Source organism: Telluria sp. GW821-FHT07G12, assembly GCF_059418525.1.
This window is the reverse complement of record NZ_JBWKQA010000007.1, coordinates 172208-228138: the sequence shown is the minus strand read 5'-3', so window position 1 is coordinate 228138 and position 55931 is coordinate 172208. Positions and strand designations below refer to the sequence as shown.

Sequence of the window (55931 nt, the reverse complement as noted above, 5' to 3'; positions counted from 1 at the left end):
GGCCAAGTCCATGTTGAATCTCGCTATAGAATATAGAAAGGTTTCGAACTTAAATGAGGAGCTGCCTTTATATGATCGTATTGTCTCGCAATTTTCATCGAGCTCGTCAGACAAAATTCGCGATATAGCAGCAGACGCACTAGTGTATAAAGGGCTGCGGCTTGGAGGGTTGCAGCGTTTCAATGAAGAGATATCTACCTACAATGACCTTGATCGTCGCTTTGCAAACGACTCTAGTGATTTAGTCCGTGGTCGAGTGGCAGAAGGCCTCGCGCAAAAGGCGGTGTCATTTACCACCCTTGGAATGGACGAGGTTGCATTAGAAACGTTTGATGAGGTCGACCGGCGGTTTGGAGCGGACTCCTTACTTCGGACGAAAGTGACTGTCGCTGACGCAATCTTTAGAAAAGCGGAGCTGTTATCTCGACTGGCAAGAGTGGGAGAGGCACGAACCCTCTATCAGGAACTACAACGACGTTATGGCGAAGATCAGAACAAGAAATTGAAAGAAACTGTTAAAAAAGCAGCACATCGTTTGGCTGAATGAGCTCGGTGGTGAGCTGTCAGGAGTCGTATGTCTGAAGGATCGCGGGTACACGGAGTAGCGGCCTTCCTGTACAATCGCGGATTGCCCAGAATTTTCCGCCGCAATCCACATGCCTGAACTCCGCCGCAATCCGCTTTCCGCCTCCCAAGATTCCGCAGTCGCCGTTGCCGAGGCCCCGCCGGTCGTGATTCCGCCGGCCGCGCCCGGCGTCGCCGCGCCCAAGGTCGGCTTCGTCTCGCTCGGCTGCCCGAAGGCCCTGGTCGACTCCGAACAGATCCTGACCCAGCTGCGCGCGGAAGGTTACGAGACCGCCAATTCCTATGACGGCGCCGACCTCGTGATCGTCAACACCTGCGGCTTCATCGACGCCGCCGTGCAGGAATCGCTGGACGCCATCGGCGAAGCCCTGGCCGAGAACGGCAAGGTCATCGTCACCGGCTGCCTGGGCGCCAAGAAGGATGCGGTCGGCGACGACATCATCACCAAGGTGCACCCGAAGGTGCTGGCCGTGACCGGTCCGCACGCCGTCACCGAAGTGATGGAGTCGGTTCACCTGCACCTGCCGAAGCCGCACGACCCCTTCGTCGACCTGGTGCCGGACCACGGCATCAAGCTGACGCCGAAGCACTACGCCTACCTGAAGATTTCAGAAGGCTGCAACCACCGCTGCAGCTTCTGCATCATCCCGTCGATGCGCGGCGACCTGGTCTCGCGCCCGATCCACGAGGTGCTGAAGGAAGCGGAAAACCTGTTCAAGTCCGGCGTCAAGGAACTGCTGGTGATCTCGCAGGACACCAGCGCGTACGGCGTGGACGTGAAATTCCGCACCGGCTTCTGGAACGGTCGCCCGATCAAGACCCATATGACCCAGCTGGCCGAGGCCCTGGGCCAGATGGCCAAGCAGTACGGCGCCTGGGTACGCATGCACTACGTGTATCCGTACCCGCACGTCGACCAGGTGATCCCGCTGATGGGCGAGAACCTGGTGCCTTACCTCGACATCCCGCTGCAGCACGCGCACCCGGACGTCCTCAAGCGCATGAAGCGTCCGGCCAGCGGCGAGAAGAACCTGGACCGCATCCTTGCCTGGCGCAAGATGAACCCGGACCTCGTGATCCGCTCGACCTTCATCGCCGGCTTCCCGGGCGAGACCGAAGAGGAATTCGAATACCTGCTGGACTTCCTGCGCGAGGCGCAGATCGACCGCCTGGGCTGCTTTGCCTACTCGCCGGTCGAGGGCGCGACCGCCAATGAGCTGGCGAATCCGGTGCCGCAAGCGGTCCGCGAAGAGCGCCGCGCACGCGTGATGCTGCTGCAGGAAGAGATCTCGCTGAAGCGCATGCAGGCCAAGGTGGGCAAGAAGATCCGCGTGCTGGTCGACGAAGTCGGCCCGCGCGAAGCAATCGGCCGCTCGGCCGCGGATGCGCCGGAGATCGACGGCGTGGTGCACATCAAGCGCGCGCTGACCCCGGGCAAGGCCAAGCCGGCGGTGGGCGAGTTCATCGAGGTGATCGTCACGAAGGCCGATGCGCACGATCTGTGGGCGACCGTGGCGTAATCTATAATCGTTCGGGTATCACCACGTCGTTCCCGCGCAGGCGGGAACCCATGCTGAGCGTCCTGTTCAGTGCCGTATGGGTTCCCGCATCCGCGGGAACGACGTTTTTGGCGTCGTATTTTTGATTGCGAGTCACAAGCCATGAAGAAGTCCCTCCAGACCACCCTGATCCACACCGACTACGTCGCGCCCAAAGGCTTCGCAGCCTTCCCCAGCGCCATCCACCACGCCTCGACGGTCCTGTTCAAGGACGTCGCCAGCATGCGCAGCGGCGAGTGGAAGAACAAGAACGCCTATACCTACGGCCTGCACGGCACGCCGACCACTTTCACGCTCGAAGCCCGCCTGGCCGAGATCGAAGGCGGCAATCACTGCCTGCTGGCGCCGTCCGGCCTGGCCGCGATCGCCATGGTCGACCTGGCGCTGCTGAAGTCCGGCGACGACGTCCTGCTGCCCGAGAACGTCTACAACCCGAACCGCGAACTGGGACGCTGGCTGAGCGCCGACTTCGGCATCACCGCGCGCTACTACGATCCGCTGATCGGCGCCGGCATCGCCGACCTGATCCAGCCGAACACGAAGCTGATCTGGACCGAGGCGCCGGGCTCGGTGTCGATGGAAGTGCCGGACCTGCGCGCCATCTGCGCCGCGGCGAAAGCGAAGGGCGTGCTGGTCGCGCTGGATAACACCTGGTCGGCCGGCATCGCCCTGCGCGCCTTCGACCTGGGCGTCGACATCGTCATGCAGGCCCTGACCAAGTACCAGTCGGGCGGCTCGGACGTGCTGATGGGCGCCGTCATCACGCGCGAGAAATCCCTGATCGACCGCATCGCGCTGGCCCACATGCGGCTCGGCATGGGCGTCAGCGCCGACGACACCTATCTGGTGCTGCGCGGCCTGCCGACCATGAAGCTGCGCTTCGACGCGCACGATGCGGCCGCGCGCAAGGTGGCGGCCTGGCTCAAGCAGCGTCCGGAAATCGCGAAGGTGCTGCACCCGGCCTTCGAGGATTGCGCCGGTCATGAGAACTTCAAGCGCGACTTCACGGGCGCGGGCGGTCTGTTCTCGGTGCTGTTCGATGCGCGCTATACGGAAGAGCAGACCGACCGCTTCGTCGACGCGCTGGACTTTTTCGGCATCGGCTACAGCTGGGGCGGCGCGAACAGCCTGGTGATGCCCTACCGGATCCAGGGCATGCGCCCCAACTGGCCGGATGCGGGCATCCTGGTGCGCTTCAATATCGGCCTCGAGGACACCGACGACCTGATCACCGACCTCGAACAGGCCTTTTCGAAGCTCTGACGTGGGCTCGGGGAGCCCACCCTACCGGACCGTAGGGTGAGCACCCGGTGCCCACGCATGACATCACACCGGCATCGGCCGGTTGTTATTCAGCTCCAGGAAGCCGCGGATGATCCGGTAAGCCATCCACAGCCAGGCCGCGGCGCCGATCAGCCAGGCCAGCGGCAGCGCCAGTCCAAGTGTGATGACGCCGATGGTCAGCGCGAACATCCAGGCCACGCCCATCCACAGGACGTAGAACCAGAACGAGCGGATCATCCAGGTGTGGTGGGAATAGACCATGGTCCCTGCCGTCTCCGGGCGCCGGATGTAGTTCACGATCAGGACGATGATGTTCAGCAGGCCGAGCGAAAAGAAGAAGGTGGCCGCGTGGGCGATGTAGAGGATGCGGGCGAACTGCTTCGCATCCTCGGTGCCGCGTTCGTAGACAAGTTCCTGGGACATGACATTCTCCTTCCGGATGAGTAGGGGGCGTCGCTTCGACGGTAGTTGAACGCGCGCTCAGGCGGCGCGCGCCTTGGATTGCACCCAGGACACAATGCTGCCGGCATCCATCGCCCCGGCCTGGCGCGCCACCTCCTGGCCGCCCTGGAACAGCGCGATGGTCGGGATGCTGCGGATCCCGAACAGCCCGGCGATGTCCTGCGACGCTTCCGTGTCCAGCTTCAGCAGGCGCACCTGCGGTTCGAGGCGGCCGGCGGCCTGGGCGTAGGCGGGCGCCATCATGCGGCAGGGCCCGCACCAGGCGGCCCAGAAATCGACCAGCACCGGGATGTCGTTGCGGCTGATATGGCGCGAGAAGCGGGCGCTGTCCACATCCAGCGGCTTGCCTTCGAACAGCGCCTTGGTGCATTTGCCGCAGACCGGCTGGTCGGCGAGGCGTTCGTTGGCGACGCGGTTGACGGCGTCGCAGTGGGGACAGACGATGTGCAGCGGGTCGGTCATTGCAATCTCCAGCGGATATCGGTTGTTCATATTGTACGGCCCGCGCGCGGACCGTGCCGGCCGTGCGACGTGTGCCGGGCGTCCCGGCATAGAATCAGCCCATGAGCGACAGCACAAGCATACAAGCCGGCTCCACGGGTGCGCGCCTGATCGGCTGCGCCGGCTGGAGCCTGCACAAGGACGTGGCCGCCGAATTCCCGGAAGAGGGCAGCCACCTGGAGCGTTACGCGGCCGTGTTCCCGGCTGTCGAGATCAACTCTTCCTTCTACCGCCCGCACCAGCCGCAGACCTATGCGCGCTGGGCCGCCGGCGTGCCGCCCGACTTCCGCTTCTCGGTCAAGCTGCCGAAATCGATCAGCCACGAAGCGCGCCTGCGCGACGCCGACGATCTGCTCGACCGCTTCGCCTTCGAGGTCAATCACCTCGGGCCCAAGCTCGGCTGCGTGCTGGTGCAGCTGCCGCCCAAGGGCGTGTTCGACGAAGACGCGGCGCGCGATTTCCTGCCGCGCCTGCGCGAACGCGTGGGCTGCATGCTGGCGCTCGAGGCACGCCATCCGACCTGGTTCTCGGACGCCGCCACCGCCGTGCTGCGCGAGCATGGGGTCACGCGCGTGATGGCCGATCCGCCTGCCGGCCAGCCCGGACCGCACGTGCCGGTCACCGCCGCCAGCTACATCCGCCTGCACGGCACGCCCAAGGTCTACTACTCCAGCTATTCGCCGGAATTTCTGCGCGAGGTCGAGCAGCGCATCGCCGCCCTGACGGCAAACGGCGCCGACTGCTGGTGCATCTTCGATAACACGGCCGCCTTTGCCGCGGTGCCGAACGCGCTCGAGGTGCTGCGTGCTTTACAGCCAGCCGCCATCGTTTGAACCATTATGGTATGCGCCATCTTCCGCTTCTACGGTAATTTGAACGACTTTCTGCCGCGCGAGCGGCGCCAGATCGACATCGCCACGCCCTGCGCGCGCATGGCCACGACCAAGCACATGATCGAGGCGCTGGGCGTGCCGCATACCGAGGTCGAACTGCTGCTGGTGAACGGCGAGGCGGCCGGCCTCGATCTGCTGCTGGAAGAGGGGGACCGCGTTGCCGTCTACCCGCGCTTCACCCGCCTCGACGTCGCCGACCTGGCGCCCGCGCCGACCCTGCCGCCGGGACGCCTGCGCTTCGTCGCCGACGCCCACCTCGGCGGACTCGCGCGCCTCTTGCGAATGGCCGGGTTCGACACTATCTACGACAATAGCCTGCGCGACGACCAGGTCGAGGTGCTGGCGGTGGAAGAGGAACGGGTGGTGCTGACGCGCCACCGCGAACTCCTCAAGCGCCGCAGCATCGACTACGGCTGCTACGTGCACGCGCTGAAGGCCCAGGCGCAGTTGCGCGAAGTGTTCGAGCGCCTGGGGCTGGCCGAGCGGGCGCGCCCGTTCACGCGCTGCCTGCACGACAACGCGCCGCTGCGTGTCGTCGCCAAGGCCGAGGTGCTCGAGCGCCTGCCGCCGCAGGTGGCCGCCAGCCAGGAAGAATTCAGCACCTGCGACGTCTGCGGGCGCGTCTACTGGAAGGGCTCGCACTGGGAGCGCATGAGCGGCATGCTGGACCAGGCCGCGCGCAATGTTTGAAGACCAGCGTGATGTACACTATTCCGATCCTTTGCCCGACAGCGTGAGAGCATGTTGCAACAGGTAAGCTACCCCCTCCGTACCGAATGTCCGCCAGGCGCCTGCGTCTGCGACCGCGAGCGCCTGCTCGGCGAGCCCGATGCCGACCTGCGTCCGCTGCGGCTGACGCGCGTGGAGGAGCAGAAGCTGATCGAGCGCATCGAGGGCATCGCCAGCTACGAAGAGCTCAAGCGCCTGCAGGAAAGGATACGCGCCAACCTGGGCGTGGAGCTCAGGATCACGCCGAGTCCGAACGAGGTCCGCACCCTGCGTGGCATCGTCATCCTGCTGGAAGACCGGCCCGGCCTGTGCAAGAAGGTGCGCCAGTCGATCCCGGCCGCGGTGCGCAAGGCGCTGGAGCGGCATCCCGAGATCACTTATGCGATCCTGGATGCGAATGATTTGTTTGGCATGTAGGTTGCGCCGGCCTGCTCATCGCGATTACGGCTTGAGCCTTTAACAGATCGGCATCGACCACGCCGCCCCCATAGCCGACCGACGCATAGAACGCGCGGACTCGCGCCAGATCACTGCGATGCACGATCTCTACGCTGAGCATGGCGTTCCCGATATCGTGGCGACATGATGGCGTGCGCGGCGCAGGCACCCAGCAGCGCGCCCAGCAAATGGGCCTGCCATGCCACGCTCACGCCGGCGGGCAGGTCGGTGAAGGCGGCCGTATGGGCAAAGGCTTCCCACAAGGTCTTGCTGGCCAGGGCCAGCGCGGCGCACACGAGCACCGGACGGCTGACGGGATGACGGCGCCAGGCCAGTGCGCCGCCCAGCACGGCCGCCAGCACGGCGAGTCCCGAGGCGCCGCGGTACTCGTTGATGGCCGGCGCCAGCGCCAGCAAGCCGAGCGAGATCAGCAAGGCGCCGCCGCCCAGCACCAGCGCAAAGCGCCGCGAGCCGGCCGCCGGCTCGGCCACCATACCCATCGCGACCAGCACCAGCGTGTCAAGCCCGGCATGCGAGAACGAGTAGTGCACCAGGTGGCCGCTCCACAGCCGCCACAATTCCCCGTGCAGGATCGCCGCGCGCTCCCAGGCGAAGCCGGCGGCGATGGGCTCTCCGGCGAAAGCGAGCAGCAGGCAGATGCTGCCGATCGCGCAGGTGACCGGTGCGCGCTTAAGCATGGCGGCGTCCGATGCACCAGGCCACGCCGACGGCCAGCAGCGCGCATAACCAACCGAAGCTGCCGGCGCCGCGCCCGCCACGGTACTGGCTGCGGTCGACCTCGATGCCCGGGTCGGACTTCGCGCGCTCCTTGAAGCTTGCCAGTTGCGCCTGCAGCTGCGGGATCATCTGGTCGACCGCCTGTACATAGCCGTCGGACTGCGCGCCGCGAATTTCCTTGCTGTAGCCGGCCAGCGTGGACGAGCCCTTGACCTGGCTGGTGCCCGGCGCGCGGAACAGCAGCTTGCGGCTGCGGACGTCGAACACGGCCGCGTCGACCATGGTCTGGACGTCGTACTGGTCGCCCTTGATCAGGTAGGCGCCGACCACGGTCCAGTACAGTACCGCGAGGCGGTTGCTGTCGTTGAAACGGATCTGGTCGTAGGACACCAGCGCGATCACGTCGACGTTGAACATGCGCGCCACCTGGTCCAGGTTGGCGAAGCCCCCGCGCGGGCGCAGGTAGGCGCTCGGGATCACCTCGATGCTGCCGATGTAGTCGTACTGGCCGAAGGATGCCTTCACGCGCTCCAGCAACTGGGTCTTCGCGGCTTCCGGCAGGCCGGCGCCATTACCGCCGCCGGGCGCGAAGGCGATCCCGACCCGCACCGGCAGCCGCAGCCGGGTGACGGTGGCCTCCATCTTCGGCGGTTCCTTGACGTCCGGGTAAAGGTAGTCGACGACGCTGCCGGCCTGGCGCGTGCCGCCGCGGTCGAAGGTCGATGCGCAGCCGCCAAGCGCGAGCAGGGCGAGGGCGCAGAGGAGGTGCTTGAAGCGGTTCATGCATGCCTTTCGATAAGGGCCGACGAGCGGCGGATCGGGGCATGATGACAGTGCTTGTCGAAAGATTACATCGAAGGATGTGGGGCGCAGGAATCTACGACCGCCGGTATCGCGGCGTGCTACCTAGACCGCCAGCTCCCGGATCGCGCCCACCAGCGTGTCGAGGTCCGCCGGCGTGGTGTACAGGTGCGGCGTGACGCGGACGCACTCGCCGCCCTCGGCCGAATCGGACAGCTTGCGCACGACGGTGAAGATGCGGTGCCGCGCCATCAGCCGCCGGGCGACCTCTTGGGCCGGCATGCCCTCGATGGCGAAGGCGCCGAGCGCGCAGTAACGGCGCGGGTCGCATGGCGTCAGCACCCGCACGCGCGGCAGCGCGCGTACCCGCTCCATCCAGTAGCGGCTCAGGTAGCGCAGGCGCGCTTCCTTGTTGGCCACGCCGACGCTCGCACAGAAGGCAAGGGCTTCCTCGACCGCGAGGATGGGTGCGGGCGGCACCACGCCGAAGTGCGCCAGTCTGGCGATGTCGCCGGCGCCGGCGCAGGGCGGCGCGCGCCGGCTCGGCCGGCATGCCGAAGTAGCCGTTTTCCAGGTTGATGAAGTCCGGCGACGGCGCGTATTGGGCGCGCACCGTGCTCTACCAGGCTTCATCGTCGCAGAGTATCTCCACCTCAGTGCGCGTGCCCGCCGCCCAGGTAGGCCGCCACCACCTTCGGATCGGTCTTGAGGCTGGCCGCCGGCCCGTGCACGGCGATGCTGCCGTTCTCCAGCACATAGCCGTAATCGGCCACGTTGAGCGCCGCCTGCGCGAACTGCTCGACCAGCAGCATGGTCACGCCTTCGGATTTCAGGCGCGCGATGATGCGGAAGACCTCGTCCACCAGGATCGGCGCCAGGCCCATCGAGGGTTCGTCGAGCAGCACGACTTCCGGATTCAGCATGACCGCGCGCGCCATCGCCAGCATCTGCTGCTCGCCGCCGGACAGGGTGCCGGCCAGCTGGGTGCGGCGCTCCTTCAGGCGCGGGAACAGTTCCAGTGCGCGTTCGAGGTCGTGCTGGATGTCGCCTTTCAGGCGGGCGCGGGTGAAGCGCGGGAAGGCGCCCAGCAGCAGGTTGTCGGTCACGCTCATGGTCGCGAACACGCGCCGGCCCTCGGGCGAGTGGGCCAGGCCCGCGCGCGCGATGCGGTGCGAGTCGAGGCCGGTGATGTCGCGGCCGTCGAGTTGTACGCTGCCGCTCTTCGGCTTGATCATGCCCGAGATGGCGCGCATGGTGGTGGTCTTGCCGGCGCCGTTGCTGCCGATGAGGGTCACCAGCTTGCCCTTCGGGACCTCGAGCGAGATACCGTGCAGGACTTCGACCTTGCCGTAGGCGGCGTGCAGGTTCTGGATGGCTAACATGCTGTCTCCTAGAGTGCGGCGGCTTGCGGCGGCGCCGGGGTGTCGGCGGCGCCGCCCAGGTAGGCCTCGATGACCTTCGGATCGGACTGCACCCTGGCCGGCGTGCCCTCGGCGATCTTCTGGCCGAAGTCGAGCACCGTGACGGTGTCCGAGATCGCCATCACCACATCCATGTGGTGCTCGATCAGCACGATGGTGATGCCGTGGTCGCGGATCTTGCGGATGATGGCCATCAGTTCGCGGATGTCCGGCGCGGTCAGCCCGGCGGCCGGTTCGTCCAGCAGCAGCAGGCGCGGGTCGAGCGCCAGCGCGCGGCCGATTTCCAGCAGGCGCTGCTTGCCGTAGGGGAGGTTGCGCGCTTCCTCGTTGGCCAGTTCGGCCAGGCCGATGAACTCGAGGATGGCGGCGGCACGCGCACGCGCCGCCAGTTCCTCGCGGCGGTAGCGCGGGGTCGACAGCATGGCGTCCAGCCAGGACGAGCGGAAGCTGTGGTGCAGGCCCACCAGCACGTTCTCCAGCGCGGTCATCTCGCCGAACAGCTGCACGTTCTGGAAGGTGCGCGCCACGCCGCCCAGCGCGATCTGCGAGGGCGTGCGTCCGGCGATGGGCTGGCCGGCATACACGACGGCGCCGGCGGTCGGCTTGTAGATGCCGGTCAGGACGTTCATCATCGTGCTCTTGCCGGAACCATTGGGGCCGATCAGGCCGTGCACGGTGCCGCGCGCCACCGTCAGGTCGACCTGGTTCAGGGCCTTCAGGCCGCCGAACTGCATCAGCACCTGCTCCACGCGCAGCAGCTCGCCGCCGTCGGCGCCCGCGTCGAGCCGAGCCCCGGCGAACGGGTCGGCCTGGCCGGCGCCTTCGCTGGCCACCGCGTGCACGCGGCCGCGGCCCATCAGGCTCTTGAAGAAGCCGACGATACCGTCCTGCAGGTAGTAGACGACGAACAGGGTCATCAGGCCGAAGATGGTCAGGCGCCAGTCGACCATGCTGTCCAGTTTGTACGCCACCACGGCCAGGGCCAGCGTGGCCAGCACGGGGATGGCGGTACGGCCCAGCGTGGTGCGGCCTTTGGCGATCATCAGCGCGGCCGCGATCACGGCCACCGCGGCCGCCGTCACGGCGATCTTGCGGAATACTTCGATGTCGGCTAGCAGGCTCGGAAGCATGACGACGATGGTCGCGCCGATCAGGGAGCCCAGGCGGCTCTTGCGCCCGCCCATGATCACGGCCAGCAGGAACAGGATGGTCAGCTCGAAGTTGTAGCTGTTCGGCGAGATGTACTGTTCCGAGTAGGCGTACAGGCTGCCGGCCAGGCCCGCGAAGCCGGCGCTGATCACGAAGGCGTACACCTTGTAGCGGTACACCGAGACGCCCATGCAGTCGGAGGCGATCGGGCTGTCGCGCAGGGCCTCGAAGGCGCGGCCGACGTGGGAGCGCAGCAGGCGGTGCACCAGCAGCAGCGAGAGCAGCATGAAGCCGGCCACCGCGTAGTAGTACTCGACTTCGGTCAGCTCGCGCCCGAACACGCTGGGTTTCTGCAGCTGGATGCCGAGCGGGCCTTCGGTCAGGAAGGTCATCTCGTTGATCAGGATCTGCACGATGGTGCCGAAGGCCAGGGTCACCATCGCCAGGTAGGGGCCGGTCACGCGCAGCGCAGGCAGCGCCAGGATCGCGCCGAACAGGGCGGCGAAGCCGATGCTGGCCGGGATCGCGACGAACCAGGGCGCGCCCAGCTTCATGACCAGGATGCCTGTGGCGTAGGAGCCGATCCCGAACAGGCCCGAGTGGCCGAGCGAGACCTGGCCGGTATAGCCGACCACGATGTCCAGGCCGTACAGCAGGATGGCGTAGATCAGGATGGTCTCGGCCAGGTGCACGTAATACGGATTGGTGAACAGCAGCGGGTAGCCAGCGACCACGGCGATACCGACGCCGATGGCGGCGAGCGCCAGGGGATTCTTCTTCATCGTCATACCTTCTTGATCGCGGCTTTGCCGAACAGGCCGGAGGGTTTCACCGCCAGCACCAGCAGCAGCAGGACGAGGCCGGGCACTTCCTTGTAGCCGGTCGACAGGTAGAAGCCGGTGGCGGTTTCGGCGATGCCGAGGATGATGCCGCCGACGATCGCGCCCATGCCCGAGGTCAGGCCGCCGATGATGGCCACCGCGAAGGCCTTCAGGCCCAGCGAGGCGCCCATCGTCGCACTGGTCAATGTGAGCGGCGCGATCAGGGCGCCGGCGAAGGCCGCCGTGGCCGAGGACAGCGCATACGAGAAGGTGATCACCATGCGCGTGTTGATGCCCATGAGGCCGGCGGCGTCGCGGTCGTTGGAGGTGGCGACCACCGCCTTGCCGTAGATCGATTTGCGGTTGAAGATCTCGACCGCCAGCATGATAGCGACGGCGCCGATGATGACGGCCACCTGCATCGGCTGCACGTTCGCGCCCAGCACCGTGAAGGGCTCGGACGAGATCGGGGAGGGGAAGGGCAGCACGTCCTTGCCCCAGATATTCTCGGCCACGTTCTTGAAGATGATGGCCAGTGCGATGGTGGACATGATCCAGCCGAATTCGGACTTGATGCGGATGGCGGGACGCACGCCTATCCATTCGACGAACATGCCCTGGATGGCGCCGAACACCATCACCAGCGGGACCATCAGCCAGTAGCTGATGTAGGGACCGCCGTGGATGGTCCCGACCAGGGACAGGCCGACCAGCGCGCCCAGCATCAGGGCCTCGCCCTGGCCGAAGTTCAGGGTGCCGGACGTGGCGAAGGTGAGTTGATAGCCGAAGGCGATGACGGCATAGATCATGCCGAGCGCGATCCCGGAGAAGACCAGCTGGAGGAGGATTTCCATTTTTTACCCTGAAAGACCCGATACGTTTGCACGTCGTTCCCGCGAAAGCGGGAACCCATACTGAGTGTATCGAAGCCAGTCAGCATGGATCCCCGCTTTCGCGGGGATGACGGCAATTGGGTTTACTTCACCGGCACCACACGGCCATTCTGCACTTCGCCGAACTTGGTGTTCTCGAAGTTGATGGCCTCGTGGTCGGTCTTGCTGTAGGGCTTGTTGTAGGTGGTGACGACGCCTTCGATCGGCGTCTTCAGGTCTTCCAGCGCGGCGGCGATCTTCGGACCTTCGGTGCTCTTGGCCTGTTCGATCGCGGCCGCCAGCAGGTAGATCGAGTCATAGCCCTGGGCTGCCGACACGGCCGACGGCATGCGGCCGTTCGGCGGGTTGTAGGCCTTGACGTAGGCGTCGATGAAGGCCTTGCGCTTCGGCGTGTCCGGGTTCTGGATGAAGGTCTGCGGCATGCGCGTGCCGTTGCCGTTGGCGCCGGCGTTGTCGATGAAGTTGGCCATCGCCAGGGTCCAGCTGCCGACGATCGGCACCTTCCATCCCAGCTTCTGCATGCCGTTGGCGATCTGCGCCAGTTCCGGACCGATGCCGTAGGTGAGGACGACGTCGGCGCCGGCCTGCTTGGCGCGCAGCAGCTGCGCGGTCATGTCGACGTCGCCGATGTTGTACTTCTCGACCGAGACCGGCTTCACGTTCTTGGTCGCCAGGACCTTCTCGAGGTCTTCGCGGCCCAGCTGGCCGTAGTTGGTCGAATCGGCCAGGATCGCAGGCTTCTTGAAGCCGCGGCGGATCGCCTCGTCGGCGATCATGGTCGACTGGATGGTGTCGTTGGCCGAGTTGCGGAAGACGTAGTTTTCCGGCTGGTTGGCGAACTGCTTGGTGACGATGGAGCCGGTGGCGACGTTGTTCATCACCGGGATCTTGGCCTGCTGGTAGAAGCGCTGCGAGGCCAGGGCCACGCCGGTGTTGATGTAGCCGACGGTAGCGGCGACCTTGTCCTTGTTGATCAGTTCCTGCGCGATCTGCACGCCGCGCTCCGGCTTAGCTTCATCGTCGCGTTCGACGGTCTGCAGCTGTCGTCCGAGCACGCCGCCCTTGGCATTGATTTCCGCGACCGCGAGGCGCACGCCATCGCGCATCGACACGCCCATCGGCGCCGAGCCGCCCGTGAACGGACCCGACACGCCGATCTTGATCGGCTCCGCGGCCATCGCGGACATCGACAAACCCAGTGCTACCCCTGCAACCAATGCTTTCAGTTTGAAATTCATTGCTGTCTCCGTTTTTTTACGTCGTTTTTGCCGTGCGCCGGGGGCGCCGGTACCGGGGCGGATCGGCTGGCGCCAGACCCATCTTCGGGCCATTGTAGGATGGCAATTGAGCAACAGCAAACGATTCATGTTGCGCGTTGCAACATGCGTCATTCATACAAATGCGTAAGAAAAACGTAAGGAAGGAGGTGTATGGCGGGGCGAAAAAAAAGAGGCCGCAGCGCTGTGCGACCTCCCCATTTTAGTGCAGATTTTAGTATTTAGCGATGCCTGCGCGGGCCGCCGTGGTAACCACCGCGATAGCCGTGTCCCCAGTTGCTCCAGCTGAAACCGAGGCCGATCGAGATCGGCGGGTACCAGAACGGATCGTAGACCGGGGCCGGCGCGTACACCGGCGCCGGCACATACACCGGCTGGGCCACGTAGGTGGTGCTGGACGGCGCCGGGCTGTAGGTGACGACGTCCGACGTCGTCACGCGGCCGGCATCGCCCGATGCTTGCGCCTGGGCGGCGGTGCCGTTCGGGACCGGGGTCACCGAGACGACCTGCCAGCCGTTGGCGTCGGGCGCTTGCGCATAGGCGCGGGTACCGTAGTTGGCGGGACCCGGATACTGGGTCGCGCAGCCGCTCAGGGCGGCAACTGCAAGAATGATGGCGAGTTTTTTCATGGCGGTTCTCCTCACCTGTCTACTATATAGATTTCGGGAAGCGCCGCTTCGGAATTTACAGGCTGTTACAGTCGTGCACTTTCTTGAAACTTGGGTCTCAGCTGCGACGGCGGCGGCTAGCCAGCGCCACCGCCACCAGGATCATGCCGAAACCGGCCGCATGGTACAGGTGCGGCGCCTCGCCCAGCAGCGGCCAGGCCGCCAGCGTGGCGAACAGCGGGATCAGGTAGACCGACATGCTGGCGCGCGCCGGGCCGGCCACCGCCACCAGGCGGTCGAAGCAGAAGTAGGCGCCCAGGCTGGGGACGACGGCCAGGAAGCCCAGCGCCACGTACAGACGGCCGTCGCCGAAGTTCGGCAGATCGCCGCTCAAGGCCTCGACGGCCGCGAACGGCGCCAGCACCAGCGCACCGCCGCCGATGAGGGCGGCCAGCTTGACGGTGGCCGGCAGCGGCGGCAGGGGCAGGCGCTTATTGAAGACCGTGTACAGCGACCAGCCGATCGCCGCCAGCACCACCCACAGGTCGCCGCGGCCGAATTGGAGCTGGCCGAGGGCGGCCAGGTCGCCCTTCGACAGCACCACCAGCACGCCGGCGATCGCCACCATCAGTCCCCAGCCCTGGCGGCGGCCCAGCGGCGCCTTCCAGACCAGGCGCTCGACCAGGGTGACCAGCGCCGGGCAGGCGGCCAGGATGATGGCGACGTTGGCGGCGCCGGTGTGGCGCGCGCCGATATATTGCGGGGCGACCGCCATGCCCATGCCCAGCATGGACAGCAGCAGGATGCGCGGCCAGTTGGCGCGCAGGGTGCCGCGCAACGCCCACAGGCGCGGGCCGCTTGACGGCACGAGAATCAGGAAAGCCAGGGCCCAGCGGCCGAAGGCGAGGAAGACCGGGGGAATGTCCGCGGCCTGGGCCCAGCGTGCGACCACCAGGTTGGCGGCGAACAGCGCGGGGGTGACCAGCATGAGCGGCAATTCGGCATTGAAGGCGGCGCCCTGGACACCGAGTCCGCCGCGGGATACTGCTTCCGACACTACAAAACTCCTTAATGAAATGCCGGGAAATCATACTGCAGCGCACAAAAAATGTGCTTCTGTTCCGCCCGCTTCACAGTGCGGATATGGAAGAATCTTTTGCGCTTGGGCTAAAATGCGGAAGAACTATCTTTAACCAAGCTTGTATAGACAAGGAAGCCCTGCCATGAAGGACGGCCAGCTCGACGATATCGACCGCCACATCCTGCGCACCCTGAGCCGCGACGGCCGCATCAGCAACCAGAAACTGGCCGACACCGTGAACCTGTCGCCGACCCCGTGCTGGCACCGGGTCAAGGCGCTGGAGGAGGCCGGTTTCATCACCGGCTATGCGGCCGTGTTCGACCAGCGCCGCATGGGCGTGCCCGACACCGTGATCATCGAAGTGACGGTGGACCGCCACGACGACGAGATCTTCAAGGCTTTTTCGGATGCGCTGGCCGAGCTGCCGGAAGTGATGGAAGCCTATCTGCTGTCGGGCGAATACGATTACCTGATCAAGGTGGCGGTGGCGGGCACCGAGGGCTACGAAAGCTTCCTGCGGCAGAAGCTGTATAAACTCCCTGGCGTGCGCCACACGCGCTCGACCTTCGCGCTGCGCTGTCTGAAGCGTTCGCCTTCTGTGAACCCTTAGTCTCTTAGCCGAACAGGTGGATCGGCACCGCCTGCGCCAGCGCCTGGTAGCCGGCATTGTTCGGGTGCAGGTGGTCGCCGCTGTCGTAGGTGGATCGCAGGCGCGTGGTCCGCGCCGGGTCGCGCAGGGCCAGGTCGAAGTCGGCCAGGGCGTCGTAGTTGCCGCTAGTGCGGATCCAGGCGTTCAGGCCCTTGCGCACGTTTTCACGCGCCGCCGTGTAGTAGGTATGGCCCTCGAAGGGCGTCAGCGTCGCGCCGATGGCCCTGATGCCGCGCGCCCGCGCCCGGCTCACCAGCTGCTGGTGGCCGGAGATCAAGCTGCTCACCGGGATCGGACTCGAGCCCGAGCTGTAGACGATGTCGTTGATCCCGATGAGCACGATCAGCCAGCGCACGCCGGCGGTGGCGAGCACGTCGCGGTCGAAGCGCGCCAGCGCCTTCTGCCCGGCCAGCATCGCCTCCGGATAGTCCTTCAATAGCGAGTTCGCGCTGATGCCGCGGTTGGCCACGCCGATATTCCCGGTCACGCCCAGCTCCAGCTGCAGGCGCCGCGCCAGCATGTCCGGCCAGCGCCGGTTGGCGTTGGCGGTGCTGGCCTGGCCGTCGGTGATCGAATCGCCGAGCGCGACCACGGACGACAGCGCGCTCAGGCCGGAGTAGAGGCCGCTGACGTCGACCTCGCTGAGGAAGGGCCAGGTCGCGATGCTGCGCGAGACCGGCAGGCTTTGCAGGGCGCTGTGGTCGCCTGCGGTCGACACATAGCTGGTCTGCAGCGCGACGTTGTGCAGCGTGGTCACGCGCGTGGAGCCCGGCAGGTAAAGGCTGACGGCCAGGTCGGAGAAGGGCGGCACGTTGAGATTCGCGCCGTCCGAGAACACCGCGGCGCCGGCCGCGATCGTCACCGAGCTGCGGCCGCCGAACAGCAACTGGCGGTCGGTGCCGGCCACGTTGACGGCGCCGCTCGAACGCAGCGCGATGCGGGCCGTGCCTATCGTCAGGGGCGTACTGCCCATCTCGTTCGAGATCCGGATCCGTACCCGGCTGCCGGCCACGCTGGCATGCACGATCAGGCGCAGGGTCTGGCTCGATAAGGTCATCGTCGATGCGCTAGGGGGCGGACCGGCCGGGGCCGCGCCCCAGGTGGCGGTCCAGATATCGGCGGCCTGTAATTCGTGCAGCGGCGCCAGCGCCAGCGCGGCGGCGAGGGCGGGGCCGCTGCGCAGGAAGCCGCGGCGTGGCGGGTTGGACGGAACATCGTCTGCTGCGCCGTCGCGGTCGGCATGCTCGTTCGGTCTCATGGGGATCTCCTCGGAATGGACGAGCGTTAGACCGCGCGGCCCGCGCTTCGTCTCACGCCGCCGTGAAGAGATTCAGAGGTATCGCCAGATCGAAAGTGGAGCAGCTTTCGTTCAGGACAAAATCGCCAGCAATCCGTCCAGGCCCGTGAAATTCAAGGCCACATCGGCCTGCGCACGCACCACCGGCTTGGCGCGGAAGGCCAGCGCTAGGCCGGCAATGCCCATCATCCTGAGGTCGTTGGCGCCGTCGCCCATCACGATCGCCTGGCGGGTATCGATGCCGAGTTCGTCGCAGACGCGCTGCACGGTGCGCTTTTTTTCCTCGGCGTCGACGATGCCGCCCACCACGCGGCCGGTCAGCACACCACCTTCGGCCTCGAGCACGTTGGCGTGCACGTAGTCCAGGCCGAGCCGGGTCTGCAAGCGCTCGGTGAAAAAGGTGAAACCGCCCGACACCAGCAGGGTCTTCAGGCCGGCCGCCTTGACGGCCTCCAGCATCGCTTCGCCGCCCAGCGAGATGCGCAGGCGCTCCTCGTAGACGCGCCCGAGCGCCTCGACCGGCAAGCCTTCCAGCAGGGCCACGCGGCGCTTCAGGCTCTCGGCAAAATCGAGCTCGCCGCGCATGGCGGCCTCGGTAATCGCGGACACTTGCGGCTTCAAGCCCTGCATGTCGGCGATCTCGTCGATGCACTCGATGGTGATCAGGGTCGAGTCCATGTCCATCGCCACCAGTTTGAAGTCGGCCAGGTTGCGCTCGGCATCGATGAAGGTGGCGTCGACGCCGGCTGCTTCGGCGGCTGCTTCGACGCTCGCTTTCAGCTCCGGCGTGAATTCAAAGCCGTCGCAGCGCAGCGCGTGCGCATGGATGGCGGTAGTGGCTTGCGGCTTGGCCAGCTGCGCGATTTGCGCGAGCAGGGCCGCATCGGCCGTGGGGCCCTGGAGGATCAGTTTCTTGGACATGTCTAACTCAGGCTAATAATTGTTTGATGGTTTGCTTGACCTGGTTCACGCGCGCCTGCAGGTCCGGCATCGCGGCCGTGATGCGCAGCTTGTCCTGGCCGGCCAGCTTGATCTGGCGGTTCTTCTGGATCAGCGTGATGATCTTGATCGGATCGATGGGCGGCTTTTCCATGAACTGCAGATTGGCCGCTTCCGCATGCGCATCGATCTTGACGATGCCGACCTGCTTGGCCGAGATGCGCAGGCGGTGCGTTTCGATCAGGGCTTTCACCGCATCCGGCAGCTTGCCGAAGCGGTCGATCAGCTCTTCCTGCATGTCGTCGATGCGGTCCTGGGTTTCGCAGTTGGCCAGGCGCTTGTAAATCGACAGGCGCTCGTGGACGTCGCCGCAGAAATCGGACGGCAGTAGGGCCGGCACGTGCAGGTTGATCTCGGTGGTCGAGGACAGCGGCGCCGCCAGGTCGGGCTCGCGGCCGGCCTTCAGCGCCTTTACGGCCTCGTTCAGCATGTCGGAGTAGAGCTGGAACCCGACCTCCAGCATCTCGCCGGACTGGTTCTCGCCCAGCACCTCGCCGGCGCCACGGATTTCCAGGTCGTGCATGGCAAGGTAGAAGCCGCTGCCCAGTTCTTCCATCGCCTGGATCGCGTCCAGCCGGCGCTGCGCCTGCTTGGTCAGGTTCAGCGCGTCGTTCACCAGCAGATAGGCGTAGGCCTGGTGGTGCGAACGGCCGACGCGGCCGCGCAGCTGGTGCAGCTGGGCCAGGCCGAACTTGTCCGCGCGGTGCATGATGATGGTGTTCGCGGTCGGCACGTCGATGCCGGTCTCGATGATGGTCGTGCACAGCAGGATGTTGAAGCGCTGGGCCACGAAGTCGCGCATCACCTTTTCCAGGTCGCGCTCGTGCATCTGGCCGTGGGCGACGCCGATGCGCGCTTCCGGCACCAGTTCGCGCAGCATCGAATGGCGGTTCTCGATGGTCTCGACCTCGTTGTGCAGGAAATAGACCTGGCCGCCGCGTTTCAGCTCGCGCAGCACGGCTTCGCGGATGATGGAACCGTCTTCGCTACGCACGAAGGTCTTGATCGCCAGGCGCTTCTGCGGCGCGGTGGCGATGACGGAAAAGTCGCGCAAGCCTTCCAGCGCCATGCCCAGCGTACGCGGAATCGGCGTCGCGGTCAGGGTCAGCACGTCGACCTCGGCGCGCAGCGCCTTCAGCGCTTCCTTCTGGCGCACGCCGAAGCGGTGCTCCTCGTCGATGATCACCAGGCCGAGGCGCGTGAACTTCACGTCCGGCGACAGCAGTTTATGGGTGCCGATCACAATATCGACGGTGCCGTCGGCCATGCCCTTGATCGCGTTGTTGATCTCTTTGCCGGTGCGGAAGCGCGACAGCTCGGCGATCTTGACCGGCCAGTCGGCGAAGCGGTCGCTGAAGGTTTGCGCGTGCTGTTCGGCCAGCAGCGTGGTCGGCGCCAGGATCGCGACCTGCTTGCCGCCCATGACGGCGATGAAGGCGGCGCGCAGCGCGACCTCGGTCTTGCCGAAGCCGACGTCGCCGCACACCAGGCGGTCCATCGGACGGCCCGAGCTCATGTCCTTGATGACGTTGGCAATGGCTTCCGCCTGGTCCGGCGTCTCGTCGAAGCCGAAGCTCTGGGCGAAGTTCTCGTAGTCGACCGCCGAGTATTCGAAACTGTGGCCCTGGCGCGCCGCGCGGCGCGCGTACAGGTTGAGCAGCTCGGCTGCGGTGTCGCGCACCTGCTCGGCCGCTTTGCGCTTGGCCTTGTCCCACTGGCCGGAACCCAGGGTGTGCAGCGGCGCGTCTTCCGGCGAAGCGCCGGAGTAGCGCGAGATCACGTGCAGCTGCGACACCGGCACGTAGAGCTTGGTCTCCTTGGCGTATTCCAGGTGCAGGAACTCGGTGTCGCCTTCGCCCAGGTCCATGCTGATCAGGCCCATGTAGCGCCCGATGCCGTGGTTGATGTGGACCACCGGGTCGCCGATCTTCAGCTCCGACAGGTCGCGCACCATCGATTCGACCTGCGAGGTCGCTTCCTGCTTCTTCTTGCCGACGCGCTTGCCGCCGCCGGCATACAGCTCGGTCTCGGTAATGAAGATCAAGTGGCCGCACTTCGCGTCCATCAGCTCGAAGCCGGCTTGCAGCGGGGCGACGCCCAGCATCGCCTTCGCATCCGATGCGCACAGGCCCGGATAGCCTTCGACGGACGCGAGGTCCAGCCGGTATTCGTTGAAGTACTGCTGCAGGGTCTCGCGGCGGCCGGCCGAATCGGCGCAGATCATCACCTTGGCGTCGGTCCTGGCCAGGAAGGCGCGCAGGTTGGCCAGCGGGTCGTCGAGCCGGCGATTCACGGCGATGTCCGGGATCGGCGCCGACAGCTCGGATGCGCCCTGCGACGGATCGCGGGCGATGGCCCAGCGCCCGTGCGGCTTGGCGCAGACGAAGAAATCCTCTGCGCCGAGGAAGATCTCCTTCGGCTCCAGGATGGGCCGCTCGCGGTCGGCCTTCAGGAATTTGTAGCGCGACTCGGTATCGACCCAGAAGCGCTGGATCGCGCCTTCGATGTCGCCGACCAGGGCCAGCGGCGATTCCTCCGGCAGGTAGTCGAACAGGGTCGCGGTCTGCTCGAAGAACAGCGGCAGGTAGTATTCGATGCCGGCTGAGGCGATGCCGCTGCCGATGTCCTTGTAGACCGGCGAGCGGCTCGGATCGCCTTCGAAGCGCTCGCGCCAGCGGCCGCGGAAGGCGGTGCGCGCCTGCTCGTCCATCGGGAACTCGCGGCCCGGCAGCAGGCGCACTTCCCTGACAGGGTAGAGCGAGCGCTGGGTGTCGGCATCGAAGGTGCGGATGGTCTCGATTTCGTCGCCGAACAGGTCGAGGCGGTAGGGCAGCGCGGAGCCCATCGGGAACAGGTCGATCAGGCCGCCGCGCACCGAGTACTCGCCCGGCGACATCACCTGGGTCACGTGGCTGTAGCCGGCCAGGGTCAGCTGGGCCTTCAGCTTGGCTTCGTCCAGGCTCTCGCCCTGGCGGAAGAAGAAGGTGTAGGCCGCCAGGAAGGAGGGCGGCGCCAGGCGCACCAGCGCGGTGGTGGCCGGCACCACCAGCACATCGCACTGGCCGTTGCGGATCTCGTGCAGGGTGGCCAGGCGTTCCGACACCAGGTCCTGGTGCGGCGAGAACGCATCGTAGGGCAGGGTTTCCCAATCCGGCAGCAGGTGGCAGGCCAGCTTGCCGTCCGCGAACCAGGGGATTTCGTCCAGCAGGCGCTGGCCGTCGCTGGCGTTGGCCACGATCACGGTCAGCATCTGTTTGTTCGCCTTCAGCTCGAGCGCGGCGAGCGCCAGCGCGTAGGCGTCCGACGAACCGTGCAGGTGAGGCAGGGCGAAGCGTTGTCCGGGCTTGGGGAGGTGTTTTTTCAGGTCGAAAGGCATCCGGGAATTATAGTCCAACCAGCCGTTCGAAGACCCGCGCCTGCTCGTCGTCGGCGCCGCTCGCGGCCGGATCGTCCGCAGCCTGGATGCCCTGGTCCATCGTCATGCGCAGGCAGGCCAGCCGTTCGGCCTCGGCCAGTGCCCTTGCCAGCCCGGTCGCGTCCGCGCGTCCGGCGCCAAGGATCGCGGCGGCGATCGGCGGCGGCATTTCCCACTGCAGGGCGATGCGCGCCGCCAGCGTGCGCGTGCGCGCCAGCAGGGCGCCCACAAATGCCGGATCCTGGGGCAGGGCGTCGGCTTCCAGCACGCCGTCGAACAGGCGGAAGGCCACGATCAGGCCGAGATCGTCCATCAGGCCGGCGAGGTAGGCTTCGAAGGGATCGGCGCGGTAGCCTGGGGCGAGCAGGCTGGCGGCCAGGGCACAGTTTTCGGTATGGTTCCAGATGCGCGGCGCCGCCTGGCGGCTGTGGCGCCCGCCCTGCATGCCGATCAGCGGGCGGAAGGCGGCGCGCGCCAGCAGCATGCGCAAGCCATTCCGGCCCAGCACCAGCAGGGCGGCATCGATGGTGCGCACCTGGCTGGACGAGCGGTAATAGGGGCTGTTGGCTTCGCGGATCAGTTCCGCGACCAGGGCCGGGTCGCGCGCCACCAGGCGCGCCAGGTCGGCGCTGGACGCATCTTCGTCGCGCAGGCTGCGCAGCAGTTGGGGAATGACTTCCGGGACGCGCGGCACCAGGCCTTCCGCATCCGAAGGCGTGTCGATCAGGCGATCCAGTTCTGCCAGCACCAGCTGGGCATGCGCCAGCGCCTGCGGGGTGGGCGCGGAGGCCGTCGCGCCGGCGCTCAGGCAGCGCCAGAGGTCCTGGCCGCGGTCGCGGCTTTGGTTCTGTTGCGGCGCCGTTAGGCCTGCGCCGGCGGACTGCGCGTCCCCATTCGCCACGGCGGCCTGCGCCGCGGCGGGTTCTGCGGATACGGCAGGCGTGCCGCCGCCGAACAGCCGCGCAATCCAGTTTTTCATCGCCTGGGCCCTCGAGTCAACCAGGCTTCATTCTAACCGAGGGGCGGCGGCAAGCCGGACTGCCGCGTTGAATCAGATTGAGGCTTTATTGGCCGTTGGTGCCGGTGGCAGGCTTCTGCGCGCCGGTGGTGTCGTCGATCACGGCGCCGGTCGTGCCCTGGGTGCCGCTGCTGCCGCTGGCAGAGGTGCCGCCGGCAGGCTTGCCGGTGCCGTTGGCGTCGGAGTTGCCCTTGGCCGCCGCCGAGCCGGTTGCGGTTGCAGTGCCGGTGGACGAGCCGCCGGTCGAGCTGTCGGGGGCGGTGGTGTTCGCGGTGCTGCAGGCCACCAGGCTGAACAACAGGCCGGTGTTGATGAATACGCTGTGGACCTTCCTCATTTGGTGTTCCTCTTCTAACTCATGAAAGCGGCAAGCGGACCTGGGATCCGCCTTGCGGTGAAAGTAATGGGGCGACCAGTGGCCGCCCCCGCCGTGGTCATGGCGTGGTGCCCGCAGGGTTACTGCTGGTAGCGCCGTTGACGGTGCTGCCGCTGCGGTTGGTGGTCGACGGCGTCGTGCCGGTGGCAGCGCCCATGGTGCTGGAGCCGGGCGCCGTGCCGGCGCCGGTCGAAGAGCCATCGGTGACCGAGTTGTCGCCGGACGAACTGGTGCCGCGGCCGCTGTTGCCCAGGGAGCTGTTGTCGGTACCGGTCGAGCTGCAAGCGGCCAGGCCGAAGGCCAGCACCGCGCCCAGGAGTGCGCTAGTAATCTTCTTCATGTCTCACCTCAGCGCGTGCCGGTTCCGGAAGTGCCGGAATTGGTGGTGCCGGAAGTGCCCGAGCCCGAGGTGCCGCTGCCGGAAGTGCCCCAGTCGCCGCGGCCCGAAGTGCCGGTCTTGCCCGAGGTGCCAGAGCTGGAGGTGCCCGATGCGCCGTTGCCTGAAGTGCCCATGGTGCCCGAGCTCGAAGTGCCGGTTGCGCTGCTCCCGCTGGAGCTGCCTTCCCCGCTGCTGCTGGACGTGGAAGTCGGCGAGGAGTCGGGCATGTCGTTGCGGGTGCTGGTCGAGCTGCAAGCGGCGAGGCTCATTGCCATCAACGCTGCAAGCATTGCGCTTTGATAAGTTTTCATGAACTGCTCCTAATTCAGTGGTTAATTGACATCATGGAGTGGAGCGCCGGCGTTCAAAATAGGATGAGTCCGGCCATGCATGTAGGATAAAACCCACCGACATGTGGCAATTTTCATAATAAAAACTGTATTTGTGACGAACTGCTTCGCAAAAAGAAAAGGCCCCGGGGTGAGCGGGGCCTTTGGGTCTATTGCTGGAGCCGGATTTAGAACAGGCTGTTCTGGAGCTGCTGTTTTTCCTTTTGCGGCTGGGCTGCCGGCTGCGGTAGCGGCGCATTCGGATCGGCCGGCGCGTTCGGGTCGGCAGGCGCGTTGGGATCGGCGGCCGGCTGCTGGTCGAGGTCGATGCCGGTGAAGACCGGGCTCTCGGCAAACTCGGCGTAGACCCAGTCGTCGTTCTCGCGCACCACACCTTCCGGCTGCACGCGCTCTTCCTGCGGGCGCTTGGCCAGAGCCACGCGCATGTAGTCGATCCAGATCGGCAGCGCCAGGGTGGCGCCGAACTCGCGGCCGCCGAGCGACTTCGGATCGTCGTAGCCCATCCAGGCCACCGCCACCACGCCACCGCCATAGCCCGAGAACCAGCCGTCGACGGCGTCGCTGGTGGTGCCGGTCTTGCCGGCGATGTCGCTGCGGCCCAGTTCCTTGGTGGCGGCGGCGCCGGTGCCGTAGCGGGTCACGTCGCGCAGCATGGTGTCGGTGATGAAGGCGTTGCGCGCATCCAGTACGCGCTGCTCTTCCTGCTTCGCTGCGGGCGGCTTGGCCTCGGCGATGACCTTGCCGTCGGCGTCTTCGACCCGCGCGATCAGGTAGGGCTCGACCCGGTAGCCGCCGTTGGCGAACACCGCGTAGGCGCCGGCCATCTGCAGCGGCGTGACGGCGCCGGTGCCCAGGGCCATCGTGTAGTTGGCCGGCTGGCGCGCGGCGTCGAAGCCAAACTTGCCGATGAATTCATGGGCGTAGGGCACGGAGATCGCGCGCAGCAGGCGCACCGAAGGCACGTTCTTCGACTCGGCCAGCGCGCGGCGCATGGTGATCGGGCCGTCCCATTTGAAGTCGTCGTTCTGCGGCGACCAGGTGGCGCCGGCATTCTCGCCCGGCATGTCGAGCGGGGCGTCGAGGATGCGGGTGGCCGGCGAATAACCCTTCTCCAGCGAAGCCGAATAGATGAAGGGCTTGAAGCCGGAACCGGGCTGGCGCCAGGCCTGGGTCACGTGGTTGAACTTCTGCAGGTTGAAGTCGAAACCGCCGACCAGGGCGTGGTAGGCGCCCGTATTGCTGTCGATGGCGACGAAGGCCGCGGCCACCTGCGGCACCTGGGTGATCGCCCAGTTGCCTTTCGCATCCTTGGCCACGCGCACGATGGCGCCCTTGGCGATGCGGCGCTCTTCCTTGGCGTTCGAGGCCAGCGCGCCCGCCGCGAACTTCAGGCCGGCGCCGGTGATGTTGACGTCGTCGCCATCGATGGTCTCGACGCGCACCGCCTTGGGCGACGCGGCCAGCACCACCGCCGGGATCAGGCCGTCGCTGACGGGGCGCTTGCCCAGCGCCTCGCCGATCGCATCTTCGCGCTCGACCGGATCGTCGGGCAGGTCGACGCGGCCTTCCGGACCGCGGTAGCCATGGCGCTGGTCATACGCCAAAACGTTGCGCCGCACCGAGTTGTAGGCAGCTTCCTGCTCGGCCTTCAGGATGGTGGTGTAGACGCGGATGCCCTTGGTATAGGCCTCTTCCTTGAACTGGTTGTAGACCGCCTGGCGCGCCGCTTCGGCCACGTACTCGGCGTGCGTGTCGAATTCCTGGCCGCGGGTGTTCACGCGCAGCGGCTCGTTCAGCGCCTTCTGATACTGGTCTTCCGTGATGTAATCCAGCTCGCGCATGCGCTTGAGCACCGCGTGCTGGCGCTCGCGCGCGCGCTTCGGATTCGCCACCGGATTGTGGCGCGACGGGTTCTGCGGCAGGCCGGCCAGCATCGCCATCTCGGCCACGCTGAGCTGGTCGAGGTTCTTGTTGAAGTAGGTGCGTGCGGCGCTCGAGAAGCCGTAGGCGCGCTGGCCCAGGTAGATCTGGTTCATGTACAGCTCGAGGATCTCGTCCTTCGACAGCGCCGCTTCGATCTTGTAGGCCAGCGCGATCTCGTTGGCCTTGCGGCCGAGGTGCTTCTCGCGCGACAGAAAGAAATTCCTCGCGACCTGCATCGTGATGGTCGAGGCGCCGCCGGCGCCGAAGCCGTGGCGCAGGTTGGCGACCACCGCGCCCACGCCGCGCTGGAAGTCGATCGCGCCGTGCTCGTAGAAGCGCGCGTCCTCGATCGCCAGCAGCGACTTTTTCATCAGGTCGGGGATCTTCTTGATCGGGACGAAGTCCCTGTGTTCCTCGCCAAATTCGCCGATCAGGACCTTGTCGGCCGTGTAGATGCGCAGCGGGATCTTGGGCCGGTAGTCGGTGACGGCGTCCAGCGCCGGCACGTTCGGCAGGACGCGGAACAGGACGTAGCCGACCACCCCCGCGACGAGCAGGAGGATGGCGGCGAGGGCGATTAATATGAATCCGCGGATGCCGCTGAACGCGCGGCGGGGTGTTTTACTGGTAGTTGCCAAAACGTGAACTCTCTGATGACGGTCAGATGACCGGCAGATCGCCGTGCCGACAGGGCGTAAACACGGTCTACGTCAAAATTATAATCCGCTTTTCTTCCATTACGGCATGTGCCATAGTGCGCCCTCAGCGTCTATGAAAGGGACTGCCAAGCGGTCCCTGCCGTCCAGAAACACGATACCTCCCGAGGAAGAGCATGCCGTACGATCCCCATCCGCCCGCGGTCAAGCCGTATATTCCGGCCTCCGCACACCTGCCCGAGCTGACCTGGCGCGCCCTGATCATGGGCACGGTGCTGGGCATGATCTTCGGCGCTTCCTCGCTTTACCTGGTGCTGAAGGTCGGGCTGACGGTCAGCGCCTCGATCCCGGTGGCGGTGATCGCGATCACCCTGTTCGGCATGGCCAAGAAGGCGGGCGGGCGCGAATCGACCATCCTCGAGAACTCGATCACCCAGACCGCCGGCTCGGCCGGCGAATCGCTGGCCTTCGGCCTGGGCGTGACCATGCCCGCGATTATGATCCTCGGCTTCGACCTCGAGATCTCGCGCGTGATGCTGGTGGGCGTGCTGGGTGGCCTGCTCGGCATCCTGATGATGATCCCGATGCGCCGCACCATGATCGTAGACCAGCACCGCGAGCTCAAATATCCGGAAGGCACGGCCTGCGCGGAAGTGCTGAAGGCCGCCGCCACGCCGTCGTCGCGCGAAGCCGCCGGCGAGATCCGCCTGGAAGGCTCGGATGAAGAGAAGGCAGCGCGCCAGCGCGCCTTCATCATCTTCGGCGGCTTCGGCCTGGGGCTGCTGTATAAAACGCTGAACATTTCGCTCAAGCTGTGGAAGGACACCGTCAACTTCATCTTCGGCGCACCACTGAAGGCTGGGTCGATCGGCGCCGAAATCTCGCCGGAGCTGCTGGGCGTGGGCTACATCATCGGTCCGCGCATCGCAATGACGATGGCGGCCGGCGGCGTGCTGTCCTATCTGCTCCTGATCCCGATGATCAAATTTTTCGGCGACCTGCTGACGGTGCCGCTGGCCCCGGGGACGACGCTGATCAAGGACATGGGCCCGGACGACATCCGCAGCGCCTACGTGCTGTATATCGGCGCGGGCGCCGTGGCCGCCGGCGGCTTGATTTCCCTGGTGCGTTCGCTGCCGACGATCTGGAATGGCCTGAAGGGCGGCCTGTCCGGCTTCAAGTCGGGTTCGACCGGCGATTCCACCTTGCGTACCGATCAGGACATCCCGCTGAAGTGGGTGGTGATCGGCTGCCTGGCCATTATCGCCGTCATCACCTTTGCCACGCCGCTGCACATGAACCTGCTGGGCGCGCTGCTGATCCTGGTGTTCGGCTTCCTGTTCTCGACGGTGTCGTCGCGCCTGACCGGCGAAGTCGGCTCGTCCTCGAACCCGATCTCGGGCATGGCGGTGGCGACGCTGCTGTTCACCTGCCTGATCTTCCTGGTGATGGGCTGGACCGGCGGCCGCTATTACGTGACCGCGCTGTCGGTCGGCGCCATCGTCTGCATCGCCGCGTCGAACGCCGGCACCACGTCGCAGGACCTGAAGACCGGCTTCCTGGTCGGCTCCACGCCGCGCCTGCAGCAGTATGCGATCCTGGCCGGCGCCTTCGCATCGGCGCTGATCCTCGGTCCCATCCTGCTGAAGTTGAACGATGCCGGCACCGTGTACGTGCCGGCCGCGCAGGTGGCGCCGCACGTGACCACCGATGCATCGAAGTTGACCCAGACCGCGCAGCTGCAGGGCCCGCAGGCGTCGAGCGACCACGCGACCTATAAAGTCTGGCAGAAGCTTGATACCGCAGGCGGCCCGGCCGGCAAATACCTGGTGCGCGACGACGGCTCGCTGGCCTACCTGGTCGACCCGGGCATCAACGGCCAGTTCCACACCCGCCCTGACGGCTCCGAGGTCAAGAAGTACGACGCGCCCAAGGCCGTGCTGATGTCCTACATCATCAAGGGCATCCTCGACCAGCAGCTGCCGTGGACCCTGGTGCTGTTCGGCGTGATGATCGCGGTGGTGCTGGAGATGGCCGGCATCCAGTCGCTGGCGTTCTCGGTGGGCGTCTATCTGCCGCTGGTGTCGACCTTGCCGATCGCGATCGGTGGCCTGATCCGCTGGGCGGTCGACCGCCGCAACAACAAGCTGCCGCAGTATGCGTCCTTGAACGAGGAAGAGCTGCAGGCCGCGGGCGACCGTAGCTCGGGCACCTTGCTCGCTTCGGGTTATATCGCCGGCGGTGCGCTGGCCGGCATCATCATCGCCATCACGGCGGGCGTGCTGACGGATTTCGACAACATGATGGGCAAGTGGGCCGAGGCGGCGAACCCGTTCTTTGCCGGCGTGAGCGCGGATGCCTTGTCGATCCTGCCGTATGCGGCGCTGATCGTGCTGCTGTATTGGGTTGGCCGGGAGAATGCCAGCAAGCTGTAGCCTCCAAGTTCACCGCGAACTATAAAACGTCATTCCCGCCTTCGCGGGAATGACGTTTATGGGCAGTCGGCCTAAACGAAAGCCAGGTCGTGCTGGCGAATGGTGTGGTCCAGCCATTCGTCGGTATGGCCGAACGAATAACCCAGCGCCTTCGCCCGCGAGGTATCCAGCACCATCGCCCCCGGCAGATCGAAGGGCGACAAACGCCCCGGCGCATCGGGCGGCGTCGCGCGCCGCGTCCGCACCGGCGTGTCCAGTACCTCGCCAACCCGCTGGTAAAGCCCATATGCCGACAGCGCGCCATCGCAGGCGCCATTCACCGGTCCCGTGAAGTCCTGCATCCCGGTCCAGAACAGGAAGTCGGCCGCCGCATGCGCGGTCATGAAGGACACCGCCGCATCTTCCTTCGAATAGTGCAGCGTGCCGCGGGCGCGCGCCAGTTCTACGTAATGGGCCAGCCGGCCCGTGAAATCTTCCGGACCGCCCAGCACGTGGGCCATGCGCGGCGTCGCCAGCGGCAGCGAACCGTCGCGCACCAGGTAGGCCTCGGCCTGCACCTTGCCGGTCACATAGCAGTCGGTCGCGCGGCGCGGGTCGTGCCAGGGATAGGACGCGTCGATGGCCTGGGCCTCGATCGCGAGCGCATCTTCGTTCAACAAGCCGTCATGCTCGAAGCCGAGCACGCGGTAGGCGTCGATGGTGGAGGTCATCACGTAGCGCCCGACCTGGCCGGCAAAGGTGCGCACGGCGATCGCCGCATCGAGCGGGCTGTAGCACATCTGGTCGAACACGATGTCGAAGGGGCCGGCCTTGGCGACGGCGCGCATGGCGAGTTCGTTGCGGCGGTCGGCGCGGATGCGCTGGATGCGGCTGCCGAAGGGATCGGGCGCGTAGCCGCGCGTGACGATGGTGACGCGGTGGCCCGCGTGGAGGAGCCGCTGCACGAGCAGCCTGCCGATGAAACGGGTGCCGCCGATCACCAGGATGTTCTTGGACATGGTTTTCCTTACGCTGAAGACGCTATACATATAGCTAGTTCTTGGCGAATCAGCTATATTTTGTATGCAGTGCAGCAATTGTTCAAACAAGAAAAAAACGCTGCGATGAATAAGAAAAACTTACGCATGGAGTGACGTTGAAGCCTTTGCGCAGCCTGTCCGGCCTGATCGATTTCGAATGCGCTGCCCGCTGGGGCAGTTTCAAGCTGGCGGCCCAGGAGCTGCACAAGACGCCGGCCGCCGTCAGCCTGCAGGTCAAGCAGCTGGAGGAGGCGGTCGGGTTCCCGCTGTTCGTGCGCCATCCGCGCCATATCGCACTGACGGCAAAGGGGCAGGAGCTGGCGATCGCGGTCGGCCGCTCGCTGGGCGACCTGCGCTCCAAGGTCGCCGCACTGCAGCGCGGCGACGAGGAGGCCATCCTGCGCATCTCGACCACCCACTCCTTCGCGATCAAATGGCTGGTGCCGCGCATGCCGCGCTTTACCAAGCTGCATCCGGAACTCGATATCCGCATCGATTCGAACGACACCCCGGTCGACCTGCTGGACGACGGCGTCGACGTCGCGATCCGCTTCGGCCCGGTCAAGGACGGCGATCCGGCGATGCTGTTCCGCGAGCGCCTGGTGCCGGTCTACAGCCCGGAGCTGCTGGAGGACGGCCAGGACGCGCTGCTGCTATCCGACCTGGCGCGCTTCCCGCTGCTGTGCGAGCGCACGCCGGAAGCCTGGCTGCAGCTGCTGAACGAGAACAAGGCACTCAAGGGCAAGTACGATTTTTCGCGCACCTTCAGCCACTGGGGCGTGCTGGCCCAGGCCGCGGTGGCCGGGCAGGGCATCGCGTTGGTGCCGTATGGGATCGCGTTCGAGGACATCGCGTCCGGCGCCCTGCGCGTGCTGAACTGCCGCAGCGCACCGTATGGGAACGGCTACCGCTTCCTGGTGAATCCGCACAAGGAGACGATGGCCAAGGTGCAGCAGTTCCGTACCTGGATCGTCGGCGAGATGGAGGCGATGCGGCGCACGCTCGAGTGAGCGAGGGCTAGTCGGTTTCGTCGTCGTCCGTCGCCGCCGGCGGTGGGGGCGCCGCCAGCCGCGCGCGCTCGCGTCCGTACAGCGAGGAGAAGGGCGTCCCTTTGGCTCGCTTGGCCAGCAGGTCCAGGACGGCGGCAAATCCGCCGTGCTCGGCGATCCAGTCCGCGACCTCGTTGCGCGCCTGGCAGTAGGTCATGCGCGACTTGTCCCGGTGCTCGTTGGTGTAGGCCAGCCACGCCGGGCCGCGTTCGAGTTCGGACAGATCGTCGACGCCTTTCATGCCGGGCCGGCAGAAGCTGTCGTGCTCACCGCCGACCCAGGTGGCGACACCCTCGTTGAACCAGGCCGGTATCGAGGCGCCGTGCAGGCGCGTACGAAACTCCATGTGCGACATCTCGTGTTTGAGCACGTTGCCGGTAAAGCTGCGCGGGCGCCCCAATACCACCACGGCAGGAAAGGTGAAGGTGAATTGCCCGCCTTGCTTGCGCTGATTCTTGCCCGTGGCCGTAAATGGGCGGCGATCGGTGCCGGCGAAGTAGAGCGTGCACTCGTCCGTCTTGCACCATATGAGGCGGATGGGCGCACGGCGTTCGCCATACACCGCGGCGATGTGGGCGTCGGCTTCCACCAGCATGCGCGCGATGCTCAGTTGCTCGTCGGCCGACAGCGCGGGATCAAACCACACCGGACCCATCTCGATCATGGGTGTGCGACCGTCATAGGCGGGCGCCGCGGCATGGCTCTGCGCGCACAACAATGCGGCGCAGAGGACGACTGGTTTAGCGAAACGCATGCTCAGTCCTCGATCGTTGCGCGGCCGCTGCGCTGCAGTTCCGCCAGGTGATCCAGCATCTGCCGGATCGCTTCCGGCGCATGGCCTTCCCACTCCTTCAGCTCTCTGACGATGCGCAGCGCCTGGCGCGTGCGATAGGAGCGCGTGGGATTGCCGGGGAAGCGCTTGTTGGTGAGATTCGGGTCATCTTCAAAGGGGCCGACCGGCTCGACCAGGTAGATATGGCCGCGGCCTTCCTCGTAATTCGATTCGAAGCCCGGCAGCAGCAGTTCGCCTGGCGCGAGACGGCAGCCGGTGCCGTGGTAGAAGGGGCCTTGGACATCACCGCAGTTCTCGTGGGTGACCGGACTCCATTCCTGATTGCTCATGTGGCTTCCTCCTCTAAAGATGACCCGCAAAGACTAGCTGATCCGGGCAAAAGATGATATTTTCCTACGGTTAATCTTTTTCCTTTTTATCATCTTTCTTATACATATGTCGAGCCACTCCGGGACCTCCTTCCCCTCCGTCTGCAAGGCCATCCCCGCCGCCGTCGCGCTGTTGCTCCTGAGCCTGAACGCCGGCGCACAAACGGCGCCCGCCGAAGCCAAACCCGCTGACGCGAAGGCGGCCAAGCCTGCTGCAAAACCGGACGCGAAACCGGCGGCGGCGGTGACGGCGGACCCGCCCCAGGCTTCCGGCGAGATCGCTACGGTGAATGTGGTCAGCGAGCGCCAGACCAACCGCGTCGACCGCCAGGTCTACGACATCAAGAACGACGCCACCACCGCCGGCGCCTCGATCGGCGACGTGCTGAACAATGTGCCCTCGGTGAACGTCGACCCGAACGGCACGGTGCGCCTGCGCGGCAGCGAGCGCGTGACGGTGCTGGTCGACGGCAAGCCGACCGCCCAGCTGCAGGGCGAGAACCGCGCCGCCGCCATCAATGCGCTGCCGGCCGAAAACTACGAATCGGTCCAGGTGATCAACAACCCGGGCGCGGAATTCGGCAACGAAGCGGGCGGCGGCCCCATCCTGAACCTGATCTCGCGCCGCTACACCAAGCCGGGCGGCAACGGCAGCGTGGCCAGCACGGTTGCCCCGGGCGGCCGCGGCAACGCCTTCGCCAACGGCAGCTACAGCGCCGGCTACGCTTCCGTGAACGGCAGCCTGAACCTGCGCCGCGACGGCAATGACACCGATACCGAACAGCTGCGCGAAGCCATCGACCCGTCGACGGGCGCGGTCAGCCGCCTGCGCCAGGACTCGAACAGCCACGGCGTCAACACCTTCGTGCAGGCAGGCCTGGGCGGGCGCTACAACTACAGCGAGCGCGACACCGTCACCGGTTCGGTCTCGGTCAACAAGCGTGGCAACGACAGCGAGTCGAACCAGCACTTCACGGACTTCCGCACCACGCAGTCGCCGGTGATCGATTACCGCACCCGCCGCAATACCGACGGCGATGCCCTCAACCATGAGATCGTGACCGGCTTCGAGCGCCGCTTCGCCGCCGACGGCGAGGCCCTGAAGGTCGACCTGCGCCATTCCTCGAACACGAACACCGCCGACACCTCGACCCTGTACCAGAACGCGCCGACGTCCTGCGCTTGCGGACCGGTCCTGCGCGACTACGCCCAGGACGTCGAGACGCGTGTGCGCATCACCGACCTGAGCACCGATTATTCGGGCAAGGCCGGGGCGGGCTTCCTGAACGCCGGCGCGCGCTGGCAGCGCACCCAGCAGACCGCCGACAACCGCTACCTGTTCCTGACCGGCGGTGGCGGCCTGGACACCCGTCGCAGCAATCTGTTCGAGCTGGACCAGAAGGTCCTGGCCGTGTATGGCACCTACGAGATGCCGCTGAATAAGCTGTGGTCGTTCAAGAGCGGCCTGCGCGTCGAGCGCACCGACCAGGACCTGGACCAGGTCACGACCGGCATCCAGGCCACCAACCAGTACACCAGCTACCTGCCCAGCCTGTTCCTGACCTACAAGCTGGACCAGAATTCGAACCTGCGCCTGTCCTACGCCGACCGCATCTCGCGTCCCAATTCGGGCGAGCTGAACCCCTTCGTCAACTACGCCAACGATTACTACGTCAGCTCGGGCAACCCACGCCTGCACGCGGTCAAGCTGCACTCGCTGGAGCTGGGCTACGAAACCAAGATCATGGGCCTGGCGCCGGCCAGCGTGCGCGCCTACCTGCGCCGCGAAGCCGACGTGATCACCGAGCGCCGCGTCTTCCTCGATGCGAACACGCTGCTGACCACGCGCGAAAACCTGGGCGACCGCCGTTCGGGCGGCATCGAGTTCTCACTGATGGGCATGATCCCGCCGAACTGGAAACCAGGCGGCTTCAAGATGCCGAACATCCGCTTCATGTTCAACGGTAACTGGGGCTTCATCGAGCAGGACCGCGTCGGCCCGCTGGGCCTGACCGGCGAAAAGCGCTCCTCGCCCTCGCTGCAGCTGCAGGGCGGCGGCCAATGGATCATCAACCCGGACAACACGCTGAACGTGTTCGGCTTCCGCCAGGGCAAGCTGCTGTCGGGCGAAGGCTATCGCGAGCCCTTCGGCATGATGACGCTGGCCTACGAGCACAAGTTCGACAAGCGCCTGTCGCTGAACATCCGTGCCAACGACGTGCTGAACTCCACCGGCCAGAAATTCCGCGTCGAGACCGACCTGCTCCGCGACCGCACCGACACCACCGTGCACCAGCGCCGCATCTACGTGGGCCTGCGCTACACCTTTGGCGGCGTGACCGGCAACGATGCCGTGCGCAATGCGATGGCGGCCGCGGGCGTGAACGTCGACAGCCCGGCGGCGCGCGAAGCGATCAAGCGTGCGCAGGAGATGCAGCAGGCGCAGGACAAGGCGGCACAGCCCCAGCCTCAGTCCCAGGCAAAGCCGGCCGCCCGGGATTAACTGCGCCAGGCATCATTGCCGGCGAACGAAGCCGGCAATCTTCTGCATGGCGGCCGGCGCCATGGTCTCGGCGATCCTTGCGTATTCCTCGGCGGCGCCGGTCCGCGCGGTCTGGAAACCGTGATTCAGCGAGGGCAGCAGCGCCGAGCTGGCCTTTCCGTTCCCGCCAGCCTTCAGTGCGGCGAGGATGCCGCCGACGTTTTCTTTTGCCGGCACCTGGTGGTCCAGACCGCCGTGCAATATCAGCGCCGGGCAGCGGGTGGCGCGCCAGTTGGTGCGCGGGTCTTCCTTCAGCAGCGCAGGCAGGAAAGGCTGTGCCGCCGGGCCGGGCGACAGGGTGCCGACGTTCATGTGGCGCCTGGCGACGAGCGCCTTGTCTTCGGCCGGCAGCGCCGCATGCAAGGCTTCCAGGGCGGCGATCCGCGGCTCGCCGTCGGCGGTCGCCAGCACCGTGTCGTAATACTTGCGTACGTAGGGCATCAGGCGCGCGAGTTCCTGCGGACTTGCGCCATTGTCCAGCGCATGCTGGCGGTCCTGCAGCAGTTCCAGTTCCAGGCCCGAGATGCCGACCCCGGCCAATGACACCACGAAATCGACCGCTTCCGGGTGTGCAGCCGCCACCGCGGCGGACACTTGCGAGCCCTCGCTGTGGCCGATGAGCCCGATGCGGCCGAAACGGCCGCTGTCCCGCAATGCCTGCACGGCTGCGTAGGCGTCGTCAGCCAGCCCGGCGCCGGTGTGGCCCTCGTAGTCGCCGGCCGAACGCGAGACGCCGCGTTTGTCGTAGCGCAGCACGGCAATGCCCTGGCGCGCGAGGTGGTCGGCCAGCACGTCGAACATGCGGTGCCCGGCGTTTTGCACGTGGCGCGTCTGCGGCCCGCTGCCGGCCACCAGCACCACGGCATTCGGACGGCCGGGCGCATCCGGAACCGACAGGGTCGCACCCAGCATCACGCCGTCGCGGCTGGCGATCGCCATCTCCTTGTCCTTGTAGGGGAAGGGCGGACGCGGGTCTTGCGGGCGCGCCGTTCCCGGGAAGCTGTCGACCTGGCGCAAACTGAGCGGCAGATTGTCTTTGCCTTGCCTGAACGTGCCGTCGAAGTGGTCCTTGGCCCAGCGCATCTCGAGGGCAAAAAAGCCGGCGTCGAGAATGAAGCTGCCGTCAGGCGCATCGCGGATGGCCTTGACCGGGATGTCGTAGGCGCCCTGGTCCGGGGAGGCGACGCTGGCCCAGGCGCTGCCGTCCGCACGCACGAACAATTCCGCGCCGATGTGCAGGACTGGCCCGTCCGGCACTTTCATTTCTCCCATCCAGTAACCGGAATGGTCTTGCAGGGGACCGCCATGCGCCAGCGATGTGGAAGCGAACAGGGCCAGCGATGCCAGGCGTGCGCGAATCGAGATGTTCATGGTGCCTTTCGGTGACGGATTGGAGATCCGGCCGAGTGTGCAACCCAACTGTGGAGAAATGATGGAGGCAGGCGCGCCGGCTCAGCCGCCGGCGGCCCGGGCCTGGAACGCCGGCATCTCGCCGGCAGCCCGCTGCTTGCGCTTCTTCTGGACGTACATCGCCGAATCCGCCGCAGCGACGGCGGCCTCGACGTCCCCATCGAATTCCAGGAAGGACAGGCTGACCGAGAACCGGATTGGCGGCGTGCCGTCGGCGGCCACGCCCAGCTGGGCGCGCGCGGAGGCGATCCTCGCCGTCATGCTGTCCGGGCGCACGGCCGGCGCCACCACGATGAATTCGTCGCCGGCATAGCGGATCAGGGTGTCGCCGGGGCGGAAGTTGGCGCGCAGGGTGTTCGCGAAGCGCTTCAGGCATTCGTCGCCCATCTGGTGCCCGTGCCGGTCGTTGATGTCCTTGAAGTCGTTCAGGTCGAAGAACAGGATCGACGCCCCCTGCGCGCGCGTGGCGCGCAGCGCCGGCATCAGGGTCCGGCGGTTGGCCAGGCCGGTCAGCATGTCGCTTTCCGCCAGCTGGCGCATGTGCTCGCGCGCCGCGCTCATCTCGCGATTGCTGTGGGCCAGCTCGGCGGCGATGATGCGGTACATCGCCAGCACGCAGCCGAGGACGATCATCCATTCCGCCGCGCCGTCGAAGGAAGAATGCGCGGCCAGGTAAGAGGCCACCAGGGTCGGCGGCAGCCAGTCGAAGGCCATCAGCTGCGCCACGTAGGCAAAGGACTCGACGCTGGCAAAGGCCGCGCGGATGGCGATGCCGGCGGCCAGCCAGTGCCAGCCGAGCGGACGCTCGCGCAGCACGATGGCCACGGCCGACCACAGCACGAGGCCGAGCGCGGTGGCGTTGTACATGCCGAGCTGGTCGATCGAACGATAGCTGAGGGCGACACCGAGGCCGTAGCCCAGGCAGGCCAGCAGCGCCAGGCCCGCATGGCGGCGCTGCACGCTGCGGCCGGCGAGCGCCAGCACGCCCACGATCAGCAGGCAGGCAAAGGCGAGCTTGCTGCTGACGTAGACCATCGCCATCGTTTTTCGCAGCAAGGGGTGCTGGGGGTGGAGCACCCAGTAGCACACGGTGATGCCGAGCCCGATCGCATTGGCGGTCCAGGCCAGGACCTGGGGCTTGAGCTCGGGCCGCCGTACCGAACGGTAGAGTACGAGCAGGAATGCCATGATCATCGCGTCGGATACGAATTGCGCGAGCGTACTCCAGCGATAGAGTAAAAGTTCCACGGGGCCTCGGTGGGGTAGGTTCTGACGGGCGGCGGGCAGTGTGGCCGCAGCTTTGCAGGAGTTTACTGCGAATTGTTACCAAAATGCAATGTAAATATATGCGCCGCCCTCCTGCTTGCAACATCCGGCAAGCGCGCTTCCCGAGACGCGCGTTCGCTCAACCGCCCGCACGCTTCGGGTCGTGGCCCAGCTTCTTGAGGGTTTCCATGACCAGGTCGCAGTGATCGCCCTGGATTTCGATCACGCCGTCTTTTACGGTGCCGCCGGAGCCGCATGCGGTGCGCAACTGCTTGCCCAAAGCGGCCAGCGAAATCGCATCGAGCGCCACACCCTTCACGATCGTCACCGTCTTGCCGCCGCGGCCTTTGGTCTGGCGCGACACGCGTACCACGCCATCGCCTTTGATGACGGGTTTGGCTTTGCAGGTGCATGCGGACATAGGTTGCCGGCATTCGGGGCACATGCGGCCGGTTTCGGTGGAATAGACGAGTTTGCTGTTTGAGCTGCTTTTCATACTTTATCAAGAGCAAATGATTCGGGTTAAAGAAACAAAAACGGCAGCCCGCAGGCCGCCGTTTTCATCGATGCCGAAGCAGGGTGAGACTTACTTCACGCCATGCATCAGCTTCTGGATCAGCGGCGCAATCAGGAACAGCAGCACGCCCGAGCCGATCAGGGCCCAGAAGCCGAAAGTGTAGCCTTCCAGGGCCGACTGGGTGGTCATGCCTTTTTCGCCCGACACCATCGAAGCGAAGATGCCCGACAGGTTGTTGCCGATGCCGGTCGACAGGAACCAGCCGCCCATGCCCAGGCCCACCAGGCGGGTCGGGGCCAGCTTGGTGACCATCGACAGGCCGATCGGCGACAGGCACAGCTCACCAATGGACTGGATCACGTAGACCATGAACAGGGTCCAGAACGGGATCTTGTTGTCGGCGCCGACCAGGTGCTGGAGGGTGAACATCAGCAGCAGGAAGGCCAGGCCGTTGAAGATCAGGCCGAGGCCGAACTTGCGCGGGATGGACGGATTGGCGCGGCCCATCATGACCCAGACGGCGGCCACGATCGGTGCGCAAACGATGATCGCCAGCGTGTTCACGGACTGGAACCAGCCGGTCGGGAAGACCCAGCCGCCGAAGTCGCGGCGCACGATGTACTCGGCCAGGAAGGTGAAGGAGCTGCCTGCCTGTTCGAAGAAGCACCAGAACATCACGTTGAAGAAGAAGATCAGCAGCATGGCGATGGTCTTGTCGCGTGCGACCTTGCCGTTGCGGATGCCTTCGACCAGCAGCATCAGGGCCAGGCCGATGAACAGCACGGACAGGATGCCCTGCAGCTTCTCGGCGCCCATCTTGAGCAGGAAGTAGACGGCCGGGATGACGACCAGGCCGCCGATGACCACGCCGACGACGCGCATCGGATTCTGGAGCGGGCCGGTGGCGGCGCCGATGCCTTTCAGGCTGCGGCGGCCGATCTGGAACCAGATCAACGACAGGATCATGCCGACGCCGGCGGCAAAGAACACCACCTTGTAGGCCGGTACGCCGGTGTTGCCGGCGAAGGCGTTCGCCAGGGCGCCGGTCAGGATCGGGGCCAGGAAGCCGCCGCCGTTGATGCCCATGTAGAAAATGGTGAAGCCGGAATCGCGGCGCTGGTCGCTGATGCCGTACAGCTGACCGACCATGGCGGAGATGTTCGGCTTGAACATGCCGTTGCCGACGATGATGGTCGCCAGGCCCAGTTTGAACACGTTGGGATCGGGGACGGTGATGGCGAACAGACCGGCCACCATGAAGGCCGCGCCGACCAGGATCGAACGCTGGTAGCCGATCACGCGGTCGGCAATGTAGCCGCCGAACACGGCGCCGGCGTACACCAGGGCCAGGTAGGAACCGTAGGTCAGGTTGGCATCGGCCTGGCCGACGCCGCTGCCGCCGTAGAACTGGGCGACGATGTAGAGCACCAGGGCCCAACGGATGCCGTAGAAAGCGAAGCGTTCCCAGAATTCGGTCATGAACAGCATCCACAGCGGCGCCGGGTGCCCCATGATCTGTTTGAATTCCGGGATCGCCTTCTGTTCGACGGTAGAAGTAGCTGCACCGCTCATGCGGTTCCTCCCCAAATACGTTTTATAAGAATAGGAATGACTGGCCCGCCTGCCTGCATTGTGTGCGGGCGCAAAACCAGTAGCGTGGCATTTTAGAGGAAATTCTGCTCGTTAAGGCAACTTTTTCCTGCTCAATAGTATTGACAAGAAAAGCCTGTGCAAGCGTGGGGGCAAACTCGTGCGAGTTGTCGTATATTGGTGGTGAAGCTGTACGGAAACACCTCAGCACAGATAGACGAAAGAAAGGGAACAGAACATGACCAACGACGTTGTCGACACATTGATTTCCCCGGAAGGGCGCCTCGAAGTACTGTCCAAGGCGGAGGTGGCAAAGCTGCTCGATACCAGCCAGGGCGGCCTGTACCAGGTCTTCCGCAAATGCGCGCTGGCGGTGCTGAACTCCGGCAGTTCGATCGACGACGGCAAGGAACTCCTGGAACGCTACAAGGATTTCGACATCAAGATCATCCAGCGCGAGCGCGGCATCAAGCTCGATATCCGCAGCGCGCCGGCCCACGCCTTCGTCGACGGCAAGATGATCAAGGGTATCCACGAGCACCTGTTTTCGGTGCTGCGCGATATCGTCTACGTGAGCTTCGAGGTGACGGACAATCCGCGCTTCGACCTGAACAAGCCTGAAGGCATTACCGACGCCGTCTTCCACATCCTGCGCAACGCCAACGTGATCCAGCCGCAGCGCAATCCGAACCTGGTGGTGTGCTGGGGCGGCCACTCGATCAACCGCGTCGAGTACAACTACTCGAAGCACGTCGGCTACCAGCTCGGCCTGCGCGAACTGGACATCTGCACCGGCTGCGGCCCGGGCGCGATGAAGGGCCCGATGAAGGGCGCGACCATCGGCCACGCCAAGCAGCGCCTGCAGGGCGGACGCTATCTGGGCATTTCGGAGCCGGGCATCATCGCAGCCGAGTCGCCGAACCCGATCGTCAACGACCTGGTGATCATGCCGGACATCGAGAAGCGTCTCGAAGCTTTTGTCCGCACCGGCCACGGCATCGTCGTGTTCCCGGGCGGCGCCGGCACTGCCGAGGAAATCCTGTACATCCTCGGCATCCTGCTGCACCCGGAGAACGCGGAAGTGCCGTTCCCGCTGGTCTTTACCGGCCCATCGACCGCCAAGGAATACTTCGAGCAGATCGACCAGTTCATCGGCCTGACCCTGGGCCCGGAAGCGCAAAAACGCTACAAGATCATCGTCGACGATCCGGAAGCGGTGGCCCAGGAGATGCACACCGGGATCCGCCAGGTGCGCGAATTCCGCAAGTCGCGCAGTGACGCCTATTACTTCAACTGGGGCCTGCGCATCGATCCCGAATTCCAGCGTCCGTTCCGCCCGACCCACGAGAACATGCGCAACCTGTCGCTGCACAAGAACCAGGAGACCCACCTGCTGGCCGCGAACCTGCGTCGCGCGTTTTCGGGCGTGGTGGCCGGGAACGTGAAGGAAGAGGGGATCCGCGCGATCGAAAAGTACGGCAAGTTCGAGATCCACGGCGAGGACGAGATCATGGCGCCGATGGACAAGCTGCTGCAGTCGTTTGTGGAGCAGAGCCGGATGAAGTTGCCGGGTAAGGAATACATCCCTTGCTACCGCGTGGTCAGATGATCCGTCATTCCCGCGAAGGCGGGAATCCATGCTGAGGCACTGAACACGCGGCGTATGGATTCCCGTTTTCACGGGAAGTCATTTCGGGCAATGCCCGGAATGACGGCGAAAAAAAGGCGCGAACGGTTCCCCGTTTCGCGCCTTTTTTGTGACGCATCACGCGTCACGCATCGTCAATCTTCCTTGCGCAGGTGCGGGAACAGCAGCACGTCACGGATGTTCGGCGAATCCGTCAGGATCATGATCAGGCGGTCGATGCCGATGCCGCAGCCGCCGGTCGGAGGCATGCCGTATTCCAGCGCGCGGATGTAGTCGGCGTCGTAGAACATCGCTTCCTCATCGCCGGCATCCTTCGCGGCCACCTGGGCCTGGAAGCGGGCTGCCTGGTCTTCCGGATCGTTCAGCTCCGAGAAGCCGTTGGCGATCTCGCGGCCCACCATGAACAGCTCGAAGCGCTCGGTGATGCCTTCACGGGTGTCCGAAGCGCGCGCCAGCGGCGAGACTTCGACCGGATAGTCGATGATGAAGGTCGGTTCCCACAGCTGGGCTTCGGCGGTCTCTTCGAACAGCGACAGCTGCAGCGCGCCCAGGCCCGAGATCACGTGCGGCTTCACGCCGAACTTTTCCTTCAGTTCCTTCTTCAGGAACTCGGCGTCGTTCAGCTGCTCGCTGGTGTAGTGCGGCGCGAACTTGTTGATCGCTTCGACGATGGTCAGGCGATGGAAAGGCTTGCCCAGGTCGAGCTGGCGGCCGCCGTAGGTCAGGTCGGCGGTGCCGTGCGCGTCGATCGCGGCCTGGCGGATCACGGCCTCGGTGTAGTCCATCAGCCACTTGTAGTCGGTGTAGGCGGCGTAGAACTCCATCATCGTGAATTCCGGATTGTGGCGGATCGAGACGCCCTCGTTGCGGAAGTTACGGTTGATTTCGAACACGCGGTCGAAGCCGCCGACCACCAGGCGCTTCAGGTACAGCTCGGGCGCGATACGCAGGAACATCTGCATGTCCAGCGCGTTGTGGTGCGTGATGAAAGGCTTGGCCGCGGCGCCGCCCGGGATCGGGTGCAGCATCGGGGTCTCGACTTCCATGAAGGCGTTGTCCTGCATGAAGCGGCGGATCGACGCGATCGCGGCGGTACGCGCCTTGAAGGTGCGGCGCGTCTCTTCGTTCATGATCAGGTCGACGTAGCGCTGGCGGTACTTGGTCTCCTGGTCGGCCAGGCCATGGAACTTGTCCGGCAGCGGGCGCAGCGACTTGGTGATCAGGCGCAGCGTCGTGACCTTCACGGTCAGCTCGTCGGTCTTGGTCTTGAACAGCGTGCCTTCCACGCCCAGGATGTCGCCCAGGTCGTAGTGGCGCAGGGCTTCCATCGCTTCTTCGCCGGTGTTGTCCAGGGTGACGTAGATCTGGATGCGGCCGTCGGCGCGCGGGCCCGAGGCGTCCTGCAGGGTCGCGAAGGCCGCCTTCTTGCCGGCTTCGCGCTTGAGCATCATGCGGCCGGCCAGCACCACCTGCTGCGGTTCGGCTTCGAGCTGCTCGCGGGTCCAGCCGCCGTAGGTCTCGGTCAGGTCGGCGGCCTTGTGCTGCGGGACGAAGTCGTTCGGGAAGGCGATCCCTTTTTCGCGCACGGCGGCCAGCTTGACGCGGCGCTCGGCGATGATCTTGTTGTCTTCAGCCTGCAGCGTCGACTGTTGTTCTTGGCTTTGTTCTTGGTTTTCGGTGCTCATATCAGGTCTTGGTTGTCTAGTATTTGGATCAGGAACGGCCCAGCAGGGCGTCGACCGACAGCTCGTCGTAGTCGCCGGCGATGGCGATCACGTTGTCGAACTCCTTGAAGGCGTCGGCGGGCAGGGTGGAGGTGATGACCACCGCGCGCATGCCGGCGCGGCGCGCGGCTTCCACGCCCATCGGCGCGTCTTCGAAGACGATGCAGTCGCTTGGCGCCATGCCGAGCTTTTCGGCGGCCTTCAAAAACACGTCCGGATGCGGCTTGCCCTGCTTGACGTCGGCGGCGCCGACCACGGCCGCGAAGTGGCGGCGCAGGTCGAGTTCATCGAGGGTGAACACGATGTTCTTCGGCGGCGCCGAGGTGGCCACCGCCAGCGCCACGCCTTGCTCGTCGGCCCTCGTCACGAAGTCCTCGAAGCCCTGGATGGCGGCGCGGTGCGGGCCGTACATCTCGCGGTACAGCGCATCCTTCTCCTGGGCCAGCACGGCGATCTCGTCGTCCGGGATCTCCGGGCCGAGACGCTCGCGCAGGATCTCGCGGCCCTGGGCGCCCGCCGTCTCGCGGAAGAAGGCTTCCGGGTCGTACTCCTTGCCGCGGCGCGCGAAGAACTCGAGCCAGGACTTGGTATGGAAGGCCATGTTGTCGACGATGGTGCCGTCCATGTCGAAGATGAATGCGCTGTTTGCCATCGCTCAGACGCCTTGTTTCAGGGATGCGGAAATGAAGTCGTCGAGGTCGCCGTCCAGCACGTTCTTGGTGTTGCCGGTCTCGAAACCGGTACGCAAGTCCTTGATGCGGGACTGGTCCAGCACGTAGGAACGGATCTGGTGGCCCCAGCCGACATCGGTCTTCGAGTCTTCCAGCTTCTGCTGCTCGGCCATGCGCTTGCGCATCTCGAGCTCGAACAGCTTCGCGCGCAGCATGTCGAAGGCTTCGGCCTTGTTGCGGTGCTGCGAGCGGTCGTTCTGGCACTGCACGACGATGCCCGACGGCGCGTGCGTCAGTCGCACGGCGGAGTCGGTCTTGTTGATGTGCTGGCCGCCGGCGCCGGATGCGCGGTAGGTGTCGATGCGCACGTCCGCCGGGTTGATCTCGATCTCGAAGGACTCGTCGACCTCCGGGTACACGAACAGCGAGGTGAACGAGGTGTGGCGGCCGTTGGCCGAGTCGAACGGCGACTTGCGGACCAGGCGGTGCACGCCGGTTTCGGTGCGCAGGTGGCCGTAGGCGTACTCGCCCTCGACCTTGATGGTGGCGGTCTTGATGCCCGCGACCTCGCCCTCGGAGATTTCCAGCACCTCGGCCTTGAAGCCCTTGCGCTCGCAATAGCGCAGATACTGGCGCATCAGCATCGAGGCCCAGTCCTGGGCTTCGGTGCCGCCGGCGCCGGCCTGGATGTCGATGAAGCAGTTCGCATGGTCCATCGGATTGCTGAACATGCGGCGGAATTCCATCTGCTCGATGACTTTCTTGATCTCTTCGGCGTCAGCTTCGACGGATTCGATCGTGTCGTCATCGCCTTCTTCGCGTCCCATGTCGAACAGGTCGCGCGAATCGTCGATGTTGGAGCGGGCCTTTTCCAGCGTCAGGACGACGCCTTCCAGGGCTTTCTTCTCTTTGCCGAGTTCGAGCGCGCGTTTCTGGTCGTTCCAGACGGTCGGGTCTTCCAGTTCCTGGTTGACCTGTTCTAGTTTCTCTGACTTCCGATCGAAGTCAAAGATACCTCCGAAGTTCGGCTTCACGGCTGCTCAGGTCGTTCAGCAGGGCGGAAAGGGCGTTGATGCGTTCAGCTTCCATGGTCGGTGACGTATTTTTAGAGGGTTGAATCGAACCGGTAATTATACCGCAGGCGGGGCGTAAGCCGCGCTTTCCAGCGCTTTCCTTGCCCCGCGGCAGGCGGCTGTCTTATGATGCGGGCATGACATTCCGCCCACCACGCCCCTTCCATCTCATCCTTTTGGCCGCCATCGCATCGGGTCCCGCGCTGGCCGCGACCCCGCGCGCGGGGTCCAGCGCCGAGCTGGCGATCCTGGAAACCACCGACCTGCACTCGGCGGTGGTGGGCTACGACTACTTCAAGCTGGCGGCCGAGCCTTCGCTGGGCCTGGACCGCACGGCCTCGCTGATCGCCCAGGCGCGCCGCGACTTTCCGAACACGCTACTGTTCGACAATGGCGACACCATCCAGGGCAATGCGCTGGGCGACTACCAGGCCACCGTCGATCCGCTCAAGTGCGGCCAGCTGCTGGGTATCTATAAAGCGATGAAGAAGCTCGGCTACGACGGCATCGGCATCGGCAACCACGACTTCAATTTCGGCCTGGCCTACCTGGGGCAGGTGACCGGACAGCGCCTGGATGTGGAAGGCGTTCCTGCGAAGCGTTGCGAAGGGCCGGGCTTCCCCGTGGTGCTGGCGAACGTCTACAGCGTCAAGACGAAGAAGCCGCTGTTCGCGCCTTACCGCATCCTCACGCGCCGCATCAAGGCGGTCGATGCGAAGGGCAAGCCGTTTGAAACCAGCGTCAAGGTCGGCATCATCGGCTTCACGCCCCCGGCCATCCTGAACTGGGACCGGCGCTGGCTGGAAGGGAAGATTTATACGGAAGGGCTGGTCGAAACGGCCAAGCGTTACCTGCCCGAGATGCGCGCAAAAGGCGCCGAGCTGGTGGTGGCGATCTCGCATGGCGGCCTGGACGACAGCCCCTATTCGCCGTCGATGGAGAACGGTAACTACTACCTGGCGCAGGCAGGCGGCATCGACGCGCTGCTGCTCGGCCATTCGCACCAGCCTTTCCCGAATCCGTCCAGCACCGTCGCGCAGTTCAACCTGCAGCACGTGGACAAGGTGAAGGGACGTGTATTCGGCGTGCCGACCGTGATGGCCAATTTGTGGGGCAAGAACCTGGGCGTGGTGCGCCTGCAGCTACGCCACGACGGCAAGCGCTGGCACGCCGACCAGGACGCGGCCATTGTCGAGAACCGCACGACGCAGCAGCCGGACAAGAGCTACGTGGCGGCCGATCCCGAAGTGATGGACCTGGTGAAGAACGAGCACGAAGCGACGATACGTTACGTGAAGACGCCGATCGGCAGCGCCGACTTCCGCATGTCGACCTATTTCGCCGACGTCGGCGACGTCTCCGCCATCCAGGTGGTGAACCAGGCCCAGGCCGACTACGCGCGGCGCTACGTCGCGGCGAATCTGCCGCAGTATGCGCAGCTGCCGGTGCTATCGGTGTCGGCGCCGTTCAAGAGCGGCTCGGCCGGCGTGGCCGACTACACCGACGTCGCCGCCGGCGACCTGGCGCTGAACAACGCGGCCGACCTTTATCTCTATCCGAATGCTCTGGCGCTGGTGAAAGTCGACGGGGCCGGGCTGAAGGCCTGGCTGGAGAAGGCGGCCTCGCGCTTCAATACCATCGACCCCGCCAGGACATCGCCGCAGGAACTGGTGAATACGGGCTTCGCCGGCTATAACTTCGACACCGTCACGTCGCCGGAGCTGAGCTACGAAATCGACGTGACCCAGCCGCCGGGGCAGCGCATCCGCCATCTCCAGCTGCGCGGCGCGCCGCTGCCGGCCGGGCAGGAATTCCTGGTCGCGACGAACAACTACCGCGCCAGCGGCGGCGGAAATTTCCCGGGTCTGGACGGCAGCCGCACCGTGCTGGCATCGCCGGACGCCAGCCGCGACGTGCTGATCGCCTACGTCAAGGAAGCGCGCCGTTTGACGCGTGTGGCCAATGGGGCGCAGCGCAGCTGGCGATTTGCGAAGGTGGAGACGAAGGGGCCGGTGGTGTTCCACTCGGCGCCGGGCAAGCTGGAGCTGGCGCGCGCGGCGGGGCTGGAGAATGTGTCGCAGCTGGCCGCGGATGATGGGCAGGGCAAGGGTTTTGCGCTGTACGCGGTCGACCTGGCGAAATAAGTGTCCGTCATCCCCGCGAAAGCGGGGAGCCATACCGAGTGAAAAGAATTCTGTCAGTTCGATGGGCTACTCAGCTTCCAAAAACGGGCTTCCGGAAGCTCAGCATGGGTTCCCGCTTCCGCGGGAACGACGGGTGTCAGAAGCGGTTCGGGCGGCTGGACTGGATCTCGGCCGCGGCGATCGCCGCCAGGTCGAGCAGGCCCTGGACTTCGGTGGCGCGCAGGCGGCGCGGCTCGCGGTCGATCACGCACAAGGTGCCAAGCGGGTGGCCGCTACGGTCGCGCAGCGGCACGCCGGCGTAGAAGCGGATCTTCGGGTCACCCTGGACCAGCGGATTGTCGCGGAAGCGGTCGTCGCCGAGGGCATCCTCGACCACGAACATCTCGTCCTGCAGTACTGCGTGCGAGCAGAAGGCCCAGTCGCGCGGCGTTTCGCGCGGCTCGAGGCCGACCCTGGCCTTGAACCACTGGCGGGTCGAGGTGAGCAGCGAGATCAATGCGATCGGCGAACCGGTCACCATGGTGGCCAGGCGCACGATGCGGTCGAAGCGCTGTTCCTCGTCGGTGTCGACCAGGCCGCTCGCGCCCACGGCCGCGAGGCGTGCGCGTTCGTCCGCCGGGACCGGATAGTTCGGGTCCTGGGCAGGCAGGAATTCCTTGTCGTTGCTGGCCGCGGGACGCAGAAGGGCGTTGTCGTCCTTCCCGTGCAGGAGTCCCTGAACCAGGCTCAGGCGCGTACGGCGATGCCCGCCCGGCGTCTTCCAGGACTCGATCGCGCCGCTCTCCATCCAGATCTGGACCGTGCTTGTGGCCACGCCCAGAAGGCGTGCAACTTCGCTCGTGGTCATCACTGGATCTTCGGATTTTATATTGCTCTGCATAAACTTCCTCGTATCCCAACAGTATAGCGGATAAATTTGTTCACATCTTATTTTCTTGCATTACGTCAAGAAATTAACACAGGGATTATAAAAACAGGTTATACCACTCACAATAAAATTATGCGCAATTTGAGCAAAATACGTTGCTCACCCGAAATTCATGATGCAATATCCGTCATTTTAATCAAATTGACAGGGCGAACGTGGCCACCATGAAGAAAGTACAAGATGAATAACAGAGCAGCTGGCGTTGCAATCTCGACAAAGTTGTATACGGCGTTTGCTGTCGTGGTACTGGTAACCCTGGTTCTGGCGGTATTCGCCACCACCCGCGTCAATCGGATCGGGCAGGCGCTGACGAATGCGGACAGCCTGCGCAGCAGCCGCCTCGAGCCTCTGTATGAACTGCGCGAAGCGCTGGACCAGACCGGCATCGCCGCCCGCAACGCCTTCATCTTCAGCGACAACGCAGACGCGCTGCGCGAGCTCGACCTGGTGGACCGGCAGATCGCGGTCTACCAGGTGGCGCTGTCGAAGCTCGACCTGTCCCTGCAGGGCGACCCCCAGTACCTGAAGCTGCGCGAGGAAATGGGCACGATGACCCACGAACTCCAGCGGCCCCGCAAATACCGCACAGCGGGCGACATGGAAGGCTTCGGCAGCTTCCTGGTGAAGGATTGCACGCCGCTGCGCCGCAAGATCGTCGGCGACATCGACCTCCTGCTCAAGCAGCTGCAGGCCGACAGCAGCCAGGCCAGTCTTGCCGCCGGCGAGACGGCCAGCTCGGCGCGCTGGATGATCGCCGGCTTGAGCAGCCTGTGCGTGGCGCTGGCCGCAATCGTCGGCATCGGCATCACGCGCAGCCTGCTGCGCCAACTGGGCGGCGAGCCGGCCTATGCCTCCAGCGTGGCGCACGCGATTGCGAAGGGCGAACTGCAGCACAGCGTCGACACCCGCCGTGCCCAGCCCAGCAGCCTGCTGGCGGCCATGAGCACCATGCGCGACAGCCTCTCCGGCATCGTCGGCAAGGTCCGCAGCGGCACCGATGCGATCGCGTCGGCCTCGGCCGAAATCGCCACCGGCAACGTCGATCTGTCGCAGCGTACCGAGTCCCAGGCCGCCGAGCTGGCCCAGGTGGCCGGCGCGATGAAGGAGTTGATCGAATCGGTACGCCGCAACGCCGACTACGCAGCCGAGGCGAGTCGCCTGGCGAATGAGGCGTCCGAGGTGTCGCGCCAGGGCGGCGCCGCGGTCGAAGGCGTGGTCGAGACCATGCACCTGATCCACGATTCGTCGACGAAGATCGTCGAAATCATTTCCGTCATCGACGGCATCGCCTTCCAGACGAATATCCTGGCGCTCAATGCGGCGGTGGAAGCGGCGCGCGCCGGCGAGCAGGGACGCGGCTTTGCGGTGGTCGCTTCCGAAGTGCGCAACCTGGCGCACCGCTCGGCCGCGGCGGCCAAGGAAGTCAAGGGGCTGATCGAGGATACGGTGAGCAAGGTCGACGCCGGCGCCGCGCTGGTGGGACGCGCCGGCGAGACCATGCGCACCGTGGTCGACGGCGTGCACAAGGTGAACGGCATCATGGGCGAGATCTCCAGCGCGACGCGTGCGCAGAACGAGGAGATCGAGCGGGTCGACGGCGCCATCGCCCAGCTCGACGAGATGACGCTGCAGAACGCGGCGCTGGTGGAGGAAGCCTCGGCCGCGGCGCAGTCGCTGCGTACACAGGCGGACCAGCTGGCCTCGCTGGTGAATACCTTCCAGCTCGAGACGGCGCCGGTGGGACGCAGCAGCGGCCGCGCCCTGGTGGCTTAAATAATTAGTGCAGCGTGTCTTTTGGTGCTGCCTTGTCTTCCTGGACCAGCACGAAGGGACTGACCACCGATGCCCACAGCAGGGCATTGGTGGACTGCCAGGCCTGGGCCTGCGCGTCCGACACCTTGGCCAGTTTGCCCTCGTTCATCCAGCGCGCGATGGCTTCCTTGTCGTCGTGGGCGATGCGCAGGGCAGCTTCGACCAGGTCCAGTTCATGGCTGACCCAGACCACGGCGCCGTGAGCGAAATGGCGCTCCAGTTCGGACCAGTTGATGCGGGCGGTTTCGCGGTTGATCTTGTCGTGCAGTTCGGTGTCTTTTAATGGATCGGTTTTCATGGCTACATTGAATCAGATGGGTTCGACCTGAGGATGCGGCGAACCCGCCCATGTTAACCGATACGCCTGGCCCTTGCGGACATTCCCGACCAGGGCCGGGCGGAAGCAGGCCAGATTCGTGCCCTCGAGCCGGCGCACGCTGGGGTAGACGATGCCCATCGAGCCCGCATCCAGCAGCTCGGCCGCCAGTCTTTGCGAGGCGATGTAGCTGTCGGAGGCCAGGCAGGCGTTCCACTCCTCGCTGCCGCGCAGGTCGTGGAAGGCGGCGTTGAAGTCGGCCAGCAGGGCCTGGTAACTGACGCTGTCGTCGAAGCGGCCGATCTCCTGGTATTCCACGGTCTTGTGGAAGATGACCTCGGCCAGCGCCGTCTCGAGCTCGAAGGCGCAGTACCAGGCGCCGCGCTCGCCGTCGTTGAAGCGGCTGCCTTCCGGGCGCGCATAGGTATAGGCCGCATTGATCATGCGGAAGTTCGGCACGCCGAACACCAGCTCGTCCATGCCGATGCCGGGGAGCAGGCCGGATTCGCCGCGCAGGCGGTCGTTGGTGGCGTTGTCCAGGTCGAACAGGTCGCGCAGCACGGCATCGCTTTCCGCCAGCGGGGCCAGCACCGAGTCTTCGGCATCGGCGAAGCGCGAGGGGATCAGGCGGACGGTGTCGAACTGGCGCAGCTGGGTGAGGCCCGGTTCCTGCTTGTGCACCAGTTTCACTTACAAGCCTCCGCGGCGGGCGTCGAGCAGGCGGCGCACGGTCTGCATGGCCAGCAGGCCGCCGCCCAGCATGAAGGCGAGCGGCGCGCGGCCATTGAACACCGTGTTGCTGTTCGGGAGGTGCACCCATTCGTCGGCCAGCTTGTCGCCGTACAGGATGTGCAGGGCTTTGTAGATGCCGAGCAGGTAGGAGATGCGGGTAATGCGGTCAACTTCCAGCACACGGGCCGGATTCTTTTTCCAGTCGTAGAAGGCGGACGAGGACAGGCCGCCGAGCAGCTCGCGCGCATCTTCGTCGCGGACCTGCCAGGCGTCGGCCAGCTGGAAGAAGCCTTTCAGCGCCGAGCTGGACAGGCGTTCGCGCTGTTCGCGGTCGTTGAGGTCGACCAGCACAGCGGTTTCGAAGCGGCTTTTGGGGTAGGCGTAGGCGAGACTCATAGGAATCCTCCGATAATGGAGTTTTTATACTCCGTTTCCGGAGATTTTGCAAGCCGCTTGTGCAAACTGTATTGCCGTGACAAAATTGTTCGATTATTAAGTTCGTTCCGGATCAACACGTGGAGGACGCATGCGTCTGCTGTCGATTGGGGTTTTGTGCATCAGTATGTTCATGCTGGCGGTCGCCAGCGCGGCGCGGCCGACGAATGCCGAGCTGAAGAAGCAGGTGACGGAGCATGAGCGCGCCTTCGCGGCGACCATGAAGGCGCGCGACCACGCGGCCTTTACCAGTTTCCTGTCCGACGAGGCGGTGTTCTTTTCCGGTCCCGGCAGCGTCCTGCGCGGACGCGAAGCCGTGGCCACGGCCTGGCGCAAATACTACGACGGCCCGCAAGCGCCGTTCTCCTGGGAGCCGGAAGAGGTCGAGGTGGTCGATTCCGGTACCCTGGCCTACAGCGGCGGCCCGGTCTACGACGCCGCCGGCAAGCGGGTCGGGCGCTTCAACTCGATCTGGCGCCTGGAAGCGCCGGGGCGCTGGCGGATCGTGTTCGACCGCGGCGAACAGCCGTGCAATTGCAAGCCAAAAGTCGACACGCCTTGACCTGAAATAATTCGGGGTCAGAGCACTTTTTGTGGCAATTGCCCAAAAAAGTGCTCTGACCCCGAATTTATTCTTTGACTTTGCCGCGCAAGGCCTTGACCTGCCCGCTGCGGGTCTTCTCATCCAGCCGGCGCCGCTGGGAGCCGCGCGTCGGTTTTGTCGGCCGCCGCACCGCCTGCACCACGCTGGCCTGATTGACCATTTCCTGCAGCCGCCGCAGCGCATCTTCCTTGTTGGCTTCCAGGCTGCGCGATTGCTGGGCCTTCAGCACCACCACGCCCTCGGCGGTGATGCGGCTGTCGCGCATGGTGAGCAGGCGTTCCTTCACCCAGTCCGGCAGCGAGGAAGCCTTGACGTCGAAGCGGGCGTGCACCGCGCAGGAGACCTTGTTGACGTTCTGCCCACCCGGACCCTGGGCCCGGATCGCGCTGAACTCGACCTCCTGCGGATCGATCTGCGCGGCCATGAATCAGACCGGTTCCGCGTGCTCGACCAGCAGCTGCACCTTGGTCACGCCGTTGTACTCATTCGCATCGAGCCGGAACGCCACGCGCGCGCGTTCGCCCAGCGATGCCGTATTGCCGAACCAGATCGCATCGTAGCGCCGGCCGTTCCGCTCCAGCAGCAGCTTGAGGTGGCGCTCCTTGAGGATACGCTGGCTCACGACGCGGAATTCGTCGCAGAACACCGGCGGCGCGAAGCCCTGGCCCCAGACCTGGCCGTCCAGAAGCTCGATGAACTGCACCGTATAGAAATCGTCTTCCAGCGGCCCGTCGGTCTCGACCACGCGCTCCAGCTGCGCCTCGCTCAGCCAGGCCTGGCCGACCGCCTCGAAGGCTTCGCGGAAGGTATCGAAGTGCTCGAGCCGGATCGACAGGCCGGCTGCCATCGCGTGGCCGCCGAACTTGTCGATCAATCCCGGCACGCGTTTCGACACCAGATCCAGCGCATCGCGCAGGTGGAAGCCCGGGATCGAGCGTCCCGAGCCCTTGATCCAGCCGTCGCCGGCCGGCGCGAAGGTGATCGTCGGGCGATAAAACTTCTCTTTCAGGCGCGAGGCGACGATGCCGATCACGCCCTGGTGCCAGCCGTCGTCGAATACGGCGATGGTGCTGGCGTCCGCCGGCTTGAAATCGTCGAGGTGGAGCAGGGCCGTGTCCTGCATCTCGGCCTCGATCTCGCGGCGCTTCAGGTTGATTTCGTTGAGCTGTTGGGCGATCTGCCAGGCGCGGTCTTCGTCGTCCGTCACCAGGCACTCGATCCCGAGCGACATGTCTTCCAGGCGGCCGGCCGCATTCAGGCGCGGACCCAAAGCGAATCCCAGGTCGAAGGGCGAGGCGCAGCGCGCTTCCCGCCCTGACACGCGGAACAGCGCGGCAATACCGGCATGCATGCGGCCCGCGCGCATGCGCTTCAATCCCTGCGCGACCAGGATGCGGTTGTTGGTGTCCAGCTTGACCACGTCCGCCACTGTGCCCAGCGCCACCAGGTCGAGCAATGAGTCCAGCTTCGGCTGAGAAGCAGCATCGAACACGCCGCGCTTGCGCATTTCGGCGCGAAGGGCCAGCAGCACGTAGAACACGACCCCGACCCCGGCCAGGTGCTTGCTCGGAAAGCCGCACTCGGGCTGGTTCGGATTCACGATCACGCGCGCGTCGGGCAGGGCGTCGCCCGGCAGGTGGTGGTCGGTGACCACGACTTCGATGCCGCGCGCACGCGCCGCCTCCACGCCGTCGATGCTGGCAATGCCGTTATCGACGGTGATGATGATGTCGGGCGCGGTCGAGCGCGCCGTCAGCTCGACGATTTCCGGTGTCAGGCCGTAGCCGTACTCGAAGCGGTTTGGCACGATGTAGTCGACGTTGGCGCCCATCGAACGCAGGCCGCGCAGGGCGGTGGCGCAGGCGGTGGCGCCGTCGCAGTCGTAATCGGCGACGATGGTCATCTTCCTGCCGGCAGCGATGGCGTCGGCCAGGTAGATGGCGGCGGCGTCGATCTGCAGCAGGGCGGCGGGCGGCAGCAGGGCCTGCAGCTCGCTGGCCAGCTCGCGCGGATCGGACAGGCCGCGGGCGGCGTACACGCGCGCCAATACGGGGTGGATCCCGCCCTGGGCCAGCAGCTCGGATTGGCGGCCGGGGCAGGGACGGGTACTGATACGGGTCTTCACTTCAAATGTTCCAAAGTCGGACGGCGCCAGAACTTGCGCTGGGCCATCGGTGTCGTGGTGGTGTCCAGGTGGCCGTCGCGGTGGCTCAGCACCAGCCGCAGCGACTTGATACGGCCCTGTTTCAGGACCGTGAGCAGGGGCGCGAACAGCGCCTCCTCGTAGTGGTGCATGACTTGCAGCCAGCCGTGCCAGTCGGCGGCGATGGCCGGCGCCGCGGCGGCGCCGCAGACCAGCAGGCGGCCGCCTTCGTTGTCGTCGCCGGAAGTCAGCTTGCCGGCGATATCGCTCAGGTCCGACAGGCGCTGGTCGGCCAGCGCATCCAGCCAGCCCGGTACAGCGTAGCTCGACACCAGGGGGCGCGGCGCCAGCTTGCCGGCGGCACGCGCCACCAGTTTCTGCGCGTGCTCGGCGGCGACGCTGGCCGCGCCCCAGGGCCAGATCGCGTTGATCGGCGCCTGGCCGCGGCTTTCGCGCGCCGAATTCACCGGATGGGTGTACCAGCTGACCTGCACCTCGTTCTGCAGCTTGCGGAAGGCGCGCGCCTGGTTGCCGGTCGGGACCCAGTCGGTCAGGTTCATGCCGACCGCCGCGTCCGGGCTGGCGGTATGGATGCTTTCCCACTCGTCGGCGCGCAGGAACCAGGTGTCGGGCGCGCCGTACAGCAGTGCGTGGCCGGCGTCCTCGCAGCACTCCCGGGCGGTCTCGAACAGCGCGCGGCTGTCGGCGTCATCCAGGCCGAGCTGGCGCGTATCGCCCAGCATCAGGTGGCTGTGCGAGATCTGGATATGGCCCGGGTTGACGATGAACCAGGTGCCGTCCAGCGGGTCGAGGCCGTAGCCGCGCATGGCGCTGGCGGCAATGCCGGGCGCCGTGCCGTGCGCCAGCCCGAGCGCGCGCGCGATCCACAACTCGTGCGGCAGCACGCGTGCGGTCGCCTCCAGGGGGTGAAAGACCCCATTGGAAGAACGCGACAACAGCGCCGCCAGGGCCGGTGCTTCGAGGGCACGGACCAGGTCGGAGGCGAATTCGGGGGCGGGCAGGGCGAACGGCAGGACGAGCGAAATATGGGCCATACCGGTATTGTAGGCCAAATGACGGCAAGCGAGCAGCCCAAGCTGTCGTGTAGGCATGGATGAGCTTTGTATGGCAAACTGCGGGGCGAAGAAGCATTTACCACGGAGCCCATGAGCATCATCCACAAATTGCCGTACGAATGGCTGGTCGGCCTGCGCTACACGCGTGCCGGCAAGCGTAGCAGCCGCAACAGTTTCATCTCCTTCATCTCCCTGATTTCGGTGTCCGGCATCGCGCTCGGGGTGGCGGCGCTGATCGTCGTGCTGTCGGTGATGAACGGCTTCCAGAAGGAGGTGACGGACCGGATGCTGTCGGTGCTGGCCCACATCGAGGTGTTCGACGCCCACGGCGGCATGCCCAACTGGGAGGACGCCGAGAAGGAAGCCTTCCGCAACCCGGCCGTGCGCGGCGCCGCGCCCTTCGTCGAAACCCAGGGCCTGCTGGTGCGCGACGACGTCATGAAACCCTCGGTCATCCGCGGCATCCTGCCCGAACAGGAGCACAAGGTGTCGGACGTCGGCCGCCAGATCCGCCAGGGCAGCCTGCAGAACCTGCGTCCCGGCGAGTTCAACATCGTGCTCGGCTATGTGCTGGCGCGCTCGCTCGGCGTCGGCGTCGGCGACAAGGTCAACATGATGCTGGCCCAGGCCCAGACCACGCCGGCCGGCATGGTGCCGCGCACCCGCAGCTTCACGGTAGTCGGCATCTTCGAAGCCGGCCACTACGAATTCGATTCGGCGATGGCCTTCGTGCACCTGCAGGATGCCGAGCGCATGGAGCGTCTCGACGCGCCCAACGGCCTGCGCCTGCGCATCGCCGACATGCACCAGGCGCCGCTGGTGGCCCAGCAGCTCAAAAAATCGATGTCCGGCGACCTGGTCATGCGCGACTGGTCCAAGCTGAACGCCAACTGGTTCGCCGCGGTGCAGACCGAAAAGCGGATGATGTTCATCATCCTGACCCTGATCATCGCGGTGGCCGCGTTCAACCTGGTGTCGACCCTGGTGATGACGGTGACCGACAAGCAGCCCGACATCGCCATCCTGCGCACGCTCGGCTCCTCGCCGGCCTCGATCATGAAGATATTCATGATCCAGGGCGCGCTGGTCGGCATCCTCGGTACGATCGCGGGGGTGTGCCTGGGCGTGCTGGTGGCCCTGAATATCGACGTGATCGTGCCCTTCATCGAGCATCTGCTCGGGGTGCAGTTCCTGTCGAAGGATATTTACCTGATCAGCGAGATCCCCTCGGATATGCGCTGGCCGGACGTTTTCAAGATCGGCGGCGTGTCGGTGCTGCTGGCGTTCGCGGCGACGCTCTACCCGAGCTGGTCGGCGTCGCGCGTCAAACCGGC

Annotated in this window: 51 protein-coding genes (2 of these 51 running past the window's edge); 15 read left to right on the top strand and 36 right to left on the bottom strand. The window is 65.5% G+C overall.

Annotated elements, in window-relative coordinates; all coding sequences use genetic code 11:
• The 3 genes from AC07PE_RS23315 to AC07PE_RS23305 form a co-directional block, all read left to right on the top strand.
• Nucleotides 1–547, top strand: the final stretch of a protein-coding gene (locus AC07PE_RS23315; RefSeq protein ID WP_498768986.1) for a tetratricopeptide repeat protein. The gene continues 1325 nt to the left of window position 1, outside the view; only the last 547 of its 1872 coding nucleotides appear in the window; the start codon falls outside the window, past its left edge; its stop codon occupies nt 545–547.
• 109 nt (nt 548–656) lie between these two features.
• On the top strand, nt 657–2105 hold the full coding sequence (gene rimO, locus AC07PE_RS23310) for a 30S ribosomal protein S12 methylthiotransferase RimO (protein ID WP_498768984.1): 1449 nt from the start codon (nt 657–659) through the stop codon (nt 2103–2105).
• A 141-nt stretch (nt 2106–2246) separates the two neighbouring features.
• On the top strand, nt 2247–3407 hold the full coding sequence (locus AC07PE_RS23305; RefSeq protein WP_498768982.1) for a cystathionine beta-lyase: 1161 nt from the start codon (nt 2247–2249) through the stop codon (nt 3405–3407).
• A gap of 63 nt (nt 3408–3470) precedes the next feature.
• Here AC07PE_RS23305 and AC07PE_RS23300 read toward each other — a convergent pair whose 3' ends face one another.
• Both AC07PE_RS23300 and trxC read right to left on the bottom strand, forming a co-directional pair.
• Entirely contained in the window at nt 3471–3851 is a 381-nt protein-coding gene (locus tag AC07PE_RS23300) for a DUF4870 family protein (protein WP_498768980.1), read from the bottom strand.
• A gap of 57 nt (nt 3852–3908) precedes the next feature.
• Nucleotides 3909–4352: a thioredoxin TrxC gene (gene trxC / locus AC07PE_RS23295; protein ID WP_498768978.1), complete on the bottom strand. Its 444-nt coding sequence runs from the start codon at nt 4350–4352 to the stop codon at nt 3909–3911.
• A 101-nt stretch (nt 4353–4453) separates the two neighbouring features.
• Between trxC and AC07PE_RS23290 the strand changes: the two genes are divergently transcribed.
• The 3 genes from AC07PE_RS23290 to AC07PE_RS23280 are packed head-to-tail and all read left to right on the top strand — an operon-like array spanning nt 4454 to nt 6430.
• Nucleotides 4454–5224, top strand: a complete 771-nt coding sequence (locus AC07PE_RS23290) for a DUF72 domain-containing protein (protein WP_498768976.1) — start codon at nt 4454–4456, stop codon at nt 5222–5224.
• Nucleotides 5225–5230: 6 nt separating this feature from the next.
• Complete coding sequence (locus AC07PE_RS23285) at nt 5231–5974, top strand: Mut7-C RNAse domain-containing protein (RefSeq protein ID WP_498768974.1); 744 nt, start codon at nt 5231–5233, stop codon at nt 5972–5974.
• A gap of 51 nt (nt 5975–6025) precedes the next feature.
• Nucleotides 6026–6430, top strand: coding sequence for a hypothetical protein (locus tag AC07PE_RS23280; protein WP_498768971.1), 405 nt, complete (start codon nt 6026–6028; stop codon nt 6428–6430).
• 110 nt (nt 6431–6540) lie between these two features.
• On the opposite strand, the gene rrtA is transcribed toward AC07PE_RS23280, so the two are convergent.
• The 9 genes from rrtA to AC07PE_RS23235 form a co-directional block, all read right to left on the bottom strand.
• The gene (rrtA, locus tag AC07PE_RS23275; RefSeq protein WP_498768969.1) at nt 6541–7149 is read right to left on the bottom strand and encodes a rhombosortase; all 609 of its coding nucleotides are present in this window, start codon (nt 7147–7149) and stop codon (nt 6541–6543) included.
• Nucleotides 7142–7972 (bottom strand): rhombotarget lipoprotein, encoded by an 831-nt coding sequence (rhlP, locus tag AC07PE_RS23270; protein ID WP_498768967.1) that lies wholly within the window; start codon nt 7970–7972, stop codon nt 7142–7144. The genes rrtA and rhlP overlap by 8 nt, the downstream gene beginning before the upstream one ends.
• 123 nt (nt 7973–8095) lie before the next feature.
• Nucleotides 8096–8623: a hypothetical protein gene (locus tag AC07PE_RS23265; protein WP_498768965.1), complete on the bottom strand. Its 528-nt coding sequence runs from the start codon at nt 8621–8623 to the stop codon at nt 8096–8098.
• Between the two features lie 20 nt (nt 8624–8643).
• Nucleotides 8644–9372 (bottom strand): ABC transporter ATP-binding protein, encoded by a 729-nt coding sequence (locus tag AC07PE_RS23260; protein ID WP_498768963.1) that lies wholly within the window; start codon nt 9370–9372, stop codon nt 8644–8646.
• 8 nt (nt 9373–9380) lie between these two features.
• Nucleotides 9381–11342: a branched-chain amino acid ABC transporter ATP-binding protein/permease gene (locus AC07PE_RS23255; protein WP_498768961.1), complete on the bottom strand. Its 1962-nt coding sequence runs from the start codon at nt 11340–11342 to the stop codon at nt 9381–9383.
• A 2-nt stretch (nt 11343–11344) separates the two neighbouring features.
• The gene (locus AC07PE_RS23250) at nt 11345–12235 is read right to left on the bottom strand and encodes a branched-chain amino acid ABC transporter permease (RefSeq protein ID WP_498768959.1); all 891 of its coding nucleotides are present in this window, start codon (nt 12233–12235) and stop codon (nt 11345–11347) included.
• Between the two features lie 122 nt (nt 12236–12357).
• On the bottom strand, nt 12358–13512 hold the full coding sequence (locus AC07PE_RS23245) for an ABC transporter substrate-binding protein (RefSeq protein WP_498768957.1): 1155 nt from the start codon (nt 13510–13512) through the stop codon (nt 12358–12360).
• Between the two features lie 260 nt (nt 13513–13772).
• Nucleotides 13773–14180 carry a hypothetical protein gene (locus AC07PE_RS23240; protein WP_498768955.1) on the bottom strand — a complete coding sequence of 136 codons (408 nt, stop codon included), beginning with the start codon at nt 14178–14180 and terminating at the stop codon, nt 13773–13775.
• Nucleotides 14181–14277: 97 nt separating this feature from the next.
• Nucleotides 14278–15216: a DMT family transporter gene (locus AC07PE_RS23235; RefSeq protein ID WP_498768953.1), complete on the bottom strand. Its 939-nt coding sequence runs from the start codon at nt 15214–15216 to the stop codon at nt 14278–14280.
• 166 nt (nt 15217–15382) lie between these two features.
• Here AC07PE_RS23235 and AC07PE_RS23230 point away from each other — a divergent pair, with 166 nt between their 5' ends.
• Nucleotides 15383–15850 carry an Lrp/AsnC family transcriptional regulator gene (locus AC07PE_RS23230; RefSeq protein ID WP_498768951.1) on the top strand — a complete coding sequence of 156 codons (468 nt, stop codon included), beginning with the start codon at nt 15383–15385 and terminating at the stop codon, nt 15848–15850.
• A gap of 4 nt (nt 15851–15854) precedes the next feature.
• Here AC07PE_RS23230 and AC07PE_RS23225 read toward each other — a convergent pair whose 3' ends face one another.
• The 8 genes from AC07PE_RS23225 to AC07PE_RS23190 form a co-directional block, all read right to left on the bottom strand.
• The gene (locus AC07PE_RS23225) at nt 15855–17147 is read right to left on the bottom strand and encodes an SGNH/GDSL hydrolase family protein (RefSeq protein ID WP_498768949.1); all 1293 of its coding nucleotides are present in this window, start codon (nt 17145–17147) and stop codon (nt 15855–15857) included.
• 111 nt (nt 17148–17258) lie between these two features.
• The gene (gene serB, locus AC07PE_RS23220) at nt 17259–18107 is read right to left on the bottom strand and encodes a phosphoserine phosphatase SerB (RefSeq protein WP_498768947.1); all 849 of its coding nucleotides are present in this window, start codon (nt 18105–18107) and stop codon (nt 17259–17261) included.
• Between the two features lie 7 nt (nt 18108–18114).
• Nucleotides 18115–21561 carry a transcription-repair coupling factor gene (mfd, locus tag AC07PE_RS23215; protein WP_498768945.1) on the bottom strand — a complete coding sequence of 1149 codons (3447 nt, stop codon included), beginning with the start codon at nt 21559–21561 and terminating at the stop codon, nt 18115–18117.
• 7 nt (nt 21562–21568) lie between these two features.
• Complete coding sequence (locus AC07PE_RS23210) at nt 21569–22579, bottom strand: HDOD domain-containing protein (protein ID WP_498768943.1); 1011 nt, start codon at nt 22577–22579, stop codon at nt 21569–21571.
• An 85-nt stretch (nt 22580–22664) separates the two neighbouring features.
• Nucleotides 22665–22955, bottom strand: a complete 291-nt coding sequence (locus tag AC07PE_RS23205; protein WP_498768941.1) for a hypothetical protein — start codon at nt 22953–22955, stop codon at nt 22665–22667.
• Nucleotides 22956–23052: 97 nt separating this feature from the next.
• Nucleotides 23053–23334 (bottom strand): hypothetical protein, encoded by a 282-nt coding sequence (locus AC07PE_RS23200; protein WP_498768939.1) that lies wholly within the window; start codon nt 23332–23334, stop codon nt 23053–23055.
• An 8-nt stretch (nt 23335–23342) separates the two neighbouring features.
• The gene (locus AC07PE_RS23195) at nt 23343–23684 is read right to left on the bottom strand and encodes a hypothetical protein (RefSeq protein WP_498768937.1); all 342 of its coding nucleotides are present in this window, start codon (nt 23682–23684) and stop codon (nt 23343–23345) included.
• Nucleotides 23685–23890: 206 nt separating this feature from the next.
• Entirely contained in the window at nt 23891–26284 is a 2394-nt protein-coding gene (locus tag AC07PE_RS23190) for a penicillin-binding protein 1A (RefSeq protein ID WP_498768935.1), read from the bottom strand.
• A 194-nt stretch (nt 26285–26478) separates the two neighbouring features.
• On the opposite strand from AC07PE_RS23190, the gene AC07PE_RS23185 reads away from it, so the two are divergent.
• Nucleotides 26479–28737, top strand: a complete 2259-nt coding sequence (locus AC07PE_RS23185) for an OPT family oligopeptide transporter (RefSeq protein WP_498768933.1) — start codon at nt 26479–26481, stop codon at nt 28735–28737.
• Nucleotides 28738–28808: 71 nt separating this feature from the next.
• On the opposite strand, the gene AC07PE_RS23180 is transcribed toward AC07PE_RS23185, so the two are convergent.
• Complete coding sequence (locus AC07PE_RS23180; protein ID WP_498768931.1) at nt 28809–29735, bottom strand: NAD-dependent epimerase/dehydratase family protein; 927 nt, start codon at nt 29733–29735, stop codon at nt 28809–28811.
• A gap of 131 nt (nt 29736–29866) precedes the next feature.
• Between AC07PE_RS23180 and AC07PE_RS23175 the strand changes: the two genes are divergently transcribed.
• Complete coding sequence (locus AC07PE_RS23175) at nt 29867–30766, top strand: LysR substrate-binding domain-containing protein (RefSeq protein ID WP_498768929.1); 900 nt, start codon at nt 29867–29869, stop codon at nt 30764–30766.
• A 7-nt stretch (nt 30767–30773) separates the two neighbouring features.
• On the opposite strand, the gene AC07PE_RS23170 is transcribed toward AC07PE_RS23175, so the two are convergent.
• The gene (locus tag AC07PE_RS23170) at nt 30774–31469 is read right to left on the bottom strand and encodes a hypothetical protein (protein ID WP_498768927.1); all 696 of its coding nucleotides are present in this window, start codon (nt 31467–31469) and stop codon (nt 30774–30776) included.
• 92 nt (nt 31470–31561) lie between these two features.
• Nucleotides 31562–31927, bottom strand: coding sequence for an NAD(+)--rifampin ADP-ribosyltransferase (locus AC07PE_RS23165; RefSeq protein WP_498768924.1), 366 nt, complete (start codon nt 31925–31927; stop codon nt 31562–31564).
• A 106-nt stretch (nt 31928–32033) separates the two neighbouring features.
• Between AC07PE_RS23165 and AC07PE_RS23160 the strand changes: the two genes are divergently transcribed.
• A complete protein-coding gene (locus tag AC07PE_RS23160) occupies nt 32034–34469 on the top strand; it encodes a TonB-dependent receptor domain-containing protein (RefSeq protein ID WP_498768923.1) in 2436 nt (811 codons plus the stop codon).
• Nucleotides 34470–34481: 12 nt separating this feature from the next.
• On the opposite strand, the gene AC07PE_RS23155 is transcribed toward AC07PE_RS23160, so the two are convergent.
• The 4 genes from AC07PE_RS23155 to AC07PE_RS23140 all read right to left on the bottom strand — a co-directional run bounded on the left by AC07PE_RS23155 (nt 34482) and on the right by AC07PE_RS23140 (nt 39273).
• A complete protein-coding gene (locus AC07PE_RS23155) occupies nt 34482–35879 on the bottom strand; it encodes an alpha/beta hydrolase (protein WP_498768920.1) in 1398 nt (465 codons plus the stop codon).
• 81 nt (nt 35880–35960) lie between these two features.
• On the bottom strand, nt 35961–37106 hold the full coding sequence (locus tag AC07PE_RS23150; protein ID WP_498768918.1) for a GGDEF domain-containing protein: 1146 nt from the start codon (nt 37104–37106) through the stop codon (nt 35961–35963).
• Between the two features lie 217 nt (nt 37107–37323).
• Entirely contained in the window at nt 37324–37680 is a 357-nt protein-coding gene (locus AC07PE_RS23145) for a translation initiation factor Sui1 (RefSeq protein WP_498768916.1), read from the bottom strand.
• A gap of 90 nt (nt 37681–37770) precedes the next feature.
• Nucleotides 37771–39273: a peptide MFS transporter gene (locus AC07PE_RS23140; RefSeq protein WP_498768914.1), complete on the bottom strand. Its 1503-nt coding sequence runs from the start codon at nt 39271–39273 to the stop codon at nt 37771–37773.
• Between the two features lie 256 nt (nt 39274–39529).
• On the opposite strand from AC07PE_RS23140, the gene ppnN reads away from it, so the two are divergent.
• Nucleotides 39530–40900 (top strand): nucleotide 5'-monophosphate nucleosidase PpnN, encoded by a 1371-nt coding sequence (gene ppnN, locus AC07PE_RS23135; RefSeq protein WP_498768912.1) that lies wholly within the window; start codon nt 39530–39532, stop codon nt 40898–40900.
• Nucleotides 40901–41073: 173 nt separating this feature from the next.
• Here ppnN and lysS read toward each other — a convergent pair whose 3' ends face one another.
• The 3 genes from lysS to prfB all read right to left on the bottom strand — a co-directional run bounded on the left by lysS (nt 41074) and on the right by prfB (nt 44423).
• A complete protein-coding gene (lysS, locus tag AC07PE_RS23130; RefSeq protein ID WP_498768910.1) occupies nt 41074–42624 on the bottom strand; it encodes a lysine--tRNA ligase in 1551 nt (516 codons plus the stop codon).
• A 28-nt stretch (nt 42625–42652) separates the two neighbouring features.
• Nucleotides 42653–43315 (bottom strand): HAD family hydrolase, encoded by a 663-nt coding sequence (locus AC07PE_RS23125; protein WP_498768908.1) that lies wholly within the window; start codon nt 43313–43315, stop codon nt 42653–42655.
• Between the two features lie 3 nt (nt 43316–43318).
• Nucleotides 43319–44423 (bottom strand): peptide chain release factor 2 gene (gene prfB, locus AC07PE_RS23120; protein WP_498768905.1). Its coding sequence is split into 2 segments (ribosomal slippage): nt 43319–44341 and nt 44343–44423, totalling 1104 coding nucleotides; the frame shifts between segments, so codons are not numbered across the junction.
• A gap of 121 nt (nt 44424–44544) precedes the next feature.
• On the opposite strand from prfB, the gene AC07PE_RS23115 reads away from it, so the two are divergent.
• Nucleotides 44545–46551, top strand: coding sequence for a bifunctional 2',3'-cyclic-nucleotide 2'-phosphodiesterase/3'-nucleotidase (locus tag AC07PE_RS23115; protein WP_498768903.1), 2007 nt, complete (start codon nt 44545–44547; stop codon nt 46549–46551).
• 136 nt (nt 46552–46687) lie between these two features.
• Here AC07PE_RS23115 and AC07PE_RS23110 read toward each other — a convergent pair whose 3' ends face one another.
• Nucleotides 46688–47398 (bottom strand): GAF domain-containing protein, encoded by a 711-nt coding sequence (locus tag AC07PE_RS23110; protein ID WP_498768901.1) that lies wholly within the window; start codon nt 47396–47398, stop codon nt 46688–46690.
• A gap of 321 nt (nt 47399–47719) precedes the next feature.
• Here AC07PE_RS23110 and AC07PE_RS23105 point away from each other — a divergent pair, with 321 nt between their 5' ends.
• Nucleotides 47720–49252, top strand: coding sequence for a methyl-accepting chemotaxis protein (locus AC07PE_RS23105; RefSeq protein WP_498768899.1), 1533 nt, complete (start codon nt 47720–47722; stop codon nt 49250–49252).
• A 4-nt stretch (nt 49253–49256) separates the two neighbouring features.
• On the opposite strand, the gene AC07PE_RS23100 is transcribed toward AC07PE_RS23105, so the two are convergent.
• From AC07PE_RS23100 to AC07PE_RS23090, 3 genes are read right to left on the bottom strand one after another with little or no spacing between them, the layout of a single operon-like run.
• Entirely contained in the window at nt 49257–49589 is a 333-nt protein-coding gene (locus tag AC07PE_RS23100) for a DUF2288 domain-containing protein (RefSeq protein WP_498768897.1), read from the bottom strand.
• Between the two features lie 12 nt (nt 49590–49601).
• On the bottom strand, nt 49602–50297 hold the full coding sequence (locus tag AC07PE_RS23095) for an RES family NAD+ phosphorylase (protein WP_498768895.1): 696 nt from the start codon (nt 50295–50297) through the stop codon (nt 49602–49604).
• Nucleotides 50298–50735 carry an antitoxin Xre/MbcA/ParS toxin-binding domain-containing protein gene (locus AC07PE_RS23090; RefSeq protein ID WP_498768893.1) on the bottom strand — a complete coding sequence of 146 codons (438 nt, stop codon included), beginning with the start codon at nt 50733–50735 and terminating at the stop codon, nt 50298–50300. It abuts the gene before it with no gap.
• 130 nt (nt 50736–50865) lie between these two features.
• On the opposite strand from AC07PE_RS23090, the gene AC07PE_RS23085 reads away from it, so the two are divergent.
• A complete protein-coding gene (locus AC07PE_RS23085) occupies nt 50866–51336 on the top strand; it encodes a YybH family protein (RefSeq protein WP_498768891.1) in 471 nt (156 codons plus the stop codon).
• 67 nt (nt 51337–51403) lie between these two features.
• Here AC07PE_RS23085 and arfB read toward each other — a convergent pair whose 3' ends face one another.
• Genes arfB through AC07PE_RS23070 form a run of 3 tightly spaced genes read right to left on the bottom strand, consistent with a single transcriptional unit; the run spans nt 51404 to nt 54576 of the window.
• Nucleotides 51404–51802 carry an alternative ribosome rescue aminoacyl-tRNA hydrolase ArfB gene (gene arfB / locus AC07PE_RS23080; protein WP_498768889.1) on the bottom strand — a complete coding sequence of 133 codons (399 nt, stop codon included), beginning with the start codon at nt 51800–51802 and terminating at the stop codon, nt 51404–51406.
• Nucleotides 51803–51805: 3 nt separating this feature from the next.
• A complete protein-coding gene (gene recJ, locus AC07PE_RS23075; protein ID WP_498768887.1) occupies nt 51806–53503 on the bottom strand; it encodes a single-stranded-DNA-specific exonuclease RecJ in 1698 nt (565 codons plus the stop codon).
• On the bottom strand, nt 53500–54576 hold the full coding sequence (locus AC07PE_RS23070; RefSeq protein WP_498768885.1) for a hypothetical protein: 1077 nt from the start codon (nt 54574–54576) through the stop codon (nt 53500–53502). Before AC07PE_RS23070 ends, recJ begins: the two co-directional genes overlap by 4 nt.
• Nucleotides 54577–54687: 111 nt before the next feature.
• On the opposite strand from AC07PE_RS23070, the gene AC07PE_RS23065 reads away from it, so the two are divergent.
• On the top strand, nt 54688–55931 hold the 5' portion of the coding sequence (locus AC07PE_RS23065) for a lipoprotein-releasing ABC transporter permease subunit (protein WP_498768883.1). Its footprint extends 22 nt past the window's final position; only the first 1244 of its 1266 coding nucleotides appear in the window; it begins with the start codon at nt 54688–54690; its stop codon lies off the right edge, out of view.

What these genes read in the sequence shown, in the direction of transcription:
- AC07PE_RS23165 (WP_498768924.1), bottom strand. Translation starts at nt 31,927, where the DNA reads ATGAGCAATCAGGAATGGAGTCCGGTCACCCACGAGAACTGCGGTGAT.
- AC07PE_RS23100 (WP_498768897.1), bottom strand. Translation starts at nt 49,589, where the DNA reads ATGAAAACCGATCCATTAAAAGACACCGAACTGCACGACAAGATCAAC.
- lysS (WP_498768910.1), bottom strand. Translation starts at nt 42,624, where the DNA reads ATGAGCACCGAAAACCAAGAACAAAGCCAAGAACAACAGTCGACGCTG.
- AC07PE_RS23085 (WP_498768891.1), top strand. Translation starts at nt 50,866, where the DNA reads ATGCGTCTGCTGTCGATTGGGGTTTTGTGCATCAGTATGTTCATGCTG.
- AC07PE_RS23290 (WP_498768976.1), top strand. Translation starts at nt 4,454, where the DNA reads ATGAGCGACAGCACAAGCATACAAGCCGGCTCCACGGGTGCGCGCCTG.
- AC07PE_RS23160 (WP_498768923.1), top strand. Translation starts at nt 32,034, where the DNA reads ATGTCGAGCCACTCCGGGACCTCCTTCCCCTCCGTCTGCAAGGCCATC.
- serB (WP_498768947.1), bottom strand. Translation starts at nt 18,107, where the DNA reads ATGTCCAAGAAACTGATCCTCCAGGGCCCCACGGCCGATGCGGCCCTG.
- AC07PE_RS23205 (WP_498768941.1), bottom strand. Translation starts at nt 22,955, where the DNA reads ATGAGGAAGGTCCACAGCGTATTCATCAACACCGGCCTGTTGTTCAGC.
- AC07PE_RS23195 (WP_498768937.1), bottom strand. Translation starts at nt 23,684, where the DNA reads ATGAAAACTTATCAAAGCGCAATGCTTGCAGCGTTGATGGCAATGAGC.
- rhlP (WP_498768967.1), bottom strand. Translation starts at nt 7,972, where the DNA reads ATGAACCGCTTCAAGCACCTCCTCTGCGCCCTCGCCCTGCTCGCGCTT.
- AC07PE_RS23125 (WP_498768908.1), bottom strand. Translation starts at nt 43,315, where the DNA reads ATGGCAAACAGCGCATTCATCTTCGACATGGACGGCACCATCGTCGAC.
- AC07PE_RS23150 (WP_498768918.1), bottom strand. Translation starts at nt 37,106, where the DNA reads ATGGCATTCCTGCTCGTACTCTACCGTTCGGTACGGCGGCCCGAGCTC.
- AC07PE_RS23265 (WP_498768965.1), bottom strand. Translation starts at nt 8,623, where the DNA reads ATGAAGCCTGGTAGAGCACGGTGCGCGCCCAATACGCGCCGTCGCCGG.
- AC07PE_RS23245 (WP_498768957.1), bottom strand. Translation starts at nt 13,512, where the DNA reads ATGAATTTCAAACTGAAAGCATTGGTTGCAGGGGTAGCACTGGGTTTG.
- AC07PE_RS23145 (WP_498768916.1), bottom strand. Translation starts at nt 37,680, where the DNA reads ATGAAAAGCAGCTCAAACAGCAAACTCGTCTATTCCACCGAAACCGGC.
- AC07PE_RS23250 (WP_498768959.1), bottom strand. Translation starts at nt 12,235, where the DNA reads ATGGAAATCCTCCTCCAGCTGGTCTTCTCCGGGATCGCGCTCGGCATG.
- arfB (WP_498768889.1), bottom strand. Translation starts at nt 51,802, where the DNA reads ATGGCCGCGCAGATCGATCCGCAGGAGGTCGAGTTCAGCGCGATCCGG.
- AC07PE_RS23255 (WP_498768961.1), bottom strand. Translation starts at nt 11,342, where the DNA reads ATGAAGAAGAATCCCCTGGCGCTCGCCGCCATCGGCGTCGGTATCGCC.
- AC07PE_RS23225 (WP_498768949.1), bottom strand. Translation starts at nt 17,147, where the DNA reads ATGAGACCGAACGAGCATGCCGACCGCGACGGCGCAGCAGACGATGTT.
- AC07PE_RS23155 (WP_498768920.1), bottom strand. Translation starts at nt 35,879, where the DNA reads ATGAACATCTCGATTCGCGCACGCCTGGCATCGCTGGCCCTGTTCGCT.
- AC07PE_RS23305 (WP_498768982.1), top strand. Translation starts at nt 2,247, where the DNA reads ATGAAGAAGTCCCTCCAGACCACCCTGATCCACACCGACTACGTCGCG.
- rimO (WP_498768984.1), top strand. Translation starts at nt 657, where the DNA reads ATGCCTGAACTCCGCCGCAATCCGCTTTCCGCCTCCCAAGATTCCGCA.
- AC07PE_RS23180 (WP_498768931.1), bottom strand. Translation starts at nt 29,735, where the DNA reads ATGTCCAAGAACATCCTGGTGATCGGCGGCACCCGTTTCATCGGCAGG.
- AC07PE_RS23260 (WP_498768963.1), bottom strand. Translation starts at nt 9,372, where the DNA reads ATGTTAGCCATCCAGAACCTGCACGCCGCCTACGGCAAGGTCGAAGTC.
- AC07PE_RS23185 (WP_498768933.1), top strand. Translation starts at nt 26,479, where the DNA reads ATGCCGTACGATCCCCATCCGCCCGCGGTCAAGCCGTATATTCCGGCC.
- AC07PE_RS23210 (WP_498768943.1), bottom strand. Translation starts at nt 22,579, where the DNA reads ATGAAAAACTGGATTGCGCGGCTGTTCGGCGGCGGCACGCCTGCCGTA.
- AC07PE_RS23140 (WP_498768914.1), bottom strand. Translation starts at nt 39,273, where the DNA reads ATGAGCGGTGCAGCTACTTCTACCGTCGAACAGAAGGCGATCCCGGAA.
- AC07PE_RS23170 (WP_498768927.1), bottom strand. Translation starts at nt 31,469, where the DNA reads ATGATCGAGATGGGTCCGGTGTGGTTTGATCCCGCGCTGTCGGCCGAC.
- AC07PE_RS23110 (WP_498768901.1), bottom strand. Translation starts at nt 47,398, where the DNA reads ATGACCACGAGCGAAGTTGCACGCCTTCTGGGCGTGGCCACAAGCACG.
- trxC (WP_498768978.1), bottom strand. Translation starts at nt 4,352, where the DNA reads ATGACCGACCCGCTGCACATCGTCTGTCCCCACTGCGACGCCGTCAAC.
- rrtA (WP_498768969.1), bottom strand. Translation starts at nt 7,149, where the DNA reads ATGCTTAAGCGCGCACCGGTCACCTGCGCGATCGGCAGCATCTGCCTG.
- AC07PE_RS23285 (WP_498768974.1), top strand. Translation starts at nt 5,231, where the DNA reads ATGGTATGCGCCATCTTCCGCTTCTACGGTAATTTGAACGACTTTCTG.
- AC07PE_RS23115 (WP_498768903.1), top strand. Translation starts at nt 44,545, where the DNA reads ATGACATTCCGCCCACCACGCCCCTTCCATCTCATCCTTTTGGCCGCC.
- mfd (WP_498768945.1), bottom strand. Translation starts at nt 21,561, where the DNA reads ATGCCTTTCGACCTGAAAAAACACCTCCCCAAGCCCGGACAACGCTTC.
- AC07PE_RS23090 (WP_498768893.1), bottom strand. Translation starts at nt 50,735, where the DNA reads ATGAGTCTCGCCTACGCCTACCCCAAAAGCCGCTTCGAAACCGCTGTG.
- ppnN (WP_498768912.1), top strand. Translation starts at nt 39,530, where the DNA reads ATGACCAACGACGTTGTCGACACATTGATTTCCCCGGAAGGGCGCCTC.
- AC07PE_RS23280 (WP_498768971.1), top strand. Translation starts at nt 6,026, where the DNA reads ATGTTGCAACAGGTAAGCTACCCCCTCCGTACCGAATGTCCGCCAGGC.
- AC07PE_RS23230 (WP_498768951.1), top strand. Translation starts at nt 15,383, where the DNA reads ATGAAGGACGGCCAGCTCGACGATATCGACCGCCACATCCTGCGCACC.
- AC07PE_RS23200 (WP_498768939.1), bottom strand. Translation starts at nt 23,334, where the DNA reads ATGAAGAAGATTACTAGCGCACTCCTGGGCGCGGTGCTGGCCTTCGGC.
- AC07PE_RS23300 (WP_498768980.1), bottom strand. Translation starts at nt 3,851, where the DNA reads ATGTCCCAGGAACTTGTCTACGAACGCGGCACCGAGGATGCGAAGCAG.
- AC07PE_RS23070 (WP_498768885.1), bottom strand. Translation starts at nt 54,576, where the DNA reads ATGGCCCATATTTCGCTCGTCCTGCCGTTCGCCCTGCCCGCCCCCGAA.
- AC07PE_RS23240 (WP_498768955.1), bottom strand. Translation starts at nt 14,180, where the DNA reads ATGAAAAAACTCGCCATCATTCTTGCAGTTGCCGCCCTGAGCGGCTGC.